The 56,102-nt window shown below is 68.7% G+C and carries 54 protein-coding genes (1 of these 54 cut by a window edge); 24 read left to right on the top strand and 30 right to left on the bottom strand.

Going from position 1 to position 56,102, the window contains the following annotated elements:
- A protein-coding gene (locus CRP45_RS10960) for a DUF885 domain-containing protein (RefSeq protein WP_097244994.1) crosses the window boundary here: on the top strand, positions 1–916 show its 3' portion. The gene continues 281 nt to the left of window position 1, outside the view; 916 of the gene's 1,197 nt are visible here — the last part of the coding sequence; its start codon lies beyond the left edge, outside the window; its stop codon occupies positions 914–916.
- A 611-nt stretch (positions 917–1,527) separates the two neighbouring features.
- Here CRP45_RS10960 and CRP45_RS10955 read toward each other — a convergent pair.
- Positions 1,528–1,977, bottom strand: coding sequence for a nitroreductase family deazaflavin-dependent oxidoreductase (locus CRP45_RS10955; protein ID WP_179830843.1), 450 nt, complete (start codon positions 1,975–1,977; stop codon positions 1,528–1,530).
- Positions 1,978–1,988: 11 nt separating this feature from the next.
- Positions 1,989–2,441 carry a PaaI family thioesterase gene (locus CRP45_RS10950; RefSeq protein ID WP_067784707.1) on the bottom strand — a complete coding sequence of 151 codons (453 nt, stop codon included), beginning with the start codon at positions 2,439–2,441 and terminating at the stop codon, positions 1,989–1,991.
- Positions 2,442–2,538: 97 nt separating this feature from the next.
- Here CRP45_RS10950 and CRP45_RS10945 point away from each other — a divergent pair, with 97 nt between their 5' ends.
- Together CRP45_RS10945 and glyA are read left to right on the top strand one after the other, a co-directional pair.
- On the top strand, positions 2,539–3,096 hold the full coding sequence (locus CRP45_RS10945; protein WP_097244993.1) for a TetR/AcrR family transcriptional regulator: 558 nt from the start codon (positions 2,539–2,541) through the stop codon (positions 3,094–3,096).
- A 47-nt stretch (positions 3,097–3,143) separates the two neighbouring features.
- Positions 3,144–4,439 carry a serine hydroxymethyltransferase gene (gene glyA / locus CRP45_RS10940; protein WP_067784713.1) on the top strand — a complete coding sequence of 432 codons (1,296 nt, stop codon included), beginning with the start codon at positions 3,144–3,146 and terminating at the stop codon, positions 4,437–4,439.
- 106 nt (positions 4,440–4,545) lie between these two features.
- Here the strand turns inward: glyA and CRP45_RS10935 are convergent, their stop codons facing one another.
- The gene (locus tag CRP45_RS10935) at positions 4,546–4,983 is read right to left on the bottom strand and encodes a hypothetical protein (protein ID WP_097244992.1); all 438 of its coding nucleotides are present in this window, start codon (positions 4,981–4,983) and stop codon (positions 4,546–4,548) included.
- 355 nt (positions 4,984–5,338) lie between these two features.
- Between CRP45_RS10935 and CRP45_RS10930 the strand changes: the two genes are divergently transcribed.
- Complete coding sequence (locus CRP45_RS10930) at positions 5,339–6,175, top strand: alpha/beta fold hydrolase (protein ID WP_097244991.1); 837 nt, start codon at positions 5,339–5,341, stop codon at positions 6,173–6,175.
- Between the two features lie 30 nt (positions 6,176–6,205).
- Entirely contained in the window at positions 6,206–7,123 is a 918-nt protein-coding gene (locus CRP45_RS10925) for an alpha/beta fold hydrolase (RefSeq protein ID WP_097244990.1), read from the top strand.
- Positions 7,124–7,212: 89 nt separating this feature from the next.
- Here CRP45_RS10925 and CRP45_RS10920 read toward each other — a convergent pair whose 3' ends face one another.
- From CRP45_RS10920 to CRP45_RS10915, 3 genes are all read right to left on the bottom strand, one after another.
- Positions 7,213–7,947 (bottom strand): ESX secretion-associated protein EspG, encoded by a 735-nt coding sequence (locus CRP45_RS10920; protein WP_097244989.1) that lies wholly within the window; start codon positions 7,945–7,947, stop codon positions 7,213–7,215.
- The gene (locus tag CRP45_RS33290) at positions 7,947–9,878 is read right to left on the bottom strand and encodes a hypothetical protein (RefSeq protein WP_143861404.1); all 1,932 of its coding nucleotides are present in this window, start codon (positions 9,876–9,878) and stop codon (positions 7,947–7,949) included. Before CRP45_RS33290 ends, CRP45_RS10920 begins: the two co-directional genes overlap by 1 nt.
- An 86-nt stretch (positions 9,879–9,964) precedes the next feature.
- A complete protein-coding gene (locus tag CRP45_RS10915; protein ID WP_097244988.1) occupies positions 9,965–11,146 on the bottom strand; it encodes an FAD-dependent monooxygenase in 1,182 nt (393 codons plus the stop codon).
- A 112-nt stretch (positions 11,147–11,258) separates the two neighbouring features.
- On the opposite strand from CRP45_RS10915, the gene CRP45_RS10910 reads away from it, so the two are divergent.
- Complete coding sequence (locus CRP45_RS10910; RefSeq protein WP_097244987.1) at positions 11,259–11,999, top strand: TetR/AcrR family transcriptional regulator; 741 nt, start codon at positions 11,259–11,261, stop codon at positions 11,997–11,999.
- A 27-nt stretch (positions 12,000–12,026) separates the two neighbouring features.
- Positions 12,027–12,449 carry a limonene-1,2-epoxide hydrolase family protein gene (locus tag CRP45_RS10905; RefSeq protein WP_097244986.1) on the top strand — a complete coding sequence of 141 codons (423 nt, stop codon included), beginning with the start codon at positions 12,027–12,029 and terminating at the stop codon, positions 12,447–12,449.
- 325 nt (positions 12,450–12,774) lie between these two features.
- Here CRP45_RS10905 and CRP45_RS10900 read toward each other — a convergent pair whose 3' ends face one another.
- On the bottom strand, positions 12,775–13,047 hold the full coding sequence (locus CRP45_RS10900; RefSeq protein WP_097244985.1) for a hypothetical protein: 273 nt from the start codon (positions 13,045–13,047) through the stop codon (positions 12,775–12,777).
- 519 nt (positions 13,048–13,566) lie between these two features.
- On the opposite strand from CRP45_RS10900, the gene phoH2 reads away from it, so the two are divergent.
- From phoH2 to CRP45_RS10885, 3 genes are all read left to right on the top strand, one after another.
- On the top strand, positions 13,567–14,841 hold the full coding sequence (gene phoH2, locus CRP45_RS10895) for an RNA 5'-3' helicase PhoH2 (protein ID WP_245910127.1): 1,275 nt from the start codon (positions 13,567–13,569) through the stop codon (positions 14,839–14,841).
- 203 nt (positions 14,842–15,044) lie between these two features.
- Entirely contained in the window at positions 15,045–15,641 is a 597-nt protein-coding gene (locus CRP45_RS10890; protein ID WP_097244984.1) for an LGFP repeat-containing protein, read from the top strand.
- A gap of 107 nt (positions 15,642–15,748) precedes the next feature.
- Entirely contained in the window at positions 15,749–16,618 is an 870-nt protein-coding gene (locus CRP45_RS10885) for an acyl-ACP desaturase (RefSeq protein WP_067784862.1), read from the top strand.
- A gap of 68 nt (positions 16,619–16,686) precedes the next feature.
- Here CRP45_RS10885 and CRP45_RS10880 read toward each other — a convergent pair whose 3' ends face one another.
- The 4 genes from CRP45_RS10880 to glpX form a co-directional block, all read right to left on the bottom strand.
- The gene (locus tag CRP45_RS10880; protein WP_097244983.1) at positions 16,687–18,090 is read right to left on the bottom strand and encodes a class II fumarate hydratase; all 1,404 of its coding nucleotides are present in this window, start codon (positions 18,088–18,090) and stop codon (positions 16,687–16,689) included.
- A 99-nt stretch (positions 18,091–18,189) separates the two neighbouring features.
- Positions 18,190–18,444: a TFIIB-type zinc ribbon-containing protein gene (locus CRP45_RS10875; RefSeq protein ID WP_097244982.1), complete on the bottom strand. Its 255-nt coding sequence runs from the start codon at positions 18,442–18,444 to the stop codon at positions 18,190–18,192.
- Between the two features lie 39 nt (positions 18,445–18,483).
- A complete protein-coding gene (locus tag CRP45_RS10870; protein WP_218841131.1) occupies positions 18,484–19,464 on the bottom strand; it encodes a phosphotransferase in 981 nt (326 codons plus the stop codon).
- 75 nt (positions 19,465–19,539) lie between these two features.
- Entirely contained in the window at positions 19,540–20,583 is a 1,044-nt protein-coding gene (gene glpX, locus CRP45_RS10865) for a class II fructose-bisphosphatase (protein WP_097244980.1), read from the bottom strand.
- Between the two features lie 131 nt (positions 20,584–20,714).
- Here glpX and CRP45_RS10860 point away from each other — a divergent pair, with 131 nt between their 5' ends.
- Together CRP45_RS10860 and CRP45_RS10855 are read left to right on the top strand one after the other, a co-directional pair.
- On the top strand, positions 20,715–21,281 hold the full coding sequence (locus tag CRP45_RS10860) for a DUF4245 domain-containing protein (RefSeq protein WP_097244979.1): 567 nt from the start codon (positions 20,715–20,717) through the stop codon (positions 21,279–21,281).
- A gap of 174 nt (positions 21,282–21,455) precedes the next feature.
- Positions 21,456–21,959 carry a GNAT family N-acetyltransferase gene (locus CRP45_RS10855; RefSeq protein ID WP_218841130.1) on the top strand — a complete coding sequence of 168 codons (504 nt, stop codon included), beginning with the start codon at positions 21,456–21,458 and terminating at the stop codon, positions 21,957–21,959.
- A gap of 184 nt (positions 21,960–22,143) precedes the next feature.
- Here CRP45_RS10855 and CRP45_RS10850 read toward each other — a convergent pair whose 3' ends face one another.
- From CRP45_RS10850 to CRP45_RS10840, 3 genes are all read right to left on the bottom strand, one after another.
- Positions 22,144–22,380: an exodeoxyribonuclease VII small subunit gene (locus CRP45_RS10850; protein WP_067784761.1), complete on the bottom strand. Its 237-nt coding sequence runs from the start codon at positions 22,378–22,380 to the stop codon at positions 22,144–22,146.
- Between the two features lie 2 nt (positions 22,381–22,382).
- A complete protein-coding gene (xseA, locus tag CRP45_RS10845; RefSeq protein ID WP_097244977.1) occupies positions 22,383–23,717 on the bottom strand; it encodes an exodeoxyribonuclease VII large subunit in 1,335 nt (444 codons plus the stop codon).
- A gap of 73 nt (positions 23,718–23,790) precedes the next feature.
- Positions 23,791–24,435 carry a lipid droplet-associated protein gene (locus tag CRP45_RS10840; protein ID WP_143861403.1) on the bottom strand — a complete coding sequence of 215 codons (645 nt, stop codon included), beginning with the start codon at positions 24,433–24,435 and terminating at the stop codon, positions 23,791–23,793.
- Between the two features lie 136 nt (positions 24,436–24,571).
- Between CRP45_RS10840 and CRP45_RS10835 the strand changes: the two genes are divergently transcribed.
- Positions 24,572–25,582, top strand: a complete 1,011-nt coding sequence (locus CRP45_RS10835) for a 4-hydroxy-3-methylbut-2-enyl diphosphate reductase (RefSeq protein ID WP_097244976.1) — start codon at positions 24,572–24,574, stop codon at positions 25,580–25,582.
- Between the two features lie 381 nt (positions 25,583–25,963).
- On the opposite strand, the gene CRP45_RS10830 is transcribed toward CRP45_RS10835, so the two are convergent.
- On the bottom strand, positions 25,964–26,803 hold the full coding sequence (locus tag CRP45_RS10830) for a DUF6542 domain-containing protein (RefSeq protein WP_179830842.1): 840 nt from the start codon (positions 26,801–26,803) through the stop codon (positions 25,964–25,966).
- 142 nt (positions 26,804–26,945) lie between these two features.
- Positions 26,946–28,109, bottom strand: coding sequence for a DNA recombination protein RmuC (locus CRP45_RS10825; RefSeq protein WP_097244975.1), 1,164 nt, complete (start codon positions 28,107–28,109; stop codon positions 26,946–26,948).
- Between the two features lie 193 nt (positions 28,110–28,302).
- On the opposite strand from CRP45_RS10825, the gene CRP45_RS10820 reads away from it, so the two are divergent.
- Positions 28,303–29,490 (top strand): exonuclease SbcCD subunit D, encoded by a 1,188-nt coding sequence (locus CRP45_RS10820; RefSeq protein ID WP_097244974.1) that lies wholly within the window; start codon positions 28,303–28,305, stop codon positions 29,488–29,490.
- A 553-nt stretch (positions 29,491–30,043) separates the two neighbouring features.
- Positions 30,044–33,184, top strand: coding sequence for an AAA family ATPase (locus CRP45_RS10815; protein ID WP_097244973.1), 3,141 nt, complete (start codon positions 30,044–30,046; stop codon positions 33,182–33,184).
- Between the two features lies 1 nt (position 33,185).
- On the opposite strand, the gene CRP45_RS10810 is transcribed toward CRP45_RS10815, so the two are convergent.
- The 7 genes from CRP45_RS10810 to CRP45_RS10780 form a co-directional block, all read right to left on the bottom strand.
- A complete protein-coding gene (locus CRP45_RS10810; protein ID WP_097244972.1) occupies positions 33,186–33,614 on the bottom strand; it encodes a type II toxin-antitoxin system VapC family toxin in 429 nt (142 codons plus the stop codon).
- Positions 33,611–33,952 (bottom strand): type II toxin-antitoxin system Phd/YefM family antitoxin, encoded by a 342-nt coding sequence (locus CRP45_RS10805; RefSeq protein ID WP_097244971.1) that lies wholly within the window; start codon positions 33,950–33,952, stop codon positions 33,611–33,613. The genes CRP45_RS10810 and CRP45_RS10805 overlap by 4 nt, the downstream gene beginning before the upstream one ends.
- Before the next feature lie 98 nt (positions 33,953–34,050).
- The gene (locus CRP45_RS10800; protein WP_097245445.1) at positions 34,051–35,562 is read right to left on the bottom strand and encodes an MFS transporter; all 1,512 of its coding nucleotides are present in this window, start codon (positions 35,560–35,562) and stop codon (positions 34,051–34,053) included.
- A 150-nt stretch (positions 35,563–35,712) separates the two neighbouring features.
- A complete protein-coding gene (locus tag CRP45_RS10795) occupies positions 35,713–36,225 on the bottom strand; it encodes a methylated-DNA--[protein]-cysteine S-methyltransferase (RefSeq protein WP_097244970.1) in 513 nt (170 codons plus the stop codon).
- A 34-nt stretch (positions 36,226–36,259) separates the two neighbouring features.
- A complete protein-coding gene (locus tag CRP45_RS10790) occupies positions 36,260–37,876 on the bottom strand; it encodes a DNA-3-methyladenine glycosylase 2 family protein (protein ID WP_067788358.1) in 1,617 nt (538 codons plus the stop codon).
- Positions 37,877–38,074: 198 nt separating this feature from the next.
- The gene (locus tag CRP45_RS10785) at positions 38,075–38,254 is read right to left on the bottom strand and encodes a YbdD/YjiX family protein (protein ID WP_067788589.1); all 180 of its coding nucleotides are present in this window, start codon (positions 38,252–38,254) and stop codon (positions 38,075–38,077) included.
- A 62-nt stretch (positions 38,255–38,316) separates the two neighbouring features.
- Entirely contained in the window at positions 38,317–40,596 is a 2,280-nt protein-coding gene (locus CRP45_RS10780) for a carbon starvation CstA family protein (RefSeq protein WP_097244969.1), read from the bottom strand.
- Between the two features lie 274 nt (positions 40,597–40,870).
- Here CRP45_RS10780 and CRP45_RS10775 point away from each other — a divergent pair, with 274 nt between their 5' ends.
- Both CRP45_RS10775 and CRP45_RS10770 read left to right on the top strand, forming a co-directional pair.
- Entirely contained in the window at positions 40,871–42,160 is a 1,290-nt protein-coding gene (locus CRP45_RS10775) for an ABC transporter substrate-binding protein (RefSeq protein ID WP_245910126.1), read from the top strand.
- Positions 42,161–42,218: 58 nt separating this feature from the next.
- Positions 42,219–43,184, top strand: a complete 966-nt coding sequence (locus CRP45_RS10770) for a carbohydrate ABC transporter permease (protein WP_097244967.1) — start codon at positions 42,219–42,221, stop codon at positions 43,182–43,184.
- Here the strand turns inward: CRP45_RS10770 and CRP45_RS10765 are convergent.
- Positions 43,145–43,564, bottom strand: a complete 420-nt coding sequence (locus CRP45_RS10765; RefSeq protein ID WP_097244966.1) for a hypothetical protein — start codon at positions 43,562–43,564, stop codon at positions 43,145–43,147. The two genes, CRP45_RS10770 and CRP45_RS10765, sit on opposite strands and share 40 nt — an antisense overlap.
- A gap of 21 nt (positions 43,565–43,585) precedes the next feature.
- Between CRP45_RS10765 and CRP45_RS10760 the strand changes: the two genes are divergently transcribed.
- Positions 43,586–44,482 (top strand): carbohydrate ABC transporter permease, encoded by an 897-nt coding sequence (locus CRP45_RS10760; protein ID WP_245910062.1) that lies wholly within the window; start codon positions 43,586–43,588, stop codon positions 44,480–44,482.
- Between the two features lie 186 nt (positions 44,483–44,668).
- Here CRP45_RS10760 and CRP45_RS10755 read toward each other — a convergent pair whose 3' ends face one another.
- Together CRP45_RS10755 and CRP45_RS10750 are read right to left on the bottom strand one after the other, a co-directional pair.
- Complete coding sequence (locus tag CRP45_RS10755) at positions 44,669–45,088, bottom strand: VOC family protein (RefSeq protein WP_097244965.1); 420 nt, start codon at positions 45,086–45,088, stop codon at positions 44,669–44,671.
- A 10-nt stretch (positions 45,089–45,098) separates the two neighbouring features.
- Positions 45,099–45,935, bottom strand: coding sequence for an AraC family transcriptional regulator (locus CRP45_RS10750; RefSeq protein WP_097244964.1), 837 nt, complete (start codon positions 45,933–45,935; stop codon positions 45,099–45,101).
- 174 nt (positions 45,936–46,109) lie between these two features.
- Here CRP45_RS10750 and CRP45_RS10745 point away from each other — a divergent pair, with 174 nt between their 5' ends.
- Both CRP45_RS10745 and ychF read left to right on the top strand, forming a co-directional pair.
- Entirely contained in the window at positions 46,110–47,030 is a 921-nt protein-coding gene (locus tag CRP45_RS10745; protein WP_097244963.1) for a quinone oxidoreductase family protein, read from the top strand.
- Positions 47,031–47,149: 119 nt separating this feature from the next.
- Positions 47,150–48,229, top strand: a complete 1,080-nt coding sequence (ychF, locus tag CRP45_RS10740) for a redox-regulated ATPase YchF (RefSeq protein WP_097244962.1) — start codon at positions 47,150–47,152, stop codon at positions 48,227–48,229.
- A 420-nt stretch (positions 48,230–48,649) separates the two neighbouring features.
- On the opposite strand, the gene CRP45_RS10735 is transcribed toward ychF, so the two are convergent.
- Positions 48,650–49,186: a GNAT family N-acetyltransferase gene (locus CRP45_RS10735; RefSeq protein WP_097244961.1), complete on the bottom strand. Its 537-nt coding sequence runs from the start codon at positions 49,184–49,186 to the stop codon at positions 48,650–48,652.
- Positions 49,187–49,505: 319 nt separating this feature from the next.
- On the opposite strand from CRP45_RS10735, the gene CRP45_RS10730 reads away from it, so the two are divergent.
- Positions 49,506–50,507: an alpha/beta hydrolase family protein gene (locus CRP45_RS10730; protein WP_245910061.1), complete on the top strand. Its 1,002-nt coding sequence runs from the start codon at positions 49,506–49,508 to the stop codon at positions 50,505–50,507.
- Positions 50,508–50,571: 64 nt separating this feature from the next.
- Here CRP45_RS10730 and CRP45_RS10725 read toward each other — a convergent pair whose 3' ends face one another.
- Complete coding sequence (locus CRP45_RS10725; protein WP_097244959.1) at positions 50,572–51,804, bottom strand: saccharopine dehydrogenase family protein; 1,233 nt, start codon at positions 51,802–51,804, stop codon at positions 50,572–50,574.
- A gap of 423 nt (positions 51,805–52,227) precedes the next feature.
- On the opposite strand from CRP45_RS10725, the gene CRP45_RS10720 reads away from it, so the two are divergent.
- Entirely contained in the window at positions 52,228–53,379 is a 1,152-nt protein-coding gene (locus CRP45_RS10720; RefSeq protein WP_097244958.1) for an NAD(P)/FAD-dependent oxidoreductase, read from the top strand.
- Positions 53,380–53,392: 13 nt separating this feature from the next.
- Positions 53,393–53,914, top strand: a complete 522-nt coding sequence (locus tag CRP45_RS10715; protein ID WP_245910060.1) for a hypothetical protein — start codon at positions 53,393–53,395, stop codon at positions 53,912–53,914.
- Here the strand turns inward: CRP45_RS10715 and CRP45_RS10710 are convergent.
- Entirely contained in the window at positions 53,877–54,755 is an 879-nt protein-coding gene (locus tag CRP45_RS10710) for a PaaX family transcriptional regulator C-terminal domain-containing protein (RefSeq protein WP_179830840.1), read from the bottom strand. The genes CRP45_RS10715 and CRP45_RS10710 overlap by 38 nt on opposite strands.
- 289 nt (positions 54,756–55,044) lie before the next feature.
- Here CRP45_RS10710 and CRP45_RS33775 point away from each other — a divergent pair, with 289 nt between their 5' ends.
- Complete coding sequence (locus CRP45_RS33775) at positions 55,045–55,257, top strand: hypothetical protein (protein ID WP_097244957.1); 213 nt, start codon at positions 55,045–55,047, stop codon at positions 55,255–55,257.
- 240 nt (positions 55,258–55,497) lie between these two features.
- Here CRP45_RS33775 and CRP45_RS10700 read toward each other — a convergent pair whose 3' ends face one another.
- A complete protein-coding gene (locus CRP45_RS10700; protein WP_097244956.1) occupies positions 55,498–55,980 on the bottom strand; it encodes a hypothetical protein in 483 nt (160 codons plus the stop codon).
- Positions 55,981–56,102 lie beyond the last annotated feature (122 nt).

Genomic DNA, 56,102 nt, shown 5'->3' with positions numbered 1-56,102 from the left:
CGTCGACGAGGTGCGCGCCTATTTCGACGTCGACATCGCCCCGGGCGACGTCGAGGACTATCGCGACGCGCACCGCCAGATGGACGAGGTGCTCGCGGGCGACGGACCGCTCGCCGAGCGGGTCGCCGCGCACCGCAAGGCGGACGAGATCCCACCGGAACGGTTGAGCGTCTGCGTCGAGGCGTTCTCCGGCGCGCTGCGCGAACTGGTGCGCGAGCGGTACCCGCTGCCCGACCACGAGCACGTCACCTACGAGGTGGTCGGCGACAAGCCGTGGTCCGGATTCAACTACTACCTGGGCAACTACCACTCCAAGGTCGCGATCAATTCCGATCTGCGACAGCACATGTCGAACCTGCCGCAGCTGATCGCGCACGAGTCCTACCCCGGCCACCACACCGAGCACTGCCGCAAGGAGGCCGGTCTGGTGGCGGCCGGTCAGGCGGAGCAGACGCTGTTTCTGGTCAACACGCCGCAGTGCCTGATGGCCGAGGGCCTCGCCGATCTGGCGTTGCGCTCGATCGTCGGGCCGGGCTGGGGGAAGTGGGCGCAGGAGATCTACGCCGATCTGGGCCTGCGTTTCGACGGCGACCGCGCCGAGCGCCTTTCCACGGCCTCGGCGAAACTGCTCGCCGTGCGCCAGGACGCGGCCCTGCTGCTGCACGATCGCCGTCGCGACGAGACCGAGGTCGCGGAGTTCCTGCAGCAGTGGAATCTGACGACGCCGGAGCGGGCGCGGCAATCGCTGCGGTTCCTCTCCTCGCCGCTGTGGCGCGCCTACATCAGCACCTACGTCGAGGGATACCGCCTGCTCGGCGGCTGGCTGGACCGCGCGGCCGACGCCGACGAGCGCGCCGACCGTTTCCGGCGGCTGCTGGACGAGCCGCTCACCCCTGGCGCGCTGCGCGCGATGTGAACCACGCGCCGCGCCGGGGGTAAGCCCCTCACTCCCAGGCGTGCTGCGAACGATGGGGATACCGTGCCGCGCCTGTGCGGGCCTGCTCGCTCCGGGCGCGCTGCGCGATGTGGACCCGCATGCCGCGGGTGCTGGGTGGGTTGCTCGCCCCGGGCGGCGCGCTGCGCGATGTGGACCGCATGCCGCGTCTGCCGGGTGGGCCGCTCACTCGCCGCGCACGATGTGAAGCTTCTGCCGCGGCGGCTGGATGAGCCGCTCACCTCGAGAGCTGTTCGCGAGCGATGTGAACCGCGAGGTGACGAAAACGCGCCCGCCACCATTCCGGGCGAGCGCGGTCTTCGTCACTGGATGACCGCGCACCCTTCACCGGAGGACAGCGAGCACATCAGCAGCGAGAGCGTCCGAAGCAGCGCTTCGATCGGGTTGTTGGGGACGGAGACGAGATGCGGCATGGCAACCTTCCTCGGTGAATTCGATGGGACAACGTCACCTGTTGAACCGGTACGCGCCGGGTATCTCGTTACGGTCCGCGCCGCCCCAAATCCCGTGGGCAAGGCCTGATCACCGACCGAGGGTGACCGCCATCGCGTCAGGCGCGGTGAAGGTCACCTTTAGTCGGGGTCGGCGGCCGAGAAGGTGACGCGCACCGAGATCGGGTCGGTCTCCAATGCCTTGATCGTCCACGCGAGCACCGGCCGCGCGATCCCCCCGGTGGCGAAGCTGCGCGCCCTGGCAACCACGTCGTCGTCGGGGACGAACTTCGCGGTGCCGGTGTACCAGCGGTCGCCGCGGCGCAGCCGGACCCGGGGGTCGGCGGTGATGTTGCGCGCCCAGCCCGCGCGGGGACCGTGCTGGCAGATGATCCAGGCGCCCTTGTCGTCGAACGACGCGGTCACCGGAACTCGCCGAGGGAGACCGGTTTTCGCGCCGGTCGTCTCCAGCTCGGAGACCAGTGCGGTGCGGATGCCGAGCCGATCCAGCGCCGCCACCGTCGGATTCGCGATGCAGCGGCCGATCATCCGCTCCCGCTTGAACTTTCGCAGGGTGTTGCGTTCGGTCACGGTTGTGCTCCTCAGCGGAAGATGACGCAGGTGGTGGTGGCGTGGGCGACCAGACGACCCTGGTCGTCGACGACGCGGCCCTCGGCCGTCGCGGTGGTGCGCCCGACGTGGATGGTGGTGCCGGTGGCGGTGAGCTTGCGCCCGTCGGTGGGCACCGAGCGGATGTAGTTGATCTTCAGCTCCAGGGTGGTGTAGCCGACGCCTGCTTCCAGGGTGGTGTGCACCGCGCAGCCAAGCACCGAGTCGAGCAGCGTCGCGCAGATGCCGCCATGCGTGCTGCCGAGCGGGTTGGCGAACTCCGGGCGGGTTCGCAGGCTGAACACCACCTTGCCGTGTTCGAGCGTCTCGGCCTCGATGCCGAGCAGGTCGCCGATGAACGGTGGGCGGTCCTCGAGCGACATCGCGGTCTTCAGCAATTCGAGGCCCGATAGCTGTGTCGGATCGAGCTGCGCGGGCGAACTCATGGATTTCCATCCTTTCGATGAACCGATCGGTCCACATCTGTCATGATTGGAGCATGGACCGATCGGTTCACGCAAGGTGTCGGAGAGAGGGACGACCATGACGCAGGGCCCACGCGCCCGGTTGATCGAGGGCGCCATCGAGCTGGTGCGTGAGCACGGCGTGCACGGCGCCGGGCTCGCCGCGCTGCTCGACCGGAGCAATGCCTCGCGCAACTCGCTCTACCAGCACTTTCCGGCGGGCAAGAGCGAGCTGGTCGCCGCGGCGACCGAGGTGGCAGGTCGCAGGATGTCGGCCGTCATCGAGACGGTGACCCGCTCGGGAGAGCCCGCGGACTGGGTCGGCGCGCTCGTCGGGTGGTGGAAACAAGCCCTGGAGAGCAGCGCCTATACCGCCGGGTGCCCGATCGTCGGCGCCGCGCTCGCCGAGTCCGAGCCGAACGTGCAGGCCGCTGCGGGGAGCGCTTTCGCCGACTGGACCGAGTTGCTGGCCGCCGGGCTGATCGGTCGCGGCGTGGACGCGACGCGGGCCCGGTCGCTGGCGAGCTTCGTGATCAGCGCGGTCGAGGGCGCCATCGTCCAGGCGCGCGCGACGAAATCGACCCGCCCGCTCGACGACGTCCAGGACAACCTCGCGACCTTGCTGCGAATCCGCTGACCGGCCCCCTGCCGGAAGCTCGACCCTGCCCCAATAGACTGAGGCCCGTGACGCAGACGACCGCCTCTGTCAATACTCAGTCCCTCGGTGAGCTCGATCCCGAGCTCGCTGCCGCGATGGCAGGCGAGCTCGCCCGCGAGCGCGACACCCTGGAAATGATCGCCTCGGAGAACTTCGTGCCGCGCGCGGTGCTGCAGGCGCAGGGCAGCGTGCTGACCAACAAGTACGCCGAGGGCTACCCGGGCCGTCGCTACTACGGCGGCTGCGAGCACGTCGACGTCGTCGAGACCCTCGCCCGCGACCGCGCCAAGGAACTGTTCGGCGCCGAATTCGCCAACGTGCAGCCGCATTCCGGCGCGCAGGCCAACGCGGCGGTGCTGATGGCGCTGATGAACCCTGGCGAGAAGCTGCTCGGCCTCGACCTCGCGCACGGCGGTCACCTGACCCACGGCATGCGGCTGAACTTCTCCGGCAAGCTCTACGAGGTGCACTCGTACGGGGTGAGCAAGGAAGACCACCGCATCGACATGGACGAGGTGCGCAAGATCGCGAAGGAGGCGCAGCCGAAGGTCATCGTGGCAGGCTGGTCGGCCTACCCGCGGCACCAGGACTTCGCCGCGTTCCGCGAGATCGCCGACGAGGTGGGCGCCTACCTGTGGGTGGACATGGCGCACTTCGCCGGTCTGGTCGCCGCCGGTCTGCACCCCTCCCCGGTGCCCTACGCCGACGTCGTGTCCTCCACCGTGCACAAGACCCTCGGCGGTCCGCGTTCCGGTCTCATCCTGGCCAAGCAGGAGTTCGCCAAGAAGCTGAACAGCTCGGTGTTCCCCGGCCAGCAGGGCGGTCCGCTCATGCACGCCATCGCCGCCAAGGCCGCCGCGTTCAAGATCGCCGCGACCGACGAGTTCCGTGACCGCCAGCAGCGCACCCTCTCCGGCGCCAAGATCCTGGCCGAGCGCCTCAACGGCGCCGACGTCAGCGGCAAGGGCATCAGCGTGCTCACCGGCGGCACCGACGTGCACCTGGTGCTCGTCGACCTGCGCAACTCCGCGATCGACGGCCAGCAGGGCGAGGACCTGCTGCACGAGATCGGTATCACGGTGAACCGCAACGCCGTTCCGTTCGACCCCCGCCCGCCGATGGTGACCTCGGGTCTGCGCATCGGCACCGCCGCACTGGCCACCCGCGGCTTCGGCGACGCCGAGTTCACCGAGGTCGCCGACATCATCGCCACCGCACTGGTCGGCGGCTCGGATGTGGAGACCCTGCGCGGCCGCGTCACCAAGCTGGCCCAGAGCGTGCCGCTCTACCAGGGCCTGGAGGACTGGCGCCTGCTCGGCTGAGTCGTAGTTTTCGCGAACGCCCCCGGGATACCCGGGGGCGTTTCGTTTTTCGGCATCCCGGCCGTCTGCTGACCGTGACCGTGGGCGGATGAGGACCGGGCCGCGGCTAGCCCGCCGATAGATCGATGCCCTTGGCCGCGGCGAGTTGCGTGAGCTTCTCCACCTCGTCGATCGGCACCGCGACGTAGGTGTGCAGGGTCTCGTCGTCGCGCCGCAGCAGGTACTCGTAGTCGCCGTCGGTGAGCAGATCGTCGTTCTCGTCGTAGAAGTGCCAGCGGACCCGGACCCGCGTGATGAGCGGCGTCAGGTCGACATGCTCGAGCAGGGTGTGGCCGACCCTGGCGAGCCCGAGCCGCTGATAGAACGGATACGACTGCGCGAGCCCCTGCGCCATCTCGGCGTTGCTGGACAGCGAACCCACGAAACCGTCGCTGAGAATGGTGCCCGGCGTGCCCCACATGGCGGCGGACCGTTCGGCGTCGAATGCGCTCAACGCGGCCTGATACTCGTCGAGGAACGACTCGATTTCATCCCGTGTTGTCATCCCTCCAACCTAGGCGTACCTCCGCCTTCGCTCCGGCCATGCGCGGGTTTCGGACGGACTGCGTCCGGCGGCGCCTGTCGTGCGTACTCCGCCTTCGCTCCGGCCATGCGCGGTTTTCGGACGGACTGCGTCCGGCGGCGCCTGTCGTGCGTACTCCGCCTCCGCTCCGTGCGCGGCTGCACCCGGCGTTGCCGACTTGCTGCCGCGGGCGCAGGTGAGGACCGTGGTGCGACACGAAGGCATGTGATGCACATCACAGGTATCTGCGATGAATCTCAGAGCACGCCATCGTCTCAATCGGTGAGCGGTGCCGGACATCGCCGTTGAATCTGGTTTGCGGAGAAGGACATTGAACGTGGAGACCATCACTACGCCCGGGGGCGTCGAGCTGGCATTCGATCGCACAGTCGGCGGTGAAGCCGGAACGGTGATCCTGATCGGCGGGGCATTCAGCTATCGGGCATTTCCGAAAATGATCGAGCTGGCCCGGAAATTGAGCAAGGAGTACGGGCTCACGGTCGTGAATTACGACCGGCGCGGTCGCGGTGACAGCACCGATTCGCCCGGTGTGTACGACGTCGAGAACGAGATCGACGACCTCGCCGCGCTGATCGAGGCGGTCGGCGGCGAGGCGGCGGTCTTCGGCTGGTCCTCGGGTGCTGGATTGGCGCTGCTCGCCGCGGCCTCGGGTCGGGTACCCGGCATCACGAAGGTGGTGGCCTTCGAGCCGCCGTTCGTCACCGACCATGAGAACTTCGTTCCCCCAGCGGATCTGGCGGTGAAACTGCACGAGCTGATCGCCGCGGATCGGCGCGCCGAGGTGGTGCGGTACTTCATGACCAAGGGCATGGGTACGCCGCGCCTGTTCGCCGCGATCATGCGCTTCACGCCTTTCTGGAAAAGTCTGCTGGCCACCGCGCCTAGCACCGCCCACGATTGGGCGATCATGGGTCCGTACATGCGCGGTGCGGCACTGAGTCCGGCGGACTGGGCGGGCGTGAAGGTTCCCACCCTGGTCGTTTCCGGCGGCAAGAGCGGAGCCCTGCTGCGGTCCGCCGCACGAGCCATAACCGCCGTGCTTCCGAACGCGCGGCACGAGGAAGTGGCGAAGCTGAGCCACAATCCGAATATCGACCTGCTTGTCCCGGTCTCCGGCGAATTCCTCGTCGGCGCAGAGCGATTCGCGGCGTGAACGCGCCCACCCGACCGAGAGGATCGAACCATGCGAATGCGCATCGTGTCGCTGTCCGTCCTTAGCGCCGTGGCCGTATCCGCTTCGCTGGTCAGTGGCTGCGGTAGTGAAGACACCACCGGCGGTGGCGTGTCCACCTCGCAACCTCTGCCCGCTGCGGCCGATCAGGCATCCGCCGACGGCAGGGGTCGCTACGCCGAGATCAACGGCGGTCGGCTCTACTACGAGTCTCGCGGCGCCGGGCAGCCGTTGATTCTGCTGCACGGCGGGCTCTCGACCGCCGAATCCACCTTCGGCGCGTTCATCCCGGAGTTGTCCGAGAATCGGCGGGTCATCTCGGTAGAGCTGCAGGCCCACGGCCATACACCCGATCGCGAGCGCCCGCTGAGCTACGAGTCGATGGCCGATGACGTCGCCGCGCTCATCACCCACTTGAATCTCGGCAAGGCCGATCTGTTCGGCTACTCGCTCGGCGGCGGTGTCGCGATGCAGGTGGCCGCTCGCGCACCGGACCTGGTCGGCCGGCTGGTCGTCATGTCGGCGCCCTACCGTTCCGACGGCTGGATGCCCGACACGCGCGCCGGGATGGCCGCGATGGAACCCGACGCCATGCGCGACACCCCCATGTACCAGCTCTACAGGAGCGTCGCACCGGATCCGGCCGGCTGGACGTCCCTGGTGACGAAGACCCGGCAACTGCTCGCTCAGGATTACGACTGGGGTGCGCAGCTGGTGAAGATCCAGGCGCCGACGCTCGTACTCGTCGCCGAATCCGACGCCCTGTATCGAGAACACGCCACGGATATGGTCTCCCGGCTGGACACCGGTGCGGCCGCGAGTGCTCGACTCGAAATCGTTCCGAGCACAACGCATTACGACATCATGTACCGATCCGACCTGATCCTGCCCACGCTCACTTCGTTCCTGGCGTCGGCGACCATCCGGTAGTGCGCCAATCCCGCGAAGCTTTGTGCCGCTGCGAATTCCGATGTACCAGAGCCTGACCCGTCAATCCCGCAATCAGCGGACGGGCCCGGTCAGTCCATGCGGGCACGCGCCCGGATGATCGATTCGTCCAGGTAGCGGGCGATGTCGGCGGTGGTGGCGGGGCGGATCATCAGGGCGCGGTTGGCGGGGACTTCGCAGTAGCGGCCGTCGTCGGTGTCGATCCAGCGGAGTTTGCCGGTGCGGAGAGGATCGGCGTTGCGGGGGCCGAGCAGGACGGTGACGGTGCCGCGAGTCGTACATGGCTGGCGCCAGAATCGGCGGTAGCGGTCCCTTGTCGCGGTGGCGGGAGTGGTGCCGAAGGGGTCGGTGCGTTCGTCGGCGAGATCATCGAGGAGATAGGTCCTTTCGGCGACGGTGCCCGGCTCACGGTCGGGGAGCAAGCGGACGAGTTCCGTGGCGAGCTGGTCTGTTCGGCAGCGGCGCAGCCGAATTCGGCCGCCGTCGGGAGCCGGGTTCTGCAACGCGACGACGCCGGAACCGCCCCGGTGGGCGCAGCCGATGGCGCGCAGCTCAGCGCCGCCGCGCCGGTTGTCGATGCCGAAAAGCTCGATACGCCAATCGGGCCGGGCCAGCACCTGGATGGCGCGTTGCAGCGGCACGTGCTCGTCGTGTTCCAGCTCGGTGCGGAAATCGCGCTGGTACGCCTGGTATTCGCGAAGGCCGGGGAAGCGGCTGGTGAAGCGGAACGGGAACGGCATCCGATCCAGTCCGGTGCCGAACCACACCGCCGCGAACTGCTCGGCCGAGAGTATCCACTGCGCCATCAGTCGGCTCCCAACGCCGGCGGGACGGTCTTGGGCGTCTCGCCGATCAGCTCTTGGCCGTGCTCTTCGGAGCGCAAGTACTTCGCCGACCGGTGCTCGCCATCCTCCTCGGCCCGGGTTCGCGGCGCGGACGGCATCAGGCCCGCGTAGCCGGTGGAGCCGGGGATGCCCGCGCGGGCCGGAACACCCGACGGCGGTGCGGGATTCGGGGTTGCCGCGGGCTGGGCGGGTACGGAGGAGCCGGGGCTCGGTGGTGGTGCGGGGGCGTTGGGCGGTGGGACAGGCGCGGACGGACGTGCGGGATCGTGGAGCGCGGCGGGGGCGAGCGGCGGTGGTGGGCCTGTGATGGGGGATTGACCGAGGGGTGTGTTCGGTGCGAGCGGTGGGGTCGGTGCCGAGAACGCGGGTTGCGGAGAGGTGAGGGGTGGGAAAGCCGTGGACGGCGCGGAACCTACGGACGTCGGAGTTGGTGCGGCGGGCATCAGGGGCGCCGCAGCGGGCGTGGGGCCTGCGGACGTAGGAGGCGGCGCGGCGGGCGCGGGAGCCGAGGATGGTGGGGGCGGTGCGGACGTCGGGGACGATGCGGCTGAGCTCGGCGGCGTGGATGCGACTTCCTGCGCGGAAACAGACTGTGCTGCAACGGAGTCCGTTTCGCCGCCGGTCGAGTTCGGGGGACGCTCGCCGTTGTCCCCGGCGGACGAGCCGTGATTCGACACCGTCCCCTGCCCGGTGGATCCTCCTGGTTGCGTCCCCGCCCCGCCTTGCGCGCCGGTCGTGTCCCCCACGAGGTGGTCGGGACCAGACCCGACCTGTCCGCCGGTGCCCGGTTTCGCGCCATTCTCGGGTTGTCCGCCGGTGCCCGGCTGCGCGCCAGACCCGTACTGCTCTTCGGCGCCATCCTCGGCCTGCGCACCGTTCTCGGTCTGCGTTCCGGTTCCAGGTCGAGCCCCGAAGCCGGACTGCCCTTCCGCGACGTGCTGCGCGCCACCTTCAGGCTGCACACCGGATCCCGGCCGTGTGCCGTCCTCGGCCCGTGCGCTGTCTCCGGCCTGGGTCCCGGTGCCGGCCTGCGCGCCGTTCTCCTGCTGCGCACCAGCCGCTGGCTCTGCGCCGTTCACCGGCTGGGTCCCTGTCCCCGGCTGCGCCAGGCCCCCCGGCTGGGCGCCGGACTCGGACTGACCGTGGCTACCCGGCTGCGCGGCGTTTTCGGTGTGCGCTCCTGTCCCCAGGTGCGAGGCGTTCACCGGCTGTGCTCCCAGTGCGGGTTGTGCTCCGGCGCCTATGGAATGCGCCCCCGCCCCGAACTGCGTCTCATTCCCGGGCTGGGCTCCAGCTGCCGGCTGCGTCCCCACCCCGGCTCCCGCACTGTAATCGGTCATCCTGCCCGTACCCGGCAGAGCGCCCTCGAGGAGCCCGTCCGCACCGGCACCGCTGACCCCCACCGGCGACGGCAACGTCGGGATCCGCGCCGCCGTCGCACTGTACGGCTGGATGTAGAGCCTGTTCATATCGTCGCGCGCCTGGTCCTCTTGCGCGTTGCGCTCTTCCGGCGCAGCGGAATTCCCGGTACTCACCTCCGGGATGGCCGCCTTGAACTGCGCGGCCGCGCTCGCCGCCGCCGCGATCGGCTCCGATTGCCTGCCCAGCGCCGCCCCGAGTTCCCCGAGCCGACCGAGGAAGTCGCGGACACCGCGCACGGCCGCGTCCGCCGCGGCGCCCTCCCACCGCTGGTCGACCGCCCGCTGTAGCGCCGAGCCGAACTGCTCACCGGCGGCGATGACCATCCCGGACAGCCCGGCCCATGCGTCCTGAGCGGCTATCGACGCGCCCGGGTTCATCCTGTCGGCGGCTGCTTTGATCTCCGCGTGGGAAAAGCTCTGCGCGTTCTCGGGATTGGTGATCGCGCTGCTGTCGGTACCGTGCACTGCCATCGCGGTGGCCCCTTCCGTCAGTGCCGTTTGAACCTAATAGACGCACCCGCGCACGAAGCGGTTCCACCGAAACTCGGGAAATCCGTTCAGCGCGCCGCCAGCAGGGCGGGATAGTCGCGCAGGTCGATGTCGTTGGCGGCGTTGTCGCCGTACTTCGTCATCAGCGTGAACAGCCGGGAGCCGAGGAACCAGTTGCGAAGCCGGATGCCAATAGCAGTGGACGGCGCTAGGAATCGCCCGGCGTTCGAGTTGCCCGCGATCTTCGCGTACCGGCGCATGATCTCGTCGTAGCGGGCGAACGCGACGGTGTGGTCGCCATCCGCGAGCGCCAGTTCCCCGGCGAGCACGTACGCGCCCACCACAGCGAGCCCGGTTCCGAAGCCGCCCAAAGTGTTTCCGTACGCCGAATCGCCCACGAGCGCGACACGGCCCGCGGTGTAGCGGTCCATCCGCACCTGCCCCATCGAATCGAGGTAGACGTCGTCGAACTCGGCGAGTTCGGCGAGCATCCGCGGCACCTCCCAGCCGAGCCCCGCGTAGTGCTCGGCGACGATGCGCCGCTGCGCGTCCAGGTCGTCCCGCGCGTACGCCAGTTCCGGCGCCGCGAACAGGTACAGCTGTTGGGCCTTCGAGCCACCGCTGATCGCGAGCCGTCCCGGCGCGTTGTGACCGTAGGCGACGGCCCGCTCGCGCGGCGTCGACGAGTCGCTCCACGGGCTCGCCCCTGCGACGCAGTAGTAGTGTCCGAGGTGCCGCACGAACTGGCGCTCCGGTCCGAACGCCAAATGCCGGACCCTGGAATGGATTCCGTCGGCGCCGACGACGAGATCGAAGGTGCGCTCCGTTCCGCGCTCGAAGGTGACGTGCACGCCCTCGGCGGTCTCGGTGAGCCCGGTGATCGAGTCCCCGAACACGTACTCGCAGTCGTCGGCCGTGTGGCGGTAGAGGATCTCGGCGAGGTCCCCGCGCAGGATCTCCACGTCGCCGCCGGTGAAGTCGCCGGACATGAGCGCGAGCCGCGAGCCGCGTTCGTCGACGAACACCACGTCCGACGCCCCGGTGCGGTGCTCCCAGATTTCCTCCCACACACCCATGCGCTCCAACACGGCGCGGTGCGTGCGGCCTTTGAAATCGACGGCCTGCCCGCCGGGGCGCGGCGCCGCGGCGCGTTCGACGACGGTGACCTCGAACCCGTACCTGTGCAGCCAGAACGCGAGGGCGGGGCCCGCGATACCGGCGCCGGACACGAGAACGGAATGGTGGCGCATGGTTTCTCCCGAATTAGCAATTGCGTCCGCCATATTCTGTTTCCGGCAGACGCAAATCAGCGTATGGTAGACACAGTTCCGGGTCAACCCATTCGTCCTGGAGGATTCGCCGATGTCGTCACCCACCACCGTGGAACTGCTGTGGGGCACCAGGCAGCCGCCGCGGCGCGGACCGAAGCCCTCGCTGACGCTGGCCGGGATCGTCGCGGAAGCGATCGCGCTCGCCGACGCCGATGGCCTGGTCAACCTGTCCATGCAGCGGCTTGCCGAACGGCTCGGCTACACGAAGATGTCGCTGTACCGCTACGTGCCGGGCAAGGAACAGCTCATCGCGCTGATGCTGGACACGGCCATGGGCGAGCCGCCCGAACCGCCGCGCGAACCGACCTGGCGGGAAGCTCTGCGCGGCTGGGCGCTGGCCATCTTCGACCGCTACCGCGCGCACCCGTGGACGCTCGAGCTCGCCGTCGGAGCGCGCCCGATCGGGCCCAACGAGATGGGCTGGCTGGAGGCCGCGGTGGTCGCGATGGACGGCACGGGGCTGTCCGGACCCGAGCGGCTGGACACGGTGGTCCTGCTCAACGGCCACGTGCGCAGCCTCGCCCAGCAGGTCGGTGCGGCGGGCAAGACCGACACGGCCGAGCAGGTGCTGCGGCAGTTCACCGAGACGATGGCCGCCGCGGCCGATCGCTATCCCGCGGTCAGGGCGGCCTTCGCGGAGGAGGCCGCCCGATCGGCGAACCCGCCCTACGCCGACGACCCCGGCGACGCGCTGAACTTCGGCATCGAGCGGGTCCTCGACGGCCTCGCCGTCCTGATCGCCCGCCGGGCCGCCGAAAACAACACCACATAGGGCGGCCAAGCGGCTTAAAGTCGAACCATGTCCGACGAACTCCAACTGCAGCAGGACGCGATCACCACGGTGCGGGAATTCTTCGCCGCCCTGGAGCTCCGTGCGGTCGGCGAGGCGCTGGAACTGCTCGATCCCGACATCGTCTGGAAGAACACCTCGCTACCGGACGTGCGCGGCATCCGGCGCGTCGGCGGCGTGTTGCGCGGGCTCGATCGTCCGATGTTCGGCTTCCGCGTCGATATGCACCACATCGCGGGCAACGGCGACATCGTGCTCACCGATCGCACCGACTACCTGCGGTTCGGTCCGGTGGAGATCGGGTTCTGGGTGACCGGCACCTTCGAACTGCGCGACGGCCGAATCGTGCTGTGGCACGACCACTTCAGCTGGGAGAACTTCATCCGCGGCGCCGCCGTCGGCCTCTTCCGCGCGGCCTTCGCCCGCCGCTGAATCCGCCCACCGCCCGCCGCCGCACTCCGCTCGCTACCCGCCGCCGAATCCCGCCCGCTGCTGAATCTCGGTCGCCGCCCGCTGAATCCCGGTCGGCGCCCGCCAGCGACCCCAGGCCGCAGGCTCACCGCTGAACTCCGGCCGCCCGCCGTCGCAAACCACCGCCCGCCGTCACCGACCGGCCCGGTCGCACCGGTTCGCCGCGCGGCTTCGGCCCAGTGTCGGTTTGCCGACGCACTCCACCCGTTCGCCGATTCGCCCGGCGCGCACCGCCTTTCGGCGCGATCGCCGGACAGTCGCGGCCGCGTTGCCACGGCCGGCCCTGTCACGAATGCGCGACCAGGTAGTCCAGGTAGAACGGCCGTAGCTGCTCGGCCACCGCGCCGTCGCCCGCGTGGATGTAGTCGTCGATCAACGGCAGCACGAACTTGATGTCCGCCTCGCTCTCGCCGACGTTCCCCGCGGCTGCCTCGGCGGCGGGAATGCGGGTGAGCAGCTGCCACAGGTATTTGATGTCCCCGCGGCGCACGGCCAGCCGCACCGCCCGGTCGTGCAGCTCCTTGGACGACAGGTTCTCGAGTTCCTCGTTACCGGCCATGATTCGACTCTAGTCGTCACTGCCGGACGGAGTCCGTCGATAGCCGCGCACGGCCGGAGCGAAGGCGGAGGTACGCCTAACTGTCCCGGTGAGCTGCGGCGACAACCACTTCGGCGACCCCGCCGAGCCGCGCGTTAACGGGATCTTCACCGACACGCCTCACCTTCCCCGAGCGCGGACCGGGCAGTCGGCGGTAACTTCGGAGATGCGGACCGCGTCGGTGTGGTTCGTACGGGAGGTCCTGACCGTGACTGAGCTACTCAGTACGAGGGGGCCGGCACCCGGCCCTCGTGGCATCTGACGCAAGTCGGATCCAGAAGGACGGACCGGTCCAGCGAGATCGTCCACGCGGGTGCCGTGTGGACACAAAAGGAGCCCACCGTGACTGCTGCACGCTCCGTTTCCGCCCCCTCGGCGCACTCCCGTTCTGCTGGCACAGGAAAGCGCGCCGCTGTCTCTTCGGACACCAAGGGGGCCCGCCCCTCGCTCTCCCACACTCCCGGTGCCAAGACCTTCGTCATCGACACCTCGGTCCTGCTCTCCGATCCCTGGGCGTTCACCAGGTTCGGCGAGCACGATGTCGTCCTCCCGCTGGTCGTCATCAGCGAACTCGAGGCCAAGCGGCACCACCACGAACTGGGCTGGTTCGCCAGGGAAGCCCTGCGCAACCTGGACGACCTCCGCCTGCAGCACGGCAGGCTGGACGAGCAGGTGCCGATCGGCACCGAGGGCGGAACGCTGCAGGTGGAACTCAATCACACCGACCCCACGGTTCTGCCGGTGGGCTTCCGTACGGAAAGCAACGATTCCCGGATCCTGGCCTGCGCCTTGAATCTCGCGGCCGAAGGTCGCGAGGTCGTCATGGTGTCCAAGGACATTCCGCTGCGCGTCAAGGCGAGCGCGGTGGGTCTGCACGCCGACGAGTACCACGCGCAGGACGTGGTGACCTCCGGCTGGTCCGGGATGGTCGAGATCGATGTCGCGTCCTCCCAGATCGACCAGCTCTACGCCGAGTCCGTGATCGACCTGGACCAGGCGCGGGAACTGCCCTGCCACACCGGAATCCGGCTGCTCGGCACCAGCTCGAGCGCGCTGGGCCGGGTGACGCCGGACAAGCGCGTGCAGTTGGTGCGCGAGCGCGAGGCGTTCGGTCTGCACGGGCGTTCTGCCGAACAGCGCATCGCGTTGGACCTGCTGCTGGACGAGAGCGTCGGCATCGTCTCGCTCGGCGGCAAGGCGGGCACCGGCAAGTCGGCGCTGGCGCTGACGGCGGGGCTGGAGGCCGTGCTGGAACGGCGCACCCAGCGCAAGGTCGTGGTGTTCCGCCCGCTCTACGCGGTCGGCGGCCAGGATCTCGGCTACCTGCCCGGCAGCGAGAGCGAGAAGATGGGGCCGTGGGCGCAGGCCGTCTTCGACACCCTCGACGGACTCGCCTCGCCGGAGGTGATGGAGGAGGTGCTCAGCCGCGACATGCTGGAGGTGCTGCCGCTCACCCACATTCGCGGTCGCTCGCTGCACGACTCCTTCGTGATCGTGGACGAGGCGCAGTCGCTGGAACGCAACGTGCTGCTCACGGTGCTCAGCAGGCTGGGCACCGGCTCGCGCGTCGTGCTCACCCACGACGTCGCCCAGCGCGACAACCTGCGCGTCGGCAGACACGACGGCGTGGCGGCGGTGATCGAAAAGCTCAAGGGACACCCGCTTTTCGCGCACATCACGCTGACCCGCAGCGAGCGCTCGCCGATCGCGGCGCTGGTCACCGAGATGCTCGAGGAGTACGGACCGAACTCCTAGAGCTGAGCTCGAGGTGCACTCGAGCTAACGCTCAGGGTGTGTTTCACCTCACATCGAGTGGGTAATATCCGCCGAGTTACCAGTTGGGCAACGGCCCGGCGCGTCGTAGTCGATTCGCCGGGCCGTTGCCGAACATCGGCCTAGGCTACGCGCGGTGCCGGTGTCAGGGCGCCGTCGGAGCCACACTCGAGAGGGGACGACATATGCACCACGCTCGACGCACGGCTGGATTCACGGTGGCGCTGGCGGCCGCCGCGCTGCTCATCGCGGGATGCGGTGGCGACGACTCGAACGAATCGGACAGCGTCCTCACCACCCCGACCCTCGGCATGACGACCGCCCCGATGGCGACCACACACACCGAGGCGCACGGCACCGACAATCCCGACACCGACGATCGCGACACCGCGGATCAGACCCCGGATGCCGCGGACGAGACCAGGATCCCAGCCCAGGGCGGCGGCGAAGAGGTGACCGTCTCCGGCGACATCTACGACAAGTACATGGAGGCGGGCGGCCCGGAGGGCCCGCTGGGCGCCCCGATCGAGGCCCAGGAGAACGCCCCGAACAATGGCAAGTACCAGGACTTCGTCGGCGGCACGATCTACGAGCCAGAGGACGGCGAGCCGCACATCGTCTGGGGCGAGATCCGCAAGGCGTGGGAGGAGAACGGCGGCGCGGCGGGCGAGCTCGGCTACCCGGTCAGCGACGAGACCGACATCCCCGGCGGCAAGAAGAGCGAGTTCAGCGGCGGCACCATCACCTGGGTGAACGGGCAGATCACCGTCACCATGAAGTAGTCGAACCCCCGCGACGCCCGAGACAGCGCACCGGCGCTTCTCGGGCGTCGTCGGCGATTCCCATCGGTAGAGTCCCGCGCCGCGGGCCGAACAGCTAGGTTGTGAGCGTGCAAAATCTCTTGACCGACCGCGAACTGCTCGAAGCGCTCGCGGATGAGGTGGAATCGAATCTGCGACGCCACATCGCCGTCGCCGACGGGTGGCAGCCGCACGATTACGTGCCGTGGGACGACGGCCGCAACTTCGCCTTCCTCGGCGGTGAGGACTGGACCCCGGAACAGTCCGAGCTCGGCGAGATCGCCAAGCTGGCGCTGACCGTGAGCGTGCTCATCGCGGACAACCTGCCCTCCTACCACCGCGAGATCGGCAAGTACCTGCGCACCGGTCCGTGGTGGCGCTGGGTCGGCCGCTGGACCGCCGAGGAGAACCGGCACGAGATCCTGATCCGCAACTACCTGATGGTCACCAGGTCGGTGGATCCGGTCGACCTGGAACGTCAGCGGATGGCCCACATGACGGCCGGCTTCCGCCGTCCCGCCCTGCACCTGCTCGACGTGCTCGCCAACGCCGCGTTCGAGGAGGCGGCGTCGGCCATCCGGCACCGCAACACCGCGGCGCTGAACGAGAACCCGATGGTCACCGCCATCGCCGAGCGCATCGCGGCTGACGACGAGCTGCAGTCGGTGTTCTTCGCCGATCTGGTCGCCGCGGCGTTTGCGATCGCGCCCGACCAGACCATGCGCGCCATCGCCGACCGGGTCGCCGGTTTCGAGGTGCCGAGCGTGGCGCTGCCGGACGGCCGCAGCAGCGACGAGGTGCTGGCCGAGGCGGGCATCTACGACCGCGCCAAGGAAGGCGAGCTGGTCTTCGCGCCGCTGCTGCGCCGCTGGAACGTCTTCGACCGGGCCGACCTCGGTTCCGAGGGCGAGGCGGCACGCGCGGAGCTGGAGCACCTGCGCGTGTTCTCGCCCGCCTGATCTGCGGCGCCGCGCTACCGAACGACGAAGGGCGCCGGGCGGATTCACCTCCCCGGCGCCCTCGTGCGTTACTTCGTGTCCTTCACCTTCGCCATCGACAGCACGTCGAGGCGGCGATCCAGCTCGGCCTCGGTGAGGCGGTCGCCGAGCAGGCCGCGATCGATCACCGTCTGCCGGATCGTCTTCTTCTCCTTCAGCGCCTCCTTGGCCACCGCCGCCGCCTCCTCGTAGCCGATCGCCGAGTTCAGCGGGGTGACGATGGACGGAGAGGACTCGGCCAGCGTGCGCAGCCGCTCCACGTCGGCGACCAGCCCGCGCACGCACTTGTCGGCGAAGAGCCGGGACACGTTGGCCAGCAGGCGGATCGACTCGAGCACGTTGCGCGCCATCACCGGAATGTAGACGTTCAGCTCGAAGGCACCGTTCGCGCCGGAGAAGGCGACCGCGGCGTCGTTGCCGATGACCTGCGCCGCCACCTGCGTGACCGCCTCGGGCAGCACCGGATTCACCTTGCCGGGCATGATCGAGCTGCCCGGCTGCAGGTCCGGCAGCTGGAGTTCGGCCAGACCGGTGAGCGGACCGGAACCCATCCAGCGGATGTCGTTGGCGATCTTGGTGAGACTCACCGCGACGGTGCGCAGCGCGCCGGACAGCTCGACGAGACCGTCGCGCGCCGCCTGCGCCTCGAAGTGGTCGATCGCCTCGGTGAACGCGTCGATATCGGTCGACTTCACCAGTTCCGCAACGACTTTCGCACCGAACCCGGCGGGCGCGTTGAGGCCGGTGCCCACCGCGGTGCCACCGATCGGCAGCTCGCCGAGGCGCGGCAGCGTCACCATCAACCGGTCGATGCCCGCCGCGACCTGGCGGGTGTAGCCGCCGAACTCCTGGCCGAGGGTCACCGGGACGGCATCCATCAGGTGGGTGCGGCCCGACTTGACCACGGTGCGCCATTCCTCGGACTTGTCCAGCAGCGCGAGCCGCAGGTGCTCGAGCGCCGGGACCAGATCCTTGATGACGCCCTCGGTCGCCGCGACGTGCGTGGCGGTGGGGAAGGTGTCGTTGGACGACTGGGACATGTTCACGTCGTCGTTGGGGTGCACGTCGACGCCCTTGGCCTTGGCGATCGAGGCGATCACCTCGTTGGCGTTCATGTTGGAGCTGGTGCCCGAGCCGGTCTGGAAGACATCGATCGGGAACTGGTCGTCGTGCTCGCCCGCGGCGATCTCGTTCGCGGCGGCGATGATGGCGTCCGCCTTGACGGCGTCGAGCAGGCCGAGATCCTTGTTCACCTCGGCGCACGCGGCCTTGAGCAGTCCGAGCGCGCGGATCTGCGCGCGCTCCAAGCCGCGTCCGCTGATCGGGAAGTTCTCCACGGCCCGCTGGGTCTGCGCGCGCCACAGCGCGTGCGCCGGGACCCGTACCTCGCCCATGGTGTCGTGCTCGATGCGGTACTGCGTCTCCTCGGTCATGATTTCGACCCTATGCCGCACGAGGTCCGCGTGGGGCAGCCACGCCTGAGCGGAATCCCACACCGGTCCGGCGGAATACCGGACCGGTGACGCCGGGACTCAGGAGGAGAACAGGACCTTGCCGAACGAGCGGTGCTTGTGGTGGTGGCCGTGCCCGTAGTGCGGGGCTGGCGCACCCCACGTGGGCGCGGGGGCGGCCGGTGGCGGCGGCGCCGCGTAGCCGGACTCGAGCCGGGTGAGGTTCTCCAGCTCGCCGTAGTCCAGGAAGATCCCCCGGCAGTTACCGCACTGCTCGATGTGCACACCGCTGCGGTTGTACGTCTGCATCAATCCACGACATTTCGGACACTGCATTTCCGCCACGCTAGTCGATTTCCGGCACGTATGCGGGCATCACGATATGACGGATGCGGTGGCTATCCGTCGGCACGCGTCCACCAAAGCCGTGTCCAGATCATCGAGTTCGCGTTTCTCGCGTGCGGCGGCGACCAGTGCCAGCGCGGCCGCTTGGACGGCGACAGCGCGGGCCGGAGTATCGAGCGCGGTCCACTCGTCCCCCTCCCTCGGCACCGCGACACCGCCCGCCGCGCGATAGGCGTCGAGAAAGCGGAGCCAGGTCACCGGCTCGAGAATGCCCGCGGCGAAGAGGGCGGCCGGGCGGGCCAGATCCCACGCCGGATCGCCGGAGCCGAGGTCGTCGATGTCGATGAGCCGCCAGCGGTCGGCGTCCGCTCGACCGACGCGGACGAGTTGGCCGAGGTGGAAATCGCCGTGCACGAGCGTGCGGCGCGCGGCCGCTTCGGGGAGCCCGGGGCGTGCTGCGAACGATTCTGGCAGCGCAGCGAATGCTTGGCACACGATCGTCTCGGCCGCTCGGTCCGGCACCGCGGCCTCGCGCAGCCGACGCATCGCCCGATGGACACGGGACGGTCCGCCCGCTTCCGGCAGACCGCGTCCCGGCAGCGCGTGCAGCCGGGTCAGCAGCGTCGCGGCGGCTTCCCACGGCGCGGCGTCGGGATCGTCAGGGTCGACTGGTTCGCCGTACGGCCACGCGGTGATCGTGCGACCCGCCGCGTAGGTGTGCAGCGCGTCGCCGATCGGCAACGGCGGCAGCAGAATCCCCCGCGACGTGCTCGCCAGCCGAAGGCGGGAAGGCAACGCCGTCGCATCGGTGTCCACCGGATGGGCCTTGACGACGACCGCGCCGACCCGAAGCACCAGCACGTCGGCGCGTTCGACCAGCACCTGCGCGTCGGTCGCGTTCGGTGTTCCGGGAACCGTGCGCGACGCACCGGCGCGGGTGGCGATCTCGGTCATCGCGTCGACGAGTTCAGTTGTGCCAGGCCGGGTCTCGCGGCCGGATTCGTTCCCCACCCCAGCATCTTCCCCCTTGTGAACGACTGCGGCCGCGTCCGGGAACACCGAACGCGGCCGCGAGGTCGAAGCCGATCAGGGCATCGGCGGGACCGCGTGCTCGTCGCCGTGGAAGTCGACCGAGGAGTACTCGCGCAGCTTGGTCAGGCGGTGGTAGGCGTCGATCATGCGGACGGTGCCCGACTTGGAGCGCATGACGATCGACTGGGTGGAGGCGCCGCCACCGTAGTAGCGGACGCCGCGTAGTAGGTCGCCGTCGGTGACGCCCGTGGCGCAGAAGAAGACGTTGTCGCCGGACACCAGGTCCTCGGTGGTGAGCACCCGGTCCAGGTCGTGGCCCGCGTCGATGGCCTTCTGGCGCTCCTCGTCGTCCTTCGGCGACAGCATGCCCTGCAGCGCGCCGCCCATACAGCGCATGGCCGCCGCGGCGATGATGCCCTCCGGGGTGCCGCCGATGCCGACCAGGATGTCGGTGCCGGAATCGGGGCGGGCCGCCGCGATCGCACCGGCGACGTCGCCGTCGGAGATCATGCGGATGCGGGCGCCCGCGTCGCGGACGTGCTGGATGAGCTCGGCGTGCCGGGGCCGGTCCAGGATGCAGACGGTCAGGTCGGACACCGCGGACTTCTTCGCCTTGGCGACCCGGCGGATGTTCTCGCCGATCGGGGCCGAGATATCGATCACGTCGGCGGCCTCGGGGCCGACCGCGATCTTGTGCATGTAGAACACCGCGGACGGATCGAACATCGCGCCGCGCTCGGCGACCGCGAGCACCGAGATCGCGCCGGGGGAGCCCTTCGACATCAGCGTGGTGCCGTCGATCGGGTCGACGGCGAAGTCGACGTCAGGACCGGTGCCGTCGCCGACCTCCTCGCCGTTGTACAGCATGGGCGCCTCGTCCTTCTCGCCCTCGCCGATCACCACGATGCCGCGCATCGAAACCGAGCTGACCAGCTGCCGCATCGCGTCGACGGCGGCGCCGTCGCCACCCTCCTTGTCACCGCGGCCGACCCACCGCCCCGCGGCCATCGCGCCCGCCTCGGTCACCCGGACCAGTTCGAGTGCAAGGTTTCGGTCCGGCGCCTCGCGGCGGCTGGGTGCGGGCGAAGATGCCGTCATGGCGGGGTGCCTCCCTCGGGTCGTACGTACGGGACGATTGTCTCATTCCGGGGTTGGGCATCCGTGCACCCCTGTTCCAGGCGACGGGGGTGCCTGGCCGCGCACCCGCCCGCCGAGTGGATACTGGGAGCGTGTCCTACCAAAAGCCACGCATCCTGCACGACTACAAGGATCTGTTCTTCTCGCTGATCCCGCTGGTGCTGATCGCCGTGGTCTTCGCCGCGCTGGCCAGCCAGTGCAGCTTCGCCGCCAAGGGGCCGACACCAGGTCAGATCCCGCACTTCGACGTGAAGGCGGCGCTCGAGACCGACGCTCGCACGCTGGCGTTCCCGATCCGCAACCCGAGCGTGCCCGCCGACTGGACCCCCAACTCCGGCAGCCGCGACACCGTCACCGGCCAGGGCGGCGGTCCGGTCAGCACCGTCGGCTACATCACCGCCCAGGGCACCTACATGCAGCTGACCCAGAGCAGCGCCACCGAGGAGTCGCTCGCCCGCTTCGTGCTCGGCTCGCGCTACGCCAGCGGGGCTCAGCAGATCGGCGACAAGAAGTGGATCGTCTACGCCGAGCCGACCGAGGAGACGGCGTGGATCGCCGACTTCGGCGGCGTCCGGGTGCTGATCAAGGGCGCGGGGAACGAGGCAGCGTTCACGACGCTGGCCCAGGCGGTGACCACCGCCCAGCCGATCGCCCGCTGAGCTCGATTGCCACCCGTTCGGTTCCCGATTAGGGTTGGCGTGACGCGAGATACGCGGATTCGAGGGTGCGGAGGTCGATGAATATGGCTGTCAACAGCCGTATTTCGCATGCCTTCCATCCGGTCCGCTGAATTCGAGACGCGGACCGGTCCTTTCGATGACCAGGAGTGTCACGTGTCTTCCCACATCTCCACCGGCGAGCTGAGCACCGAGCGCCTGATTCTGCGCCGCTGGACCCCCGACGACGTGTCCGCCGTGCTGGCCGGACACCGCCTCGCGCACTGGGCCGAGGACTTCCCCGCCGACGGCGATCGGGTGATCGCCGGGCTGTTCGCCGACCATCCGCAGTGGTACGGCGAGTACGGCCACCGATTGATCGTCGAGCGCGAGACCGGTCTCGTGGTCGGCTCAATCGGGCTGTTCTGGCCGCCGGGCGCGGATGGACTCGAGATCGGCTACGGCACGGTCCCGTCTCGGTGTGGGCGCGGGTACGCGAGTGAGGCGACCAGAGCGCTGACCGAGTACGCGCTGGACGCCCCCGGTGTGCACAAGGTGTACGCGGACGTGGAGACCTCGAACCCGGGATCGGTGCGAGTTCTGGAGAAGGCCGGATTCCGCAAGACGGGTTCGGCCGATGGCGTCATCCGGTTCGAGGCGACGGCCTTCGCGGGCGGCTAGCGGCCGCCCTGCCGCGTCGTCGGGTCGCGGCACACGATCGGTTCGCCCCGGCGCGGGCTGGTCGTGCGACCGCGCTCGTCGACGCGCGTCGATCAGTCGTCGCGGTCCACGTGGGCGACGACGTTGACGACCTTTCCGCTCGGGTCGCGGGCGAAGAATCGGCGCACGCCCCACGGCTCGTCGGTCAGTCCTCGTCGGTCGCGCCGCGGGCGAGGGCGTCCTCGACCCGTTTGCGCGCACCGGCCAGGTGTTCCTCGCAGCGGTTGGCCAGTGCTTCGCCGCGCTCCCACAGGGCGAGCGAATCGTCGAGGTCCATGCCGCCCTGCTCGAGCATCTTGACGACGTTCACCAGTTCGTCGCGGGCGCGTTCGTAGCCGAAGTCCGCGATCTCGGCCAGCTCGTCCTTGCCGGCGTCGGCCAAGGTCAGTTCCCTCCTGTGCGTTCGTCGTCCCGGCGGGCGCCGGAATCGCGGGCGTTCGGCTTGCGAGCGCCGAGCGCCTTGGTGCCGAGGGCCGCCGCGGTCACGGCGCCATCGGCGACCCGGATGCGCAACTGGCTGCCAGCGGGCGCGTCCTCGATGCTGCGGACGACGTGCCGTTCCGAACCGGTCACGCGCTGCACGACAGCGTAACCGCGGGACAACGTCGCGGCCGGGCCCACCGCCGTGAGCTTTTCGCGCAGGTGTCGCGTCGCGGTGGCTTCGGTTCGAACCGTGTGCTCGGCGCAGCGCCGCGCGGAAACGCGCAGCCGTTCGATCTCCTCGGCGCGCCGGTCGACCTCGCGCAGCGGATCGGCGAGCACCGGGCGGGAACGGAGCTGGGCAAGCGCCCGGGTCTCGCGGTCCACCCAGCCGCGCAGTGCGGCGGCCGAACGGGCGCGCAGCTCGCGCACGCAGGCCAGCTCGGCGGCGGCATCGGGCACGACGCGCTTGGCGGCGTCGGTCGGCGTCGCGGCGCGCAGGTCGGCGACGTAGTCGGCGAGCGGGTTGTCGGGTTCGTGGCCGATGGCGCTGACGATCGGCGTCGTCGCCGCCACGATGGCGCGGCACAGCGCCTCGTCGGAGAAGGGCAGCAGGTCCTCGACACTGCCGCCGCCGCGGGTGAGCACGATGACCTCGACGGCCGGGTCGCGGTCGAGTTCGGCCAGCGCGTCCAGGATCTGCGGCACCGCAGTCGGGCCCTGCACCGCGGTGTTGCGCACTTCGAAACGCACTGCGGGCCAACGATTCTTGGCGACGGTGAGCACGTCGCGCTCGGCGGCGCTCGCACGGCCGGTGATCAGGCCGACGGTGCCGGGCAGGAACGGGAGCGGCCGCTTGAGCCGGGGATCGAAAAGACCTTCCGCGGCGAGCAGCGCCTTGAGCCGCTCGATGCGGGCGAGCAGCTCGCCGACGCCGACGGGGCGAATCTCGATGACCCGCAACGACAGCGTCCCGCGGCCGGTGAAGTAGGTGAGTTTGCCGTAGACCACCACCCGGCTGCCTTCTTGCAGCGGGATCGGGGAGCGGCGCAAGAGATCGGGGTCGCAGGTCACCTGCAACGACATGTCGGCCGACGGGTCACGCAGCACCAGGAACGCGGTGCGTGCGCCAGGGCGCGCGTTGATCTGGGTGATCTGCCCCTCCACCCAGATGGAGCCGAGGCGGTCGATCCACTGCATGACCTTCACGGCCACGGAGCGCACCGGCCACGGGTGTTCGGCGGAGTTGGCGGGGGCCGCGCCTGCCTCGGCGGACGGCTGGGGACCGCTCTGTGTCATACGGACAGGTATACGCGGCGGGGTTGGCCGGACCGAGCCCGGCCAACCACCGGCGAGGTCGTCGCGGGTGCGATCACTGGGCCCGGACGGTGGCGATCCGGTTCGTCAGCATGGTCACGAACGGGGCGCGCGCGAGGGTCCGCTGCTCGTAGTCCAGCAGCGCGGTGAGGTCCTCGACGGTCAGCATGCGCAGGCGGGCGCGGAGCTGGGCGAGGGTCATGTTGGCGTAGTCGTAGCGGGTCGCGACCTCGGGCTCGGCGATCTCGGCGGGCTCGTCGTCGACGGACGCCGCCTCGTCGGAAGCCGGTTCCGCGACGGGCTCGGGCTCGGTGATCTCCGGCACAGTGATGGTCTGCACCGTGGCGACGTGCCCGTTGGTGGAGCCCGCGCTCGAATCCTCGGCGGTGTAGAGGTCGAAGCGGCTGGTACGGCCCGCGGTGGCGAAATCGTCGCCCGAGGTTTGCTCGTCGCCGAGGTCCTCGTCGAAGGTCGCCCACTCCGGCTGCTCCACCGGGCTGTTGGACAGCCGCTCGAACACCGCGTCGCCCTTGAGTGCGAGGCTGGTCACGAACTGCTGGACGTGCATGGTGGTCTGCAACATCTGGCTGATCGCGGTGATCGGGAAATTCATCGCGGCCGTTGGTAACCGGCGGGTTTCTTCGAGGGCGTACACGGCGGCCCCGGCTGCGACCCGGGCCAGAAACGGTGGTCGAAACATGCTCATAGCCTGCCCGATACGCCATGATCTGCAAAGAACTAGTGTCACAGACACTATTGTCCAGGGCCTGGATCACATCGACGACCCGGCCGATGCGGCCATTCGAAGGTCTGCGGGTGCACGTATCCTGGGGACCATGTCTTCGGCCATCCCTTTGAACGTCGGAATCGCCCGCTCGGCGGGTGCCGGATCAGCCGATGCCGACGGTAGTAAGCGCGTGCTGCTAGCCGAGCCGCGCGGATACTGCGCGGGCGTCGACCGCGCGGTGGAAACGGTGGAGAAGGCGCTGGAGAAGCACGGCGCGCCGATCTACGTGCGCAAGGAGATCGTGCACAACAGGCACGTGGTGGAGACGTTGCGGGATCGCGGCGTCGTCTTCGTCGACGAGACCGACGAGGTGCCGCACGGCGCGGTCGTCGTCTTCTCCGCGCACGGCGTCTCCCCCGCGGTGCACGAGGCGGCCGCGGCGCGCGACCTGCACACCATCGACGCCACCTGCCCGCTGGTCACCAAGGTGCACCAGGAGGCCAAGCGCTTCGCGCGCGACGATTTCGACATCCTGCTGATCGGCCACGAGGGCCACGAGGAAGTCGAGGGCACCGCGGGCGAGGCCCCCGAGCACGTGCAACTCGTCGACGGACCGGACGCGGTCGACCGGGTCACCGTGCGCGACGAGAACAAGGTGATCTGGCTGTCGCAGACCACGCTCAGCGTCGACGAGACGATGGAGACGGTGCAGCGGCTGCGCGAGCGTTTCCCCGCGCTCCAGGACCCGCCCAGCGACGACATCTGCTACGCCACCCAGAACCGTCAGGTCGCGGTGAAGGCGATGGCGCCGGAATGCGATTTGGTCATCGTGGTCGGCTCGCGCAACTCCTCGAACTCGGTGCGGCTGGTCGAGGTCGCGCTCGGCGCGGGCGCGCGTGCCGCGTACCTGGTCGACTTCGCCCGCGAGGTTGACCCGGCCTGGCTGCAGGGCGTGCGCACGATCGGCATCACCTCCGGCGCGTCGGTGCCAGAGATCCTGGTGCGCGGCGTGCTCGACATGCTCGCCGAGCACGGCTACGCCGACGTCCAGCCGGTGACCACCGCCAACGAGACGCTGGTCTTCGCGCTGCCGAGGGAACTGCGGACCGCCAGGAACTGAGCTGCGCCGCTGCGCACCGGTCGGGGCTGATCTCTCGGCGGAGCTTGCGCTGCGCGCTGTTTCGGCGCTGCTGTCGACCGAGGCCGATTCTGGGCGGCGCTGAGCTGCTCGATGTGGCCGGGTAGGCGTTGCTGTCGGCCGACCACGCCTTCTTGGTGGCGCTGCGCTAGTCGACGCGGTCCCTGCGTCGGTGCTGCCGTCGACCGTCGCTGATTTTCCCGGCGGCGCGACGCTCGTGTGGCCGCTGTGGCGCTGCTGTCGATCGAGGCTGCTCGTTCGGCGGCGCTGCGCTACTCGATGCTGCGCAGGTGGGGCGGCTGTCGGCCGACACCGATCTTCCCTGGGGCGCGCTGTTCGGCGTCGGACGCCGCAGACTGCGGGTCAGAGACTCTCGGGCTTGCGGCGCTGGGTGCGGCTCGAATCGCGTTCGCGATAGCGCACATTCGGCTGCGGGTGCGGCGGCACCTCGGCGCGTCCGCGGGCGCCGCGAGGCGGTTCGCCCTCCGTGCGGGGCACCGGCGCGGGTCGCGCGCCGCGCGCCGCGGGTCGGCCGCGGCCGGTCGCGCCGACCCGGGGCGGGGCGTCGGCAACGGTCTTCGACGGACGGCGGCCGGGACGCGGCGGCTCGTACTTGTCGGTCACCGGATCCTCGTCCACTTCCGGCTGCGGTCGGCGCAGGCGGCGGCGCGCCGATTCCGCTGGCGCGTCGTCCTCGTCGCGCTTGACGCTGCTGCGTCCCCAGCTCGAGCCGCGCCGCGCCTCCTTGGAGCGCTCGGCGGCCGACTCGCGCCTGGCCACCATGATGCGCGCGCCGCCGATGGCCAGCACCAGCGCGGTGGCGAGCATCATCGTCGGGAACCGGTTCACCAGCGGGATGGCCAGGTTCAGCAGGATGTCCTTGAGACCGGTCGAGATGCGGCCGGTCAGTTGCTGATAGGCCAGCGGGACCGCGAGGAAGAGCAGCAGCGGCGGCAACACCATCGCGGTGAACAGCCCGCGGAAGCGCACGGCGAGCACCGCGGCGACACAGCCGACGATATACAGCGTGGCGAAGCTGGCGGTGAGTTCGGCGTTGTCGCCGCTGGCATCGATCAGGAATCCCAGCAACGTGCACGCGACCGCGATCAGGACAGCCGCCCAGGCCGGGACTCCCGGCACCGAGGGCAGGACCGAACGTTGCGGCGCGGGCACCCGGGAACGCACACGTTGGGTAGCAGCCACGTTATGAACACTAACCGCCGTACCGTTCGGTGGGGTTACGGCGGGGCCGTTGCCGGCGCGACCGGATCGACTCGGCGGGCCTACCTCGGCCTTCGCTCCGGCCATGCGCGGGCTGATGACGGACCTGGTCCGGCTGTGTCGATTAGGCCGGATCGTCGGCTTCGGCGAAGGCGACGGCCCGCGGACGGCTGTCCACCCGCTGGATCACCGGAGCCTCCTGCTCGGCTATTTCGAGCTCGTGCAGTTTCCGCGCGGTGACCATGACTCGCGACTCGACCGAGGCGACCGCGTAATTGAATGCGTCCACCGCCTTTCCGAGTTGATTGCCCAGCCGGTCCAAATGCCGTCCGGTCATGCCGAGGCGCGCCGAGAGCTCCCTGCCCAATTGCTGGACCATTGCCATATCTCGGGAGACCGCCTCCTGCCGCCACCCGAACGCCACCGTCCGCAGCAGCGCGATCAGTGTCGTCGGAGTGGCCAGGATCACGTTGCGGCCGAACGCGTACTCCAGCAGCCCGGAGTCCGTGGTCAGCGCGGCATCCAGGAACGGGTCGCCGGGCACGAACAGCACGACGAACTCCGGCGCGGGATCGAAGGCCGCCCAGTACGCCTTGTCGGCCAATTGGTCGACGTGCGCGCGCAACTGCTTGGCGTGCCGCACCAGCAGGTCGGCGCGCACGTCGGGGTCCTCGGCGGTGCTCGCGTCGAGGTAGGCGGTGAACGGCACCTTGGCGTCGACGACGATGTGCCGGTCGCCGGCCAGGTGCACCACCAGGTCGGGCCGCACCGAACCGATGCGGTCCGGTCCGCCGTCGCCGCGCACCGCCCTGCTCACTTGCGTGGAGAAGTCGCAGTGTTTGGTCATCCCGGCGAGTTCCACCACGCGCTCCAATTGGATCTCGCCCCAGCGCCCGCGCACCTGCGGCGCACGCAGCGCGGCGACCAGCTGACCGGTCTGGCTGGAAAGCTGATGCGAGGTGCGCTGCATGTTGGCAACCTGTTCGCGCAGACCCGAGTACGCGTTGATGCGATGGTGCTCGACCTGCTGGATGTGCTGGTTCAGCGCGCCCACCGCCTCGCGCAGCGGTTCCACCATGGCGCCGACGGCGCTCGAATGCCTGCGCGCCGCATCCTCGTTCGCGGCCTGCAGCGACTGCCGCAGCAAACGCTCGTTGTCGGCGGCGGCCGCCAGTCTCGCCTCCGCGACCGCCGCCCGCTGCCCGGCCCGCGCACTGTGGCCAAGCCAGCCAACCCCGACCCCAGCGGCGAACACCAGCAGCAGCGCGAACAGCATCGGTGCGGTCATAGCGCAGATAGTGCCGCACGCCACCGACATCCGAGCAATCAGGCAGCGGCGGGTGCGGCTCGGGTACCGAACAGCCGGAACGAACACGCATTCCCAGCCACCTCGAGGGCGAGTCTTACGAGGCCGCGAACACGCCGCGCCGCAGGCGCGGCAAATTAGACACTGTCGGTGGGTGGCTCTACGGTTTCGGGCCATGCGGATGTTGCACACCTCGGATTGGCACATCGGGCGTACCTTTCACGGCGTCGATCTGCTTGCCGACCAGGCACGTTCGCTGGCCGCCATCGCGGAGCTCGTGGCGGCCGAGTCGGTGGACGTGGTGGTCGTCCCAGGCGACGTGTACGACAGGTCGATTCCGAGCGCCGACGCGATCGCGGTGTGCAACCGGGGTTTCGAGGCGATCCGGGCCGCGGGTGCGCTGATCGTCGCGACCTCGGGAAATCACGATTCGCCCGCACGGCTCGGCGCTGGCGCGAGTTTCGCAGCGGCGGGTGGGCTGCACTTGCGCACCACCGTCGCCGATTCCGATCGGCCGGTCCTGCTGGCCGACGAGCACGGCGACGTGGCCTTCTACGGCATCCCGTATCTGGAGCCGGAGATCACCCGCGCTGAACTCGGTGTCCCGCAGGCTCGTTCGCACGCCGAGATCCTGGCGGCGGCGATGGGCCGGATTCGCGCCGACATCGCGACGCGGCCGGGCACGCGCACCGTGGTGCTCGCGCACGCGTTCGTGGTCGGCGGCGAGGCGACCGGTTCGGAACGCTCCATCTCGGTCGGCGGGGTGGAGACGGTGCCGCTCGGAGAGTTCGACGACATCGATTACGTGGCGCTCGGCCACCTGCATTCGCCGCAGACGCTCTCCGAGTCGGTGCGCTACTCCGGCTCGCCGCTGCCGTACTCGTTCGCCGAGAGTTCGCACCGCAAGGCCGTGTGGATTGTCGACCTGGATGCCGACGGCCTGTCCGCCGTGCAGCGCCGCGACCTGCCGATGGTGCGCGGTCTGAGTCGCCTCACCGGGACGCTGGAGGAGTTGCTCGCCGACCCGGCGCACGACGCGGCCGTCGACCATTACGTGTCCGCCACCCTCGTCGACCAGGCCCGTCCGATCGACGCGCTACGCAAACTGCGCGAGCGCTTCCCGCACGCCGTGCACGTGGAATGGGTGCGCCCCGACGGCAATCCGGAGCTGCGTTACCGTGAGCGGGTGCACGGCCGCCGCGACACCGAAGTAGCGCAGAGCTTCCTCACCGACGTACGCGGTGCGCCGAGCGCGGGGGAGATGCAGTGGATCGAGCGTGCGCTGGCCGCCGCCGTAGCCGAGCCCGAGCGCGTGTCCGCGGCGCCCGCGCAGCTTCCGCTCTCCGGCGAGCTGAGCGCATGATCGCCGTGAGCAGGTCGCGCGGAAGCGCGCTGAGCGGACGACGGTTGTCGGCGGTTGGTGAATGGCGTGCGGCCGCGCGCAGTGAGTGGCGCGGGGTTGCGCTGAGTGAGCGGCGCGGGGTTGCGCTGAGTGAGCGGCGCGGGGTTGCGCTGAGTGAGCGGCGCGAAGTTGCGCTGAGTGAATGCCGCGGTGGCGCGGAATGCCGCAGTGGCGCGCTGAGCGAGTGGCGTGGGGTTGCGCCGAGCGAGCGGCGCGGGGTTGCGCTGAGTGAATGCCGCGGTGGCGCGCTGAGCGAGTGGTGCGGTGGCGCACTGAGCTGGCAGGGCTTGTCCGCGGTCGACGAACGGCGTGCGGCAGTGGCGAGTGGTCGGTGCAAGGCCGGACCGGGTGAATCGCGTGCGGCCGCGCTGAATGAATGGCGCGCGCCTGCGCTGGATGAATGGCGACTGAGTGCTCTCCGTGAATGCCGCAGTCGCGCGTTGAGCGAGCGGCGCGGGCGTGCTCTGGGCGGATTGCGCGGTGTTGTGCGGAGGGTGTGGCGCGAGGCCGCCGCATGAGGCTGCATCGGTTGGAGATGACCGCGTTCGGCCCGTTCGCCGACACCACGGTCGTCGACTTCGACGCGCTCGGCGCGGACGGGCTCTTCCTCCTGCACGGGCAGACCGGCGCGGGCAAGACGACCGTGCTGGACGCGATCGCCTTCGCACTCTACGGCCGGGTGCCCGGTGCGCGCGGTGAAAGCAAGCGCCTGCATTCCGATCATGCGCCGGAACAGACGCCGCCGCAGGTCGTGCTCGAGGCGACGCTGGGCGGACGACGCTTGCGGCTCACCAGAATTCCCGAGTTCGAGCGACCCAAGCTGCGCGGCACCGGCATGCGCACCGATCCGCCCAAGGCCACGCTGACCTGGTTGGACGGGCGCGGCGAGAACCTCTCCCGCATCCCCGACATCGGCGACGAGATCATCCGTCTGCTCGGTATGAGCGCCGACCAGTTCTTCCAGGTGGTGTTGCTGCCCCAGGGCGACTTCGCGCGTTTCCTGCGTGCCGACAACGAGGATCGCGAGAAACTGCTCGAAAAGCTCTTCGACACAGAGCGTTTCGGCACGGCCGAGCAATGGTTGGCCGACAAGCGGCGTGCCTCGGCGGCCGAACTGGAGTCACGTAGGCAGGGCATCGAACGGCTGACCGCGCAGATCCGCGGGGCGGCGGGCCTGAGCGTGACGGAGGCGGTCGGCGCGTTGGAGGCCGTTGGATGGTCGCAGGATCTGCTCGCAACGGCCCGCACCGATCTGGCGGAGGCGACCGCGGAAGCCGAACGCTGCCAGCAGGATTCGGCCGAGCTGCGTAAGTTCGCCGACGAGCAGCGGCGGCTCGCGGACCTGCGGCGCCGGATGGAAACCGCGCGCGCCGATCTCGACAATTACGCGGCTAGCGCCGAGCGTCGTACCGCCCTGCGCGCGGAACTCGAAGCCGCCCGTCGCGCCCAGCCGGTAGCGGAGGCGATCGACGAGGCACGCGCGGCCGTCATGACCGCGCGTCGTCGTGACAACGAGGCGAGCGCCGCCGCGGCGCGATTGGCGTCCGCGCTGCGCGAGCCTGCTGCAGCCGATCTCGGCGGTATCGAGCTGGTTGGTTCGGAAGACGCTGAGGCGAAAGCGGATTCGGGCGATGCCCGTTCGACGATCAGATCCGACGCGGATCTGGACGCCGTAGTGCGCCGCTGGAGCGCCCAGATCGGCGCGCTCGACGAGGTGCGGGCCGACGCATCGGCAGCCGACCGGCTGCGGCGCGAAATCGATGAATTGCGAACCGAATCCACCGCGCTCACCCAGCGGATGACCGACCTGACCGGTCGACGCGAGCGTCTGCCCGCGACTATCGCCGCCGCCGAGGCCCGAGTCCGCGAGGCGACCGAGGCCGCCGCCACGCTTCCGTCGCTGACCGCCGAATGCGAACGCCTCCAGGCCGCCGCGACCGCCGCTGTCGAATTGGCCGGTCGCAGAACGGATCTGGATCGCGCACGAATCGAGTTCGAGACCGCGCGCACCGTGCACAACGATGCCAAGGAGCGGGTGCTCGATCTGCGCGAGCGCCGCCTGGCTGGCATGGCCGCGGAACTGGCGGGTCAGCTGGTCGACGGGGAGCCGTGCGCGGTGTGCGGCGCGGCGGACCATCCGGCCCCGGCCGAGCCCGCGCCGAGCGCGGTATCCAAGGAAGCCGAGGACGCGGCGGTAGCAGCCGAGCGCACCGCCGAGGAGAACCGCGACCGCGTCCACGCTCGAATCACCGGGTTGGAGCGCGAGATCGAGGCGCTGACGGCCCGCGGCGGCGACACCGACCGCGTTGAGCTCGCCGCCGCGCTGCGTTCGGCGACCCACCGCTACGAAGACGCCGCCGAACTCGCGGCGCTGGCCGACGGATCGACCGCCGAACTCGCCCGGCTACGCGCCGAGGAAACACGCCTGCACGACGATCTGCGCGCGGCCGAAGCCGGGGCGAGCACCGTGGCCGCCCGCATCACGTCGTCGGTCGCCCGCCTCGCGGAACTCACCGAACGCCTGCACGCCGCCGCGGGCGCCGACGAGACCATCGACCGCCGCCGCGCCCGCCTGAACGAACTCGTCACCGCCGCCACCGAACTGCGCGGCGCGCGCGCCGCGGCGGCCTCGGCACGCGAGCAGGTCACGCTTGTCGCGGATCGCGTCGAAAGTCTCGCGCGCGCAGCGGGATTCGTTCCCGAGGGTGAACAGCACGACAGCGGCCGTGGTGCCGATTCGGCAGACGAGGTCACCGACTCCGCGCCAGCTCGCGACGACGTCGCGCTGCTCACCGCCTACGCGCGCGTCGTCACCGCCGCCTCGCGAACACCGCAGCGGCAGCAGGAGATCGACGCGGAACTCGTCGCCGCCGAGGAGGTCCGCGCCCACGCGGAGAAGGTTCTCGCCGAACCCGAAATTCAGGCCGCGGCCACCGCCGAACCGGGCGACTTCATCGAGCTGGAACGCGCACTCGCCGACGCGCAGACCAGGCTGAACGCGGCCGTCGCCGCACAGGCCGAGGCCGGACGCCGCGTGCAACTGCTGGAGGAACTCGGCGGCCAGCTGTGGACCGAGGTGGATCGGATCGCGCCCCTCCAGCGCACTCACGAAGAGCTGGCCGGGCTCGCGGAAGTGGTCGCGGGCCGCGGCGAGAACAACCGGCGCATGTCGCTGCGCTCCTACGTGCTCGCCGCGCGCCTCGAAGAAGTCGCCCTCGCCGGTTCGGTGCGGTTGCGCCGAATGTCCGGTGGCCGTTACGAATTCGTACACTCCGACAAGGCAGGTCCGCGCGGCAGGCGCGGCGGCCTCGGCCTCGACATCCGCGACGACTACACCGGCGCCGTCCGCCCCGCCAAAACCCTGTCCGGCGGCGAGACATTCATGGCGTCCCTGTCGCTGGCCCTCGGCCTTGCCGACACAGTCGCCGCCGAATCCGGCGGCCTCGTCCTGGACACCCTCTTCATCGACGAAGGTTTCGGCGGCCTCGACGCCGACACCCTCGACGCCGTCATGGGCGTCCTCGACGAACTCCGCGCCGGCGGCCGCGTCGTCGGCATCGTCAGCCACGTCGACGAAATGCGCCAACGCATCCCCAGCCGCCTCCACGTAATCCGCGGCCGCACCGGCTCCCACCTCCAAACCACCGTCGCCTGAGTTACTGGCGAAGCTCGTCGGGGTGGGTGACCGAGTGGACGTCGATCAGGCCGCTCAGACCCTCGAAGTCGGCTGGGTTGACGGTGAAGAACGGCAGCTGGTGGACCGAGGCGATCGCGGCGATCATGAGGTCTACCCTGCGCGGCTTGGGGTTTCGCCCCGCAGCGAGGACCGCTGCGATGACGTGGCCGTAGCGGCGCGCCGCTCGCGTATCGAAGGGCAGCGGCTCGAAGATGGCTTCGGCGTTCTGGAGACGTTCGATCCGTCGGGCTCGTTCGGCGGGATCGCGTGCATAGTGCGGCCCGGAGGCGAGTTCCGCCATCGTCGGGGCGCTCACCACCAGCTCGACGGGGAGTTCCTCGGGTGCCAAGGCGTCGATGAGTATGAGCACATTGGTGTCGACGAGTCCGCGCTCCGGGACGGATGTCATTCGCTCTCGCCGGGCGCGAACTGTCCGAGCCGATGGGCACGGTCGTACGGGTCGAAGATCGAGTCGTCCACCACCTCGGCCGATTCGGCTGCCCAGTCGTGCGCTGCGGGAGAAAGTCCGACGAAGGCCGCGAGCACCTCGTCCCGTGGCACCGCAGTCCGTCGACGAGTGCGGCGGTGCGGGATGAGGTCGGCGACCGGGGCGCCGTCGACCGTGATGGTGTACGAGTGGCCGGACCGAACCTCCCGTAGCACCCCGCTGACGTTGTTCCGGAGCTGGCGCTGGGGTATCTCGGGCAGCTCGGACTGCGGCTCGGGCAATTCGGCGGGGGCGGACATACCACCAGGTTAGCGGCCCTTCGACCGAACTGCTACGGATTTTCTACAGACTTGCTACATCGACAGCCCGCCCCGCCGCGACGGCACCCGTGCCCAGGCTAGTTTGCGTCGGCTGTGGCCGTGCCGGTGCTCGGTGTATTCGCCGTCGTGGTGCGGGCTTCGTCGACCGCGGCCGTGGTTCTGGAATGGCTGACCCGCGCGCCTCCCGGCACCGCACCCTTCGTCCGCAGCAGAACCACCGTGAGCACCACGCCGAGTGCGGCCAAAGTGGCGGCGGTGGCGAAGGCTGTGGTGAGGCCGGTGCGGTAGGCGGTGTCGGGGGAGGTGGTGGCGCGGGCGGTGATCAGGTCGGCGAGCAGGAGGAGGGCGGTGACGCCGAGGCCGGAGCCGACGCGTTGGGCGGTGTTGACGATGCCTGCGGCGATGCCGGCGTCGGTGGTGTCCACCGAGGTGACGGCGGGTGCGGTGGCGCCGACGAAGGCGGCGGGGAGGCCGATCCCCAGGAGGATCGCGCCGGGGAGGACGTCGATCGGGTAGTCGGCGTGCGCGGGGAGACGGGCGAACCAGCCCATGGCGACGGCTTGCAGCGCGAGGCCGATCGCCAGCACGCGGGCCGGGCCGAGACGGTCCATGAGGTAGGGGATGAAGGTACGGGAGGCCAGGATGTTGACCGCCGCGACCGGGAGCACGGCGAGACCGGAGCGGGTCGGACTGTAGTCCTGGGTGTTCTGGAGGTAGAGCGCGAGCAGCGCGAAGGTGGGCACGTGCGCCGCGCCGACCAGTGCGTTCACCACCGCCGACCCGCTCACCTGACGAATGGTGAAGAGCCGCAACGGCATCAGCGGATGCGAGCTACGCGCCTCGACCACCACGAAGACGGCGAGCAGCGCCAGTCCGAGCCCGAGCAGCCCGGCTGCGATCCCGCGAGTATCCGCGTCGCCGAGCGCGCCGATCGCGTAGCCGATGAGCAGCAGCGCCGTCGTGCCGGTGAGCGCGCCGGGCACGTCGAGCTTGCGCGCCCCTTCGCCCGCGCGCGCGGTGTCCGGTGGCAGCAGCCGAACACCGGCGAGCGCGACGAGCCCGACCGGCACGTTGACGAGGAAGATCGACGGCCAGCCGAACGCGTCGGTCATCGGCCCGCCGACCGCCGTGCCGATCGCCGCGCCCGCCGCGCCCATCGCACTCCACACCCCGAACGCCCTGTTCCTGGCCGTCTCCGCGGTGAAACTCGCGGTGAGCAAGGCCAATTGGGCCGGGATCAGCACCGCCGCGCCAACGCCCTGTAGGGCGCGCGCGGCGATCAACAGCGCCGCGGACTCGGCGAACCCCGCCAGCGCGGAAGCCGCGGTGAACACGATCAACCCGCCGGTGAACACCCTGCGCGGTCCGAGCAGATCGGCGGCCCGCCCGCCGAGCAGCATGAATCCGCCGAACGCCAGCAGGTACGCGTTGGTGACCCACCCGAGCCCGGCCTCGTCGAGGCCGAGATCCGCGCCGATAGCGGGAAGCGCCACGTTCAGCACGGTGGTGTCGAGGAAGACCACCAGCTCGACGACGGTGATCAGCAACAGGACCAACCGTTCCCGGCGGTCGAAGACTTTCGCGGCCATGAGCCGTCCTCTCACTAGAGCTTAACTCTAGTGAGATTGTCACTAGAGTCGAACTCTAGTCAAGGCCCTCGACGCCACTTCAACGCCCCTGGAACGCGAATGCGCCGGTCATCCACACTTGGACGACCGGCGCAGGAAACCCCGCGAATCTCACCCCTCGTGGTCGAGCAGCCACCTCTTCGCGTCCAACCCCCACCGGAACCCGCCGAGCGCCCCACCGATCCGCAACACCCGATGGCACGGCACGAACAACGCCGCCGCGTTCCGCGCGCACGCGTTGGCCGCGGCGCGGGTCGCCTCCGGTCGCCCGGCGATGGCGGCGAACTCGGTGTAGGTCACCGGGTCTCCGGCGGGCACCTTCCGCAGCACGTCCCATGCGTGCATGAGGAACTCCCCGGACCGCTGGCGCACCGGAACGTCGTCGATGGCGTGCACCTCCCCGCGGTGATACGCGACGATGGCCTCGGTAACGGCGCCGAGCGAATCCTGTTGGCGCAGAACGGGTGGACGCAGCGTCGGATGGATCAGCAGCCGCAGGTTCTCCGCGTCGGCGGTCCAGCCGGAGGCCAGCACCGCGCCCTCGTCGTCGGTGATCGCCGTGAACGGGCCGATGGGGGTGTCGACGACGGCGAAGTCGGCGGCGCGGGTCGTTCCGATGGTCATGATGTGCTCGCTTTCGATGGTGCGGCAGGGATGTTCATTCGGTCGTGCGTGCCGAGCGGACCGGCCGCTTGGGTGCGGCCGAGCGCCTGCTCAGCGCGGTCTTCCACAGGTGCATGGACAGATACGAGCGCCACGGCGCCCAGCGTGCGGTGTCACTCAGGTCGATGCCGAGCAGGTCCGCGCCCTGCCGGACGACCAAGTCGGTGTCGAGCAAGATATCGGGATCGGCCAGCAGGCGCATCGTCACGTAGTCGGCGGTCCACGGCCCGACGCCATCCAGTGCCAGCAGATCCCGGCGCAGGTCCGCCGCGGTGCGACCGGCGTGCAGTTGCAGGTCTCCAGCGGCGAGCGCGGCGGCGGCGCCGATGATCGAGCGGACGCGCCGCGCCGGGCCGGTCAGCACCTCGGCGCCCCGCTCGGCGATGACGGCCGGAGTCGGGAACAGCCGCGGCACGGGCCCGTCGACTGATTCGCCGAGCGCCGCCACCAGTCGCGCGGTGTGGGTGGCCGCCGCCGACACCGAGATCTGCTGCCCGATCATGGTGCGCAGCAACAGTTCCGGGCCGTCCAGACAACCCGGCACCCGGATGCCGGGGGTGAACAGCAGTCGTCCACGACCGTTGTGCGCGGCGGGTTCGTCGGAGGCCGGGGCGCTGCCGATGTCGGGCAGGGTGTCGGTGGCGAGGCGCCGCGCGTCGTCGGTGTCGAACGCGTCGGCATGAGCACCGAGCGGTGTCGCGCCGAGCACCTCGTCGATGCCGACCGGGTCGGCGTCCAGGTCGAGCAGGTGCCGCAGGCGCGCCACGGTCGGCGCGAGATCGCGCATGTCGTGCAGCGCGAGTTCGGCGCGCACGTGATCGTCGCGGAAGCCGATCCGCGCCGTCGCGTGGCCGTGCGGGGTGCGCAGATTTCTGGTGTAGACGCCGTCTTCCCAGGTCTCCATACCCGGCGCGACGTGTGCGGAAAGGAACCACTCCAGCCACGCCCGGTCCAGCGGCTCGCGGAACGGAAGGCGAAGTGAGAGTGTGCCGTTCGCCGTCGGCGCGGGCTGTGCCGGGTCCTTGCGCGCGCGCTGCGCCTCCGTGCGCATGGTGGTGGGGCTGACCGCGAACACCTCGCGCACGGTGTCGTTGAACTGCCGGATGCTGGCGAAACCCGCCGCGAACGCGATGTCCGACATCGGCATGGCGGTGGTCTGGATGAGCAGCCGCGCGGTGTGCGCGCGGTGTGCCCTGGCCAGCGCCAGCGGTCCGGCGCCGAGCTCGGTGGTGAGCACCCGGGTGAGCTGGCGCTGGGAGTAGCCGAGCGTGGCGGCCAGCGCGGGCACCCCGCCCCGTTCGATGACGCCGTCGCCGATCAGCCGCATTGCGCGGGCGGCCAGATCGGCCCTGGTGTTCCACAGCGGCGAGCCGGGCGCCGCATCCGGCAGGCAACGGCGGCACGCCCGGTATCCGGCGTGCTGCGCTGCCGCCGCCGTCGGCAGGAAGCTGACATTGGCCCGCTTCGGCGTGATGGCCGGACATGAAGGGCGACAATAGATTCCGGTGGTGCGCACCGCCGTGAAGAACTGACCGTCGAAACGCGAGTCGCGCGTCGACACCGCCCGATAGCACTGCTCGAAGTCCAACGCCGTGATCGTCACGCAATCCACAATGGCAGCTCCCACCGCCCCGTGCTAGCGGAAATCGGCCACCATCCCGGCCGCCATCGCCGCCCCTCGACCGGGCACCCGCAGCCCCCAGGCGCGACGCCGGGTTCCCACACGCCTTCCATACGCCTCACACAGCCGGTGCCTATGTGAGGCGTGTGGGAAGTGTGTGGCACGGGTTGTTGGATCGCGCCAGGGAGGTCAGCAGCAGCGGTTGGTGGGGCTGCGGTCGGCTTCGGCGTGCCGGTCGCGCCAGTATTGGCGCTCGGTGGGGATGGGGCAATCCGGGTGGTTGCGCTGGAGGTGCGCGACGTAGCGCTGGTAGTCCTGGCCGCCGAGGATCGACGAGAACCACCAGACGATCGCGCGCACCGCGTCCAGCACACGCCTCGGGAGGGCCGGTCGCGCTGACCTGCCCTCCCGAGGCGCGAGCGATTCGCTCATTACGCGGGCGCTTCCGCCTTGGCCGCGCCGTGCGCGTGGGCCGCGCCGGGTGCGCGCACCTTGCCCGCCGCGATCAGCTCGTCCCATTCCTTCTGCACGGCCTTCTCCGTCGGAGTGGCCAGGAACCCGCTCGGCGCGAAGATCTTCGACGGCTCCTCCGGCGACTCGGTGGTCTCCCCGCCGCCGGAGCGCCAGGCTCGGAAGCACACCAGCGCGCCGACCACCGCGACGACCAGCACCAGCGCGGCGAACACGATCGAGAGCGTGCCCTGGATGAAGGTGTTGCGGATGACGGTGTCCACGTCCTCCGGCGTCTTCGCCGTCAGACAGAGCTTGCCCGCCTCCTGCGCCTGCTGGCAGAGGCTGTGCTGCTTCCAGTAACCCACCTTCGGGTCGGCGGAGAAGATCTTCTGCCAGGACGCGGTCATCGTCACGATCAGGTCCCAGGCCAGCGGGATGCCCGGAATCCAGGCCCACTTCGCCAAGCCCTTCTTCACGATGATGGTCATCACGACGGTCAGCGCGACGGCGGCGAGCAACTGGTTGGCGATGCCGAACAGCGGGTAGAGCGCGTTGATGCCGCCGAGCGGATCGGTGACGCCCATCAGCAGGATGGAGCCCCACGCCGCGACCACCACGAACGAGCACAGCCACGCGCCGACCCGCCAGGACGGATCCTTGAACTTGCGCAGCGGTCCGCCGAAGTTGCCCAGCGCGTCCGAGGTCATGAACCGCGCGACACGGGTGCCCGCGTCGATCGTGGTCAGGATGAACAGCGCCTCGAACATGATCGCGAAGTGGTACCAGAACGACTTCATGCTCTCGCCGCCGAGGAACCGGTGGAACACCTCCGAGATGCCGACCGCCAGGGTCGGCGCGCCGCCGGTGCGCGAGATGATGGTGTTCTCGCCGACGTCCGCTGCGGCGCCGGAGAAGGTCTCCGGTGTGGCGGGCGGTCCGGCGAGGCCGAGCGAATTGGTGTACGCGGCGGCCTTTTCCGGGGTGCCGCCGGTCAGGCCGAGCGGCGCGTTCATGCCGAAGTACAGGTGCTGGTCGATGATCGAGGCGGTGATGATGGCCATCACGGCGACGAACGACTCCATCAGCATGCCGCCGTAGCCGATCATCCGCGCGTGCGATTCCTTCTCCAGCAGCTTGGGTGTGGTGCCGGAGGAGACCAGCGCGTGGAAACCGGAGAGCGCGCCGCAGGCGATGGTGATGAACAGGAACGGGAACAGGCTGCCCGCGAAGGCCGGACCGGTTCCGGTGGAGGCGAAATCGGAGATCGCGGGCGCCTTCAGCACCGGCATGGTGATCAGGATGCCGACCGCGAGCAGGCCGATGGTGCCGATCTTCATGAACGTCGACAGGTAGTCGCGCGGCGCGAGCAGCAGCCACACCGGCAACACCGACGCGAGGAAGCCGTAGGCGATGAGCAGCCAGGCGATGGTGGTCCTGGAGAGCGTGAACCAATCGGCGCCCCAATCGGTTTCGGACACCCAGCCGCCGGAGACGATGGCGAGCAGCAGCAGCGCGATGCCGATCGCGGACACCTCGCCGACCTTGCCCGGCCGCAGGAACCGCAGGTACACGCCCATGAACAGGGCGATCGGGATCGTCATCGCGATGGAGAACACGCCCCACGGGCTCTCGCCGAGCGCGTTCACCACGACCAGCGCGAGCACCGCGAGCAGGATCATCATGATCACGAGAATCGCCACGATCGCCGCGACGCCGCCGATCGCGCCGAGCTCGTCACGCGCCATCTGGCCGAGACTGCGCCCGCGCCGCTTGGTGGAGGCCCACAGCACCATGTAGTCCTGCACCGCGCCCGCGAGGCAGACGCCGACCACGATCCAGATGGTGCCCGGCAGATAACCCATCTGCGCGGCCAGCACCGGACCGACCAGCGGACCGGCGCCCGCGATGGCGGCGAAGTGGTGCCCGTAGAGCACCCGCCGGTCCATCGGCATGAAATCCTTGCCGTTCTCCAGGATTTCGGCGGGGGTCGCGACGTCGTCGCGCGGCTTGGTGATCTTCCATTCGATGAATCGCGCGTAGAAGCGGTAGGCGATGATGTACGTACACACCGCCGCGATCACGATCCAGACCGCGTTGACGTTCTCACCGCGCGCTATGGCGAGGATGGCCCAGGCGAGGGCGCCGAGTATCGCGATCCCGGCGAAAACAGCCTTCTTGGCCGGGGTTATCGGGGACCGATCGACCACACCGACCGGTGGCAGGTCGGGATCGGTCCGCAGATATTCGATTGTCGCCATCTGCCTACTCTCCTGTGAAACGCGCAGGATCTCGTCGTGCGGGATCTTGCTGAAGCACGTGACAACGTAACCGATCGCCGATCGCCACTGCGCGGATTCCGGCCATCGATGGACGACCGTTAAATATTGTTCGTGTGTCGGCCGTCACGTCGGTTATAGCCGGACGTATGCTGCGATGCTGTTCGTCACACTCCATGTCCGCCCGAGGAGGGCTGTGCTGGATTCGACTTCGCGTTCTTCCGCAGCGCGCCCACCGGTTGTCCCCGCGCGCGGGATTCGCAGGCGCACCCTGCTCGGCTCCGCGCTCGCCGCCCCGTTGCTGGCGAACGCGTGCGGCTCCGACGACGACGCGCTGACCTTCTTCTTCCAAGCCCGCCCCGAGGAGGCGCGCGTCCGGCTGCGCATCATCGACGAGTTTCGCAAGCGGCACCCGGACATCCCGGTGCGCACCATCATGTCGGGTCCTGACCCGTTGCAGCAGATGCTCACCTACTGCGCGGGCGGCAAATGCCCCGACGTGCTGATGGCGTGGGAACTGCTCTACGCGGGACTTGCCGAGCGCGGCGTGCTGCTCGACCTGAACACACTGCTCGACCGGGACCCGCGCTACGCCGCGGAACTGCGCCGCGACAGTTTCCCCACGCTGTACGACACCTTCACCTACGACGGCGGCCAGTACGCGCTGCCCGAGCAGTGGTCCGGCGTGTTCCTCTACTACAACCGCGCGATGTTCGCCGAAGCCGGGCTGACGCCGCCCGCCCGCTGGAGCGACGCGTGGAGCTACGCGGAGTTCCTGGACGCGGCACGCGCGCTCACCCGCCGCGACGGCGATGGGCGCACCAGGCAGTGGGGTTTCGCCGACGCGTGGGTTCCGTACTTCTCGGCCGCCTGTTTCGGGATGAACAACGGGGCCGAATGGTTCACGCCGCCGGTGAATCCGACCCGCACCAATCTCGGCGACCCCCGCTTCGCGGAGGGGTTCCAGTTCTACGCCGATCTCGCGGTGCGGCACCGGGTCGCGCCGAGAGTCGCCGACCAGCAATCGGTTTCGGCTCCGGACCTGTTCCGGCGCGGACGTGCGGCCATGGCGCTCGGCGGGCACTGGCTGTACTCCGAGTTCGCCGGAAACGACGGCGTTCCCATCGATCTGACCGTGCTTCCGGTCGGACCGCACGGCGGACCGGGCGCGATCACCGACGTCGGTTGCACCGGACTGTCCATCGCGGCCGACAGTCCGCGTATCGAACAGGCCTGGGAATTCGTGAAGTTCGCGACCGGGCCGGTTGGACAGGCGATCGTGGCGGCGTCCGGTTTGTTCGTTCCGGTGTTGAAATCAGCCATGGCCACACCGGGATTCGCGGCGGCGCACCGTGAGATCCGCAATCTGGACGTGATGACCGACGGCCCAGCCAGTTCCCGTCCGTTGCCGGTGACGCCGATGTGGGGCAAGGTGTCGGCGCTGCTCGAACGCGGCGGAAACCGGGTGCTGCGGGGTGCAGCGACGGCGCAGTCCCTGGGCGGACGGCTCGCGGCGGATGTCGACGCGTTGCTGGTGGCGCCATGAGCGAACGTAATGAGCGTGCCTCGCGAATGCCGGATCCGAGCGTCAGCGAGGCGAAGGCATGAGCACTTCTGTCGACGACACGGTGGTGAAAGCGGCCGATGACGCGCCGCCGCCGCGCGCACGGGGTACGGCGCGTCCCGGTCGGCTCGCGCGGCGACGTGAACGCGCCGGATGGTTGTTCATCGCGCCGAATCTGTTGGCGGTTCTTGTCTTCCTGCTGTTCCCGTTGGGGTTCTCGCTCTATCTGAGCTTTCACTCCTGGGATCTGTTCAGCCCGCCGCGGTTCGTGGGAACGGCGAACTATCGGCGGCTCTTCACCTCAGATCCGCTGTTTCTCATCGCGCTGCGCAATACCGCGGTGTTCACCGTGCTGACGTTGCTGCCGACGGTGGTGATCGGGTTGGTCGTCGCGGCGGTGCTGAACCGGAAGGTGTTCGGAATCGGTCTCTTTCGCACGATGGCGTTCCTGCCGCTGGTGGCTTCGACGGTGGCGATGGCGGTGGTGTGGCGGTTCATCTTCACCACCGACGACGGGCTCTTGAACATAGTGCTCGGTTGGTTCGGCGTCGACCCGGTGCCGTGGTTGACCGACCCGGACTGGGCGCTGGTCTCGCTCAGCATCGTGACCGTCTGGAAGAGCGTGCCTTTCGCCACCGTCATCCTGCTCGCCGCCATGCAGGGCGTGCCGGAGACGCTGTACGAGGCGGCCAAGATCGACGGCGCGGGAGCGGTCCGTCGCTTCCGTTCGGTGACGCTGCCGCTGATCCGCGGGCCGCTGTCGTTCGTCTTCGTGATCACCGTCATCAACTCGGTGCAGGCCTTCGACCAGGCATACGCGCTCACCGGCGGCAACGGCGGGCCGGAGACGGGCACCTATCTCCTCGGGATCATGTTGTTCCAGCACGCTTTCGGGTTCTACGAGGTGGGTTACGCCTCGGCGCTGGCCTGGGTGATCTTCGCGATCCTGTTGGTGCTGACGGTTCTTCAGTTGCGTCTGTCTCGGCGGGAGGAGACGGAGTTGTGAACGCGTTCAGGGGGATTCGACGGGTGCTGGGTGGGCGTCGTGGTGCGGCGGGGATCACGTACGCGGACGAGAGCCATGCGGGGACTGGTGGCGCCGGTTCGGGTGTGGACGCGGGCGCAGATGCTGGCGTGAATGGGATGGAGGTGCGCGCCGAGGGTGTGGGCGCTGGCGTGTGTGGTGATGGGCAGGCGGGCGAGCGTGATGGCGGTGCCGGCGTGGACGCGGGTGCCGGTGATGCCGGTGCGGGTGTGAATTCGGCGGGTGCGGGTTCGGGTGCTGGTGATGCCGGTGCGGGCGTCGATGCGATGCGCGCGCGCCTCGGTGGTGAACCCCGGGGAGGCGTCGGAGGTGCGGCAAATGAGGGCGCTGTCGGTGCGCACACAGGCCAGGCCCGAGCGGGGATGGGCAAGGCGGATATGGGGCAGCAGGGTTTGCGCGGCGGCGGTGTGGCGGACGGCCGCGCGCAACGGGCGGCTGTGCGCAGGTTGGTGCGCGGCGTCGGGATCTACGCCGCGCTCGTCGGTGTCGCGTGGTGCGCGCTGGCGCCGATCATCTGGGCGTTGTCGGGTTCGCTGAAGCGCGACGGTGAGATCACCGAACCGACTGTGCTGCCGGAGGATCCGCAGTGGTCGAACTTCGGCCGCGTGTTCGAGCTGTTGCCGATGGGACGGATGCTGCTCAACACCACCGTCTACGCCGTGTGCGTGACAGCAGGGCAAGTGTTCTTCTGCTCGCTGGCCGGATACGCCTTCGCGCGCTTGCGTTTCCGCGGCAGCGAGGCGTTGTTTCTCGCCTACCTGGCGACGCTGATGGTGCCGCTCACCGTCACGGTCATCCCGCAGTTCCTGCTCATGCGCGCCTTCGGGTGGGTGGACACCGCGTGGTCGATGATCGTGCCCGGCCTGTTCGGCAGCGCCTTCGGCACCTATCTCATGCGGCAGTTCTTCCGCACGCTGCCAACGGAATTGGAGGAAGCGGCGATCCTCGACGGCTGCTCGACCTGGCAGGTGTACTGGCGCGTGCTGCTCCCGCACACCCGCCCGGCCCTCATGGTGCTCGCGGTGCTCACCTGGATCACCGTGTGGAACGACTTCCTCTGGCCGCTGGTGATGATTCAGCGCAACGAGCTGGCGACGGTCACCCTCGGATTGGTCCGTTTGCAGGGGCAGTACTACTCCCAGTGGCCGCTGCTGATGGCGGCCGCCGTCGTCATCCTGCTGCCCTTGCTCGCCGTCTACGCGATCGGTCAACGGGCGTTCATCCGGGGCATCAGCTTGTCCGGCCTCGGCGGGCGGTGAGATCGGTCGGCGCGTGGACCGCGGCGAGCTGCCCGAGTTGTGCAGACAATGAAATCGATGGGCGTTCAGCGTCTGCGAAATGGCTACCGCAGCCGCGACGAGAGGCCGGTGGCGGCGAACCAGCCACCGCCACCGGCGCGGTAATGGTGCGCGGGACCCGTCGTGCGGCACCGGTTTCCAGCGTGTTCACTCACCCCAGTAGGTGCCGAAGCTCCAGAGGTTGCCCTCGGGGTCGCGGACGGTGAACCCGCGCGATCCGTAGTCCTCGTCGCGCAGGCCTCGCACCACCTCGGCCCCGGCCTTGGTGGCACGCTCGAAGAGCTCGTCGGGCTTGTCGCAGACCACATAGATCGAGTCGTTGCCGGGCTTGCGCTGCCCGAACGGGGTGTCGTCCTTGCCCGCCGAACCGAACATGATGCCGCCGCCGAGCGGCCAGCGCAGTTCGGCGTGCTCGACGATCGACGGATCGTCCTCGCGGGCGTAGACGGCCGAGACCTGGAAACCGAAGGCGTTCACCAGAAACTCGGTCATCGCCCGTGCGTCGCGGAAAGCGAGGCAGGGCCAGATCGCGGTGCGTGTCGTGGTGTCTGTCGTGGGATTCGTCATGGCTCCAGCCTCATCCGCCGAGGCCCGGCTCGTCTTGGACGGATGGAATCTCCTCGGCCAGCCAGGTGGTCGGGCTGCATCCGGCGAGGTCGAGGAAGTCGCGGTTCAGGTGGGCTTGGTCGTAGTAGCCGCAGGTCGCGGCGACCTGGGCGATCGAAACGAACGACGGCGTGTGCTCGATCATCCGCCTGGCCCGCTCGAAACGGGTGACGCGGGCGGCCAGCTTCGGGCTCAGTCCGAACTCGGCGCCGAACTTGCGGGTCAGATGCTGGCGGGTCCAGCCGATGCGTTCGGCGAGCGGGCCGATGCTCGCGGTGCCGCCGCTGGCCACCACGGCGTTCCAGGCCCAGCTGAGCTCGGGGATGACGAGACGGTCCGGGCAGGCCAGGCGCGTCAGGATCTCGTCGCAGATCGCGAACCGGCGCGACCACGGTGCGTCGCCTTGGAGGCGTTCCCACAGCTCGTCGCCGGTCGGGCCCGCGACCTCGGCGCATTCGAGCGAGATGTTCCAGATCTCCGCGGCGGGCAGGCCGAACAGCGTCCGGCAGCCGAGCGGGGTGAGCGCGATGGCCACACCCTCCTGAGTCCCGTTGTGCGCGATGGCGGCCGAACTCGCCTGCAATCCGCTGAGGACGCAGCGGTAGTCGCGCGGCTCCTGGGCCGGATCGGTCTGCGCCACAACGTCGATGGTCGGTCCGATGGCGACGATGAACGTCATGTGGCGCGACGGAAGGCCCCGGTGCATGCCCGGCCGGTATCCCGTCATCCGGTAACCGAGGTAGTGATCGATGAACGCCGCCAGCGCGGGCGCGGGGCGGGCCGTCACCACCTCCGTGGTCGGCTCCATGTGGCTCACGGTACGCCCGCGCGGGCCATTCGCATACCGATCTCGCGGCGCGCGAACGTGGCGCACGCCGCGCTCCAGGGGGCGGTGAGATCGCGCACACGGGGCGCCTCGGGTCTGTGAGTTCGGGTTGCTGCCCGGTTACCGTTACGCCTTCAGATGAGGAGTGGAGGTGTCATGCGTCGAATCCGATACGAGCGCAGTGGTGGTCCCGAGGTGCTCGAGCTGGAATCGGCCGAGACACCGACACCCGGGCCTGGCGAACTTCTGGTGAAGGTGCACGCCATCGGCGTGACCCTGCCGGTGGTGCGGAAAGTTCGCGAACAGCGCGAGCCGATCCCGCTCGGCGGCGAGATCGCGGGCGAGGTGATCGCCGTTGGCGACGGCGTCACCGACTTCGCGCCCGGTTACCGCGTCACCGGTCTGTGCTTCGGCCACGGCTACGCCGAGTACGCCCTGCTGCGCCAGGAGATGGTGTCCTCGATTCCCGATGGAGCTTCCGCCATCGATGCGGTCGCGCTGGTGCGCAGTGGTCTGATCGCGCTCGGTGCGCTGGACGCCGCGAAGCCGGAGTCCGGTGAATCGGCGCTGGTCACCGCGGCGGCGAGCGGCGTCGGTCACCTCGCCGTGCAGCTGGCGCGGGTGCGCGGGGCCAAGCGGGTGGTCGCCGCCGTCTCCGACCCCGCGAAAGGCGAGTTCCTGCGCGAACTCGGCGCCGACGAGGTCGTCGTCTACGGGGAGCCGTGGGGCGAGCCCGTCGACTATGTGCTCGACGCCGTCGGCGGCGAACTGCTCGGCCCCGCCCTCGCGGCCCTCGCGCCCGGCGGCCGCCTCGTCGCCTACAGTTCCGGCGGCGGCATCATCCAGGCCTTCGACCTGCTGACCGGCGCCAAAGCGGTGATCGGCTTCCAGATGGCGCGGGTCGCGCGCGAGATGCCGGAGGTGTACGAGCACTGGCGGCAGGAGCTGTGGCAGTACTTCGCGTCCGGCCAGGTGCGTCCGGTGGTGCACGGTGAGTTCGCGCTGGAGGACGCGGCCGCCGCACACGCGCTGATCGAGGCGCGCGCCAACCACGGCAAGGTCGTGCTCGTCCCCTGACCGCACCACGACGACCGAAGGTGACCCCCAGCCCGCTCGGCCGACTGGATGTCACCTTCGATCGGCACGCGGCAGGCGCGAGAAAGGCGGAGGTTCGCGGCGCGTAGACTCTCTACCTCGTGAGTCTCACCCTCGGAATCGTCGGCCTGCCCAACGTCGGAAAGTCGACGCTGTTCAACGCGCTGACCAAGAACGACGTGCTTGCCGCGAACTACCCGTTCGCGACGATCGAGCCGAACGTCGGCGTGGTCCCGCTGCCCGATCCGCGGCTGGACAAGCTGGCCGAGATCTTCGGTTCCGAGCGCATCGTGCCCGCCACCGTGTCCTTCGTCGACATCGCGGGCATCGTGAAGGGCGCGTCCGAGGGCGCGGGCCTTGGCAACAAGTTCCTCGCCAACATCCGCGAGGCCGACGCCATCTGCCAGGTGGTGCGCGTCTTCGCCGACGACGACGTGGTGCACGTCGACGGCCGGGTCGACCCCTCCGCCGACATCGAGGTCATCGAGACCGAGCTCATCCTCGCCGACCTGCAGACCCTGGAGAAGGCGGTCGTGCGGCTGGACAAGGAAGCCAAGGTCAAGAAGGACCGCAAGCCGGTCGCCGACGCGGCCAAGGCGGCCCAGGAGATCCTCAACAGCGGCAAGACCCTCTTCGCCGCCCAGGATCAGGTGGACACCGAACTGCTGAAAGAGCTTTCGCTGCTCACCATCAAGCCGTTCCTCTACGTCTTCAACGCCGACGAGTCCGTCCTCACCGACGAAGCCAAGGTCGCCGAGCTGAAGGCCTCCGTCGCCCCCGCCGACGCCGTCTTCCTCGACGCCAAGGTCGAAGCCGAGCTCCTCGAGCTCGACACCGAATCCGCCATGGAACTCCTCGAATCCATCGGCCAGACCGAACCCGGCCTGCACGCCCTCGCCCGCGCCGGCTTCCACACCCTCGGCCTCCAGACCTACCTCACCGCAGGCCCCAAGGAATCCCGCGCCTGGACCATCCACCAGGGCGACACCGCCCCCAAGGCAGCCGGTGTCATCCACACCGACTTCGAACGCGGCTTCATCAAAGCCGAGATCGTCGCCTTCGACGACCTGGTCGAAGCGGGGTCCATGGCGGCCGCCAAGGCCGCGGGGAAGGTGCGCATGGAGGGCAAGGACTACATCATGTCCGACGGCGACGTCGTCGAGTTCCGCTTCAACGTCTGAGCGGCCGCGAAGACGGAGGGCCTCCAGGTCAGCTACGCCGGCGTCAAGGACAAGCTCGCCCAGATCGACGCCACGCTCCAACGAACAGCCGCCGGAACCGAACTCGGCATCCCCACGTTCGGGTCCATCTCCGGACGAGCGTCTGCCCCGTGACATCCCGACCACCGCCGAGTAAGACCTCGGCGTGGTTCGGCACACTTCGATCGGCCTTGAAGAGAGGGATGGTGGCCGTTTCGAACTGCGCACTATGCGGCATTATCGTGCGTTGCTGAGAGTGATTGCCTGTGTCAATGGAGGGGCGACGGCCTGGGATCATCGTTGGCCTTTCGGCCTGCGATGCAACGCTTGTAGAGTCCTTGCTCGGCTGGCTGGCGGGTCGACAACGTACATGGCGCGCGGCATCGGTGCTGCTGGCAGGGACTACCAGCGAAGCACGATGCCGATTTCGTCCTTGTCTTCACCGTAGAAGGCGCCGCTGGGCACGAAGCCGAGCTTTTCGTAGAACGGGCCCGGGCTGGAGGGTCCTTGACCACAGCCGGCGTAGAGTTCGCTGATACCACGAGCTTTGAGACTGTCGACGATCATTTCGATCGCTCGGCGGCCGATCCCTAGGCCCTGGTACGGTCCTGCCACCATCAGGCGCCACAGGAACACGCCGTGGCATTCGAGGCCGTCCTCGTAGTCGTAGCCGTGGTGCAGCATGATGAATCCAGCCGGGTCTTCGCCTACGTAGATAGCGCGGAACCAGGCGCTTTCGGAGAAATGCGCGTCGGCGATCGAGACCGCGTTGTCGGCGACCATCGCCCGCTGCTCGGCGGTGAGGGTTTCACTCAGGTCGCATATATCGGCCACGGTGCGCGCGGTGATACGGCGCAGGCTGATCTTTTGATCTCCCGCAGCCGACGCGCACTGCGGTGTATGCGTACCTGCTGCGGATCGGGAACTGTTCTCGGACATTTCTCTATCATATCGACCACGGACGTGTTCATCACGATAGTTTGCCGTGACTCGCCTCTCGTGGTCGACCACGCGCCAGCGAGCCGTCCCTGGCAAGCAGGCTTCCCCCAGGGCTTGCGGTCTGCACAGAAGCGTGTGCCTGCTTATTCAACCGCCCGCTGCTCATCATGGCGCTGAGCCGCCGTGACGAAGAACCATGTACGTACGAATGAGTAACGAACGTTCGTGATACGTTAGCTTTATGAATAGGTCAAATGATGCATTGGGGTCGTCGGCCGGGGATGCTGCAGGCAGGCCCCGGGGGTGGTTACGTCGCACGTTGGTCGTGGTCGGCTGCGTGGTGGCGTTGGTGGTGGGAGCGGGCGGGTGGGTGATCTATGCGAACGACTTCGCCATCCGGCAGGAGGAATTGACGATTCCGGGGTCGACCCAGCCGTTGAAAGCGACGTTGGCGCTGCCCGAGCACGGGAAAGGGCCTTACGGTCTGGTCGTGTTCGTGCATGGGGACGGGCCTGCCAATGCCACCGGCGACTCGTTCTACAAACCGATCTGGGAGTCGTTCGCCAAAGTCGGGTACGCGTCGCTGTCCTGGAACAAGCCGGGAATCGATGGGGCGCCGGGAAACTGGCTCGATCAGAGCATGCACGATCGAGCGGCCGAAGCCGAGGCGGCCATTGCGTGGGCGCGCCAACGCGATGACATTGATCCGCGTCGGATCGGGATGTGGGGTGTCAGTCAGGGTGGCTGGGTCGTGCCCGAGGTGGCGGCGCATCTTCCCGATCTACAGTTCGTGATTCTTGTTGGCGCGGCGGTGAATTGGTTGCGACAAGGTGAGTACAACCTGCTCGCCGAGTTGCGGCACCGAGGCGCGTCACAGGCCGATATCGCCGCTGCTCTCGATCGTCGCAACGCCGGTTTGCGGGCGCTGCGCGACAACGCCAGCTATGAGCAATACCTTGCCGCCCAGCACGACTCGGATCCGATGTCAGAGGACCGCTGGAACTTCGTTCAGCTGAATTATCGCTCCGACGTGACCACGGTCTTGGCGCAGGTCAAGGTGCCGGTGCTGCTGGTGCTGGGCGACGAGGATCTCAATGTCGATGTCAACGAGACCGAACGGGTCTACCGCGAGATCCTTCCGCCGCAACAGCTCACGGTGCAGCGCTATCCGAACGCCTCACACAACATCGTCAAGGCCCGCTTCGACAATGACCAGGACTGGCGGGCGACTGTGGTGGCATTATTCGCGCCACGCACGCTCTACACGCCCGGCTACCTGGATTCCTTGCGTGAGTATGCCGGGAACCGAGCGGTCCGCTGAAACAGATTGCACTTCACCCGAATCGAGAGGGGCCGGTCCGCAGGTGGACCGGCCCTCTCCTCTGCTATCCGATTGATTCCTGTTCGACCAGATAGACGGGGACGCTGCCTGCCGGGCGGCCGAGCACGACATCGAGAACCTCGAAGAACCGACCGGGGTCGATGACGGCTTCGGGTGGGTGCACGCCCGGCCGGCGGGCTGAGCCGTCGATGACCTGCGCCATGCCGATCGCCAGCGGGATTCCGGTGACCCGAGCCATATCGGCGAGCAGAGAGTGGGCCGGGTCCTCCGGGGGGCCGGCCAGGTTGAGGTGTGCAAGGACCATGTGTGGGCGGCCTTGCTTGGTGCCGGACACCGCTGCGAAGAACGGCGGCAGGGTGCCGGGCCCCTTGGCGCGCAGTGCTGTCGGCGCCGAGCGGAGGATCCGTAGCAGGTTCGGGTCGGCGAAGGCGCCTGCCGCGGCTTCGTTGGTGAGTTTTCCCTTGTCGATATCGCGACGCAGGGTATCGAGGTAGGCCATTGCCCACGTACTCATCACCATCAGATTGATCGCGTCGCCGGTGGGTTTCAGGGTGCGCTGCAAGGTGATCGGCTCCGGGTGGCCGATGGAGTACGCGGTGCCGCGTCGTCCGCCGGGAAGCTGCAGTGTGACCGGGCGAAGGGGGCGTTGCTCGCTGAGCCGGCCGGCGGTCACACCTGTGATCGTTCCGCTGCTCTGCTGCATCCAATGCACTGCTGCGGCAGAGGGGCGACCGTCGGGCCCGAGTAGTTGGGCGTCGTCTCGGGTGGTATCGCCCGCGCCGTCGACGTCGACCGGCCACGCGGTGTAGGCGTCGCGAACCCAGTCGAGTTCCGCGGCAGCAATGGCCGCGAGCATATTGCTGATGCCTGGGCTGGCGCCCATTCCGATGATCGCGCACACGTCCCTGGCCCGTGCCGCCGCGTCGAGTTCGAGCATCTGCAGCGTGGGTTCCCAATCGTCGCAGATATCGAGGTAGTGCGTCCGGGTGTCGATTGCCGCTTGTAAGACCGCCAGCCCGAAGCGGTAGTAGGGCCCCACGGTGTTGAGCACCACGTCGGCCGGTGCGAGCGCGGCACGCAATCGTGCTTCATCGGTGAGATCCACTTGGATCGCCCGGACAGGCACGGGCGCGTCGGCCAAGCGACGTGCCAAACCATGGGCTGCGACCAGATCCCGGTCTGCGACAACGATTTCGGTCACACCTGGGATATTCACCGCCGTCTGCACGGCCACGGTGCCCATGGCACCCGGCCCGCCCAATGCGAGAACCTTCATCGGATGCTCCTAACTTCCAATGCCGGGGGTTGTTTCTTCACGCGCACGGTGCGGTACACCACTTCGCTCGCGGCCTGCACAGCGCCGTTCCATCGCCGTCTGGGCGCGGGACTCGCGAGAGCGGGCGTTGGAATCTGCCTCCACACCGCTGATCTGCGGTGCCCGGGTAGTGGTGCGGCAAGTTCGGCCTCAGGGACTCGGTGCGGTGATCGTGCGCGGTACTGCTCGCCGACACGATGTGCGGGCGGTGCTCCGCAGCCGCAGCCGGGGAAGCCAGGACCGTTCCAGTTGTGATCGCCGCGGCCATGAGTAGTAGCGCTGCTCTGCGGGTCTGAGAGTTCATCATCACCATCCATTCGTTCAGGGTCAATACGAGCGTATCAGTTACGATAGTTATTGCTAGAGATCGAATGGAGCGTGGATATGGCCGTGTACCCAGCTGGGATCGCCACCCCATCGGCGCCGACGCGGCGCCCGGGCGGTGATCGCCGCTGCGGGATAGACGATGTCCGGCAGCGCAGATCCCACACGCGAGACCTCGGACAGGCAGCGACCGGCGTCATTGTCATAGGATCGGACGTAGTGGGGGCGGCCATCGTTTATGCCTTGGCGCGCAACAACATTCGCGTCACCTGTATCGATCTCGAGGTGCACGGTGCGGGAGTGGCCGGCAGCGCGTTCGGATGGATCGGCACTGCGCCCACCGGCTCGCAACTGCACCGTGACGCCATTGCTGACTTCCACGCGCTGGACACCGATCTCGGGGGCGCGCTGTCGGTCTCATGGGCGGGGTCACTGACCTGGCTCCGAACCCCGGAAGACACCGAATCGTTCGTGAGAACACAACAGGGGCTGGGTTTCCCGACCGAGGCCGTCGATGCCGAAGGCTTCACGCGTCTGGAGCCCACCTTGGGTAGTCGACCGGAAATCGCGGCGTACGCACCGCACGAAGGCTCTGTTGCGCCGGGGCGAATGCGGCGAACCCTGCTAGCCACCGCCCAAGCTCACGGTGCCCGGGTCGTGGAGGCTGCCGTCTCCGAAATTGCGGTCGGGAGCGACGCTCGGGCGCAGGTCTTCTCCGATGCCGGCGTCCTCCATGCGCGATATGTGGTGTTGGCGAACGGGCTTGGTGTCCCACGTCTGGCCGCGCAGGTGGGAACCGTGCTCGCGGTCGAGTCCGCACCGGCGATCCGGTACGCCTTCCGAACCAGTGCGCAGCTGTCACGGCGAGTCCTGTCCGGCCCGGACTATGAAATCCGGCCCTGGCACCGAGGAACATATTTGGGTGCGGAGAGCTACACCGCGACGGACGATCCGTATCGACCCGTGAGGCGGGTGCACCGGGCACTCGAGGCCATCCGCCGCGACTTCGGGTTACGAAACGCCCTGGAACTGATGGACCTTCGTGTCGGCTTCCGGCCGATGCCCACTGCTGACCGGTCGTATCTGGGCACCCTGCCCACTGCCCCCCAGGTGCTGGTCGCCTGTATGCACTCTGGAGTCACCTTGGCACCTGCCGCTGCTCGCCGGGTGCTCCACCACATCCTCGGCACCGCCGAGCTTGCTTCGATCTGAACCAGGGGTGCCGATGACGAACCACAGCACCACACCTTCGTGCCTGCGCGGACTACAGCATCTGCGCCCCACTCGGCGTCTGGTCTTCGTCGAGTCCGCTGTCGGGCTGGTTCTGGGAGCCACGACGCTGCCCCAGTCCTACCCACCGGCCGGGGAATCGCCGATGTGGGCACAACTGCTCGGCTTGTCATTCCTGCTGACAGCACTGTGCGCGAACCTGTACCTGTGGCAGCGGATCGTCACCGCCGGTGTGAGATTGCGTTATCCCACGGCGGCGATCTTCGCCGAACTGCAGCTGCACCAGTTCATCCTGGACGAGCGACGGCTCCGGAAAGCGACCATCCTGTACACGGCAGCGATCTGTGTCCTGGTACCGCTGCCACCGTCGTGGCGATGGTTCTGGTTCCTCTTCACCCTGCTGGCCACAGCGCTCACCGCGGTATCGCTGCACCGAATGTGGCGCATCGAGGTGCGCGGCTCTGGCGAGGAGCCCCCGACTACGACGCGTGAACGGAATCGGTGGCCCCGCCGGTGACCTTCGAATACCAGCGGAACAATCGAACAGGTTGCGCGGGTTCGGATTTGCGCAGCTCTGACCAACACGCAGCTACCGCCGCACGCGCGGCCGTGCCGACCCACGGCTGAGGAAGCAACTGAGGTGGCAGCAGCGGATCCGGCTCCATAGCTTGGGTGAACTCCGCGGCCAACGCGACGGCGATCGTCAGATGCCGAACGCGCGAGGATCCCCGTAGCTCCTGCAAATACCGCTCGGCGGACACCAGCAACCGCCGGTGACCATCGGCAATGCGGCCGAGCGGCCATAACTGCTCGGCAATATCGCGTGGGGCGGCATGGCGACCGAGGGTCAGATCGGTGCTTGTCAGAGTGGTGATGTGGTCGGAAACGCCCAGCGTCGTTGCGGCGGAACGGATTCGGTCCTCCCACGGATTCGCCGAAACATAGAGGCCACCCTGAATCGGCGCACCACCGAGCCGCACGATGGTATCGCGCATGGAGTCGCGGGCATGCCGTACGGATTCCGGAACACCGAAAGCCACCAAGTGCCAGCGCCCGTCCCAAGAAACCTTTCCACGATCCTGGGCATACATGTAACGCACGAAGTCGAGATCGGGTTCGAGACTGTTACGAGTGAGCTCTGTCGCGCGCAACACCGCCTTGCGGCCGCGACCCTCCTGAACGAACCTGCCTTCCGCCACGAGCCGTTTGATGCAGAGCCGCACCTGTTGATCGCTCATGTTGAGCGCATTGGCGACATCGTAGAGTTCACCAGCATCGATCGTCGCGTCCTCGCGGACCAGACTCTCCACAAGAGTGCGGGTGGAGATGTCGGTGTCATGGAACTGGCCCTCGCCCACATTCGCCCCTGCTCTACATACCGACGAGTTACAGCTATCGCATCTCGTACGTTCGATTGCGTCTCGATCGTCTACTATACGGTCAAACTTGCGCAGTCCGGGCTGGCACGGCTCAACCAACGATCAGGCGCGCACATCGAGCACAGCAGCAGCCGACCCGCAGGTTCGACTAGCTCTCGGCCTCGCCCCGCGGCCACACGGAACGCACGAAATTCGGCATGAGCGTGCGTTCGGGCGACACCGGATGGGCATGGCCAGTTAGTTCAGAGAAGCCTGCATCCGATGCCCAATGCTGAGGCCGGACCCAGCCCAGGAACCGCGACTTCTGGCGATCGTCGTCAACCTCAACGACAGGCTGCGCGAAGCCACCGAACGCGGCTGGCTCGGCGAAGTCGACGGCCTCCAGATCAGCCTCGACGCAGCGAACCAGAAGCTCATCCAGATGCGGAAGATCCGCTCGCAGGCCCGAATAGTCGACCTCGCAGCACCCGCGCTGCGATAGATAACCGTCTGGCGGGCACTCGATACGGTCCGACCCACGTGATTGGCAGGTTCTCGCGACTCGGCTGGCGGTCCGATATGCGGCTATTACAGATTGTCCGGACTATGTCGGATATGCGCTGTCGGCAGTGTTCTGCGTGTCGCGCGAGCAGATCACGGTAGGAGTGATCGCTCCACTCGAGCATTGCGCCCTCACCGCTTATGACGCGTTCGCTGTCGCCATCGAAGACGGCCCCGTAGATCACCAGCGATAGACGCTCGCGGGTCCGGTCGGCGGCAGTTGGGGACGATCGAGCGCACGTTCGGGGGGCCGTCGACACGCGAGCACTGCGAGCAGACCGGGAAACACGCCCCAGATGGTTACCAGCACCAACCAAAACAACGGTGGTTGCGGGACCGGGCCAGGCTCGGGATGCTCGTAAGTCGGAAGGCTGAAAACCCCTGAGTACCAAACGAGCCAGAGTGCGAAATCGGCAAAGAACAACGAGCAACCACCAAGGATCACCCACCTCCACCCGCTCGCAGCACCAGCGATCAATGCCACACCCGCCATACCCGCAACAATCAGCTTGGTAACGAACAGGGCGTGACTGCCTGCCGAGACCTCCTCGTCAGGCATACCTTCGAGCCACAATGCGACCGCGTAGAGCAACACCAGAAAAGCAGCGACACAGGCGCCGAGCCCGGAGAAAACGCGCGTCCAGACGCTCGGAGACAACAACATGACAGCATGGTAGTCAAAAAGACTTCTCCCGGCAGAACGCGCGTTGCAGACCGGCGGTTCCCCCTTGGAAATTCCTGGGCGCGTTGAAACGACACTTGACGAGCTGCTTCGCCGGGCGTAGG

The sequence above is a fragment of the Nocardia amikacinitolerans genome (assembly GCF_900215415.1).
Lineage (GTDB): Bacteria > Actinomycetota > Actinomycetes > Mycobacteriales > Mycobacteriaceae > Nocardia > Nocardia amikacinitolerans.
This window is presented reverse-complemented; position numbering and strand designations above follow the sequence as displayed.

Bases quoted from the DNA above. Each gene is read 5' to 3' on its own strand.
- CRP45_RS10925 (WP_097244990.1), top strand. From the start codon at position 6,206: ATGCGAATGCGCATCGTGTCGCTGTCCGTCCTTAGCGCCGTGGCCGTA.
- CRP45_RS10715 (WP_245910060.1), top strand. From the start codon at position 53,393: ATGACGAACCACAGCACCACACCTTCGTGCCTGCGCGGACTACAGCAT.
- CRP45_RS10780 (WP_097244969.1), bottom strand. From the start codon at position 40,596: ATGGCGACAATCGAATATCTGCGGACCGATCCCGACCTGCCACCGGTC.
- CRP45_RS10750 (WP_097244964.1), bottom strand. From the start codon at position 45,935: ATGGAGCCGACCACGGAGGTGGTGACGGCCCGCCCCGCGCCCGCGCTG.
- CRP45_RS10810 (WP_097244972.1), bottom strand. From the start codon at position 33,614: ATGACATCCGTCCCGGAGCGCGGACTCGTCGACACCAATGTGCTCATA.
- CRP45_RS10900 (WP_097244985.1), bottom strand. From the start codon at position 13,047: ATGGCCGGTAACGAGGAACTCGAGAACCTGTCGTCCAAGGAGCTGCAC.
- CRP45_RS10760 (WP_245910062.1), top strand. From the start codon at position 43,586: ATGGGCAAGGCGGATATGGGGCAGCAGGGTTTGCGCGGCGGCGGTGTG.
- CRP45_RS10795 (WP_097244970.1), bottom strand. From the start codon at position 36,225: ATGACCATCGGAACGACCCGCGCCGCCGACTTCGCCGTCGTCGACACC.
- CRP45_RS10820 (WP_097244974.1), top strand. From the start codon at position 28,303: ATGCGGATGTTGCACACCTCGGATTGGCACATCGGGCGTACCTTTCAC.
- CRP45_RS10805 (WP_097244971.1), bottom strand. From the start codon at position 33,952: ATGTCCGCCCCCGCCGAATTGCCCGAGCCGCAGTCCGAGCTGCCCGAG.
- CRP45_RS10945 (WP_097244993.1), top strand. From the start codon at position 2,539: ATGACGCAGGGCCCACGCGCCCGGTTGATCGAGGGCGCCATCGAGCTG.
- CRP45_RS10825 (WP_097244975.1), bottom strand. From the start codon at position 28,109: ATGACCGCACCGATGCTGTTCGCGCTGCTGCTGGTGTTCGCCGCTGGG.
- CRP45_RS10950 (WP_067784707.1), bottom strand. From the start codon at position 2,441: ATGAGTTCGCCCGCGCAGCTCGATCCGACACAGCTATCGGGCCTCGAA.
- CRP45_RS10770 (WP_097244967.1), top strand. From the start codon at position 42,219: ATGAGCACTTCTGTCGACGACACGGTGGTGAAAGCGGCCGATGACGCG.
- CRP45_RS10935 (WP_097244992.1), bottom strand. From the start codon at position 4,983: ATGACAACACGGGATGAAATCGAGTCGTTCCTCGACGAGTATCAGGCC.
- glpX (WP_097244980.1), bottom strand. From the start codon at position 20,583: ATGACGGCATCTTCGCCCGCACCCAGCCGCCGCGAGGCGCCGGACCGA.
- CRP45_RS10835 (WP_097244976.1), top strand. From the start codon at position 24,572: ATGTCTTCGGCCATCCCTTTGAACGTCGGAATCGCCCGCTCGGCGGGT.
- CRP45_RS10905 (WP_097244986.1), top strand. From the start codon at position 12,027: ATGTCCGACGAACTCCAACTGCAGCAGGACGCGATCACCACGGTGCGG.
- CRP45_RS10880 (WP_097244983.1), bottom strand. From the start codon at position 18,090: ATGACCGAGGAGACGCAGTACCGCATCGAGCACGACACCATGGGCGAG.
- CRP45_RS10890 (WP_097244984.1), top strand. From the start codon at position 15,045: ATGCACCACGCTCGACGCACGGCTGGATTCACGGTGGCGCTGGCGGCC.
- CRP45_RS10745 (WP_097244963.1), top strand. From the start codon at position 46,110: ATGCGTCGAATCCGATACGAGCGCAGTGGTGGTCCCGAGGTGCTCGAG.
- xseA (WP_097244977.1), bottom strand. From the start codon at position 23,717: ATGACACAGAGCGGTCCCCAGCCGTCCGCCGAGGCAGGCGCGGCCCCC.
- CRP45_RS33775 (WP_097244957.1), top strand. From the start codon at position 55,045: ATGCTGAGGCCGGACCCAGCCCAGGAACCGCGACTTCTGGCGATCGTC.
- CRP45_RS10815 (WP_097244973.1), top strand. From the start codon at position 30,044: ATGAGGCTGCATCGGTTGGAGATGACCGCGTTCGGCCCGTTCGCCGAC.
- CRP45_RS10720 (WP_097244958.1), top strand. From the start codon at position 52,228: ATGGCCGTGTACCCAGCTGGGATCGCCACCCCATCGGCGCCGACGCGG.
- CRP45_RS10920 (WP_097244989.1), bottom strand. From the start codon at position 7,947: ATGGCGCAGTGGATACTCTCGGCCGAGCAGTTCGCGGCGGTGTGGTTC.
- CRP45_RS10725 (WP_097244959.1), bottom strand. From the start codon at position 51,804: ATGAAGGTTCTCGCATTGGGCGGGCCGGGTGCCATGGGCACCGTGGCC.
- CRP45_RS10915 (WP_097244988.1), bottom strand. From the start codon at position 11,146: ATGCGCCACCATTCCGTTCTCGTGTCCGGCGCCGGTATCGCGGGCCCC.
- CRP45_RS33290 (WP_143861404.1), bottom strand. From the start codon at position 9,878: ATGGCAGTGCACGGTACCGACAGCAGCGCGATCACCAATCCCGAGAAC.
- CRP45_RS10755 (WP_097244965.1), bottom strand. From the start codon at position 45,088: ATGACGAATCCCACGACAGACACCACGACACGCACCGCGATCTGGCCC.
- CRP45_RS10875 (WP_097244982.1), bottom strand. From the start codon at position 18,444: ATGCAGTGTCCGAAATGTCGTGGATTGATGCAGACGTACAACCGCAGC.
- CRP45_RS10700 (WP_097244956.1), bottom strand. From the start codon at position 55,980: ATGTTGTTGTCTCCGAGCGTCTGGACGCGCGTTTTCTCCGGGCTCGGC.
- CRP45_RS10910 (WP_097244987.1), top strand. From the start codon at position 11,259: ATGTCGTCACCCACCACCGTGGAACTGCTGTGGGGCACCAGGCAGCCG.
- CRP45_RS10840 (WP_143861403.1), bottom strand. From the start codon at position 24,435: ATGTTTCGACCACCGTTTCTGGCCCGGGTCGCAGCCGGGGCCGCCGTG.
- CRP45_RS10800 (WP_097245445.1), bottom strand. From the start codon at position 35,562: ATGGCCGCGAAAGTCTTCGACCGCCGGGAACGGTTGGTCCTGTTGCTG.
- CRP45_RS10735 (WP_097244961.1), bottom strand. From the start codon at position 49,186: ATGTCCGAGAACAGTTCCCGATCCGCAGCAGGTACGCATACACCGCAG.